The 56498-nt window shown below is 67.4% G+C and carries 52 protein-coding genes and 1 pseudogene; 18 read left to right on the forward strand and 35 right to left on the reverse strand.

Features of this window, described 5'->3' with window-relative positions; translation table 11 throughout:
- Positions 1 to 38: 38 nt before the first annotated feature.
- On the reverse strand, positions 39 to 737 hold the full coding sequence (locus tag DIE16_RS07015) for an MgtC/SapB family protein (RefSeq protein WP_124486076.1): 699 nt from the start codon (positions 735 to 737) through the stop codon (positions 39 to 41).
- 114 nt (positions 738 to 851) lie between these two features.
- On the opposite strand from DIE16_RS07015, the gene DIE16_RS07020 reads away from it, so the two are divergent.
- Complete coding sequence (locus DIE16_RS07020) at positions 852 to 1961, forward strand: AGE family epimerase/isomerase (RefSeq protein ID WP_124520073.1); 1110 nt, start codon at positions 852 to 854, stop codon at positions 1959 to 1961.
- On the opposite strand, the gene DIE16_RS07025 is transcribed toward DIE16_RS07020, so the two are convergent.
- A complete protein-coding gene (locus DIE16_RS07025) occupies positions 1934 to 3562 on the reverse strand; it encodes a methyl-accepting chemotaxis protein (protein WP_124520075.1) in 1629 nt (542 codons plus the stop codon). The two genes, DIE16_RS07020 and DIE16_RS07025, sit on opposite strands and share 28 nt — an antisense overlap.
- Before the next feature lie 269 nt (positions 3563 to 3831).
- Between DIE16_RS07025 and DIE16_RS07030 the strand changes: the two genes are divergently transcribed.
- Positions 3832 to 4275: a PaaI family thioesterase gene (locus tag DIE16_RS07030; RefSeq protein ID WP_044845017.1), complete on the forward strand. Its 444-nt coding sequence runs from the start codon at positions 3832 to 3834 to the stop codon at positions 4273 to 4275.
- 31 nt (positions 4276 to 4306) lie between these two features.
- Here DIE16_RS07030 and DIE16_RS07035 read toward each other — a convergent pair whose 3' ends face one another.
- From DIE16_RS07035 to prpB, 8 genes are all read right to left on the reverse strand, one after another.
- Positions 4307 to 5014 (reverse strand): hypothetical protein, encoded by a 708-nt coding sequence (locus DIE16_RS07035; RefSeq protein ID WP_124520077.1) that lies wholly within the window; start codon positions 5012 to 5014, stop codon positions 4307 to 4309.
- The gene (locus tag DIE16_RS07040) at positions 5011 to 5382 is read right to left on the reverse strand and encodes a hypothetical protein (RefSeq protein WP_260426215.1); all 372 of its coding nucleotides are present in this window, start codon (positions 5380 to 5382) and stop codon (positions 5011 to 5013) included. Before DIE16_RS07040 ends, DIE16_RS07035 begins: the two co-directional genes overlap by 4 nt.
- Positions 5379 to 6056 carry a PAAR domain-containing protein gene (locus DIE16_RS07045; RefSeq protein ID WP_124520079.1) on the reverse strand — a complete coding sequence of 226 codons (678 nt, stop codon included), beginning with the start codon at positions 6054 to 6056 and terminating at the stop codon, positions 5379 to 5381. Before DIE16_RS07045 ends, DIE16_RS07040 begins: the two co-directional genes overlap by 4 nt.
- A 179-nt stretch (positions 6057 to 6235) precedes the next feature.
- A complete protein-coding gene (locus DIE16_RS07050; RefSeq protein ID WP_124520081.1) occupies positions 6236 to 7285 on the reverse strand; it encodes a CaiB/BaiF CoA-transferase family protein in 1050 nt (349 codons plus the stop codon).
- A gap of 370 nt (positions 7286 to 7655) precedes the next feature.
- Complete coding sequence (gene prpF / locus DIE16_RS07055; RefSeq protein WP_124520083.1) at positions 7656 to 8846, reverse strand: 2-methylaconitate cis-trans isomerase PrpF; 1191 nt, start codon at positions 8844 to 8846, stop codon at positions 7656 to 7658.
- 26 nt (positions 8847 to 8872) lie between these two features.
- Positions 8873 to 11467 carry a Fe/S-dependent 2-methylisocitrate dehydratase AcnD gene (gene acnD / locus DIE16_RS07060; RefSeq protein ID WP_124520085.1) on the reverse strand — a complete coding sequence of 865 codons (2595 nt, stop codon included), beginning with the start codon at positions 11465 to 11467 and terminating at the stop codon, positions 8873 to 8875.
- A gap of 81 nt (positions 11468 to 11548) precedes the next feature.
- Complete coding sequence (gene prpC / locus DIE16_RS07065; protein ID WP_044845011.1) at positions 11549 to 12721, reverse strand: 2-methylcitrate synthase; 1173 nt, start codon at positions 12719 to 12721, stop codon at positions 11549 to 11551.
- 117 nt (positions 12722 to 12838) lie between these two features.
- Complete coding sequence (prpB, locus tag DIE16_RS07070; protein ID WP_044845010.1) at positions 12839 to 13732, reverse strand: methylisocitrate lyase; 894 nt, start codon at positions 13730 to 13732, stop codon at positions 12839 to 12841.
- 170 nt (positions 13733 to 13902) lie between these two features.
- Here prpB and prpR point away from each other — a divergent pair, with 170 nt between their 5' ends.
- Positions 13903 to 15891, forward strand: a complete 1989-nt coding sequence (prpR, locus tag DIE16_RS07075) for a propionate catabolism operon regulatory protein PrpR (protein WP_124520087.1) — start codon at positions 13903 to 13905, stop codon at positions 15889 to 15891.
- Positions 15892 to 15945: 54 nt separating this feature from the next.
- Here prpR and DIE16_RS07080 read toward each other — a convergent pair whose 3' ends face one another.
- The gene (locus DIE16_RS07080; protein ID WP_124520089.1) at positions 15946 to 16599 is read right to left on the reverse strand and encodes an ABATE domain-containing protein; all 654 of its coding nucleotides are present in this window, start codon (positions 16597 to 16599) and stop codon (positions 15946 to 15948) included.
- Positions 16600 to 16854: 255 nt separating this feature from the next.
- Between DIE16_RS07080 and DIE16_RS07085 the strand changes: the two genes are divergently transcribed.
- Positions 16855 to 17238, forward strand: a complete 384-nt coding sequence (locus DIE16_RS07085) for a VOC family protein (RefSeq protein ID WP_044845007.1) — start codon at positions 16855 to 16857, stop codon at positions 17236 to 17238.
- 195 nt (positions 17239 to 17433) lie between these two features.
- Here DIE16_RS07085 and DIE16_RS07090 read toward each other — a convergent pair whose 3' ends face one another.
- Positions 17434 to 18282 carry an ureidoglycolate lyase gene (locus DIE16_RS07090; protein WP_044845006.1) on the reverse strand — a complete coding sequence of 283 codons (849 nt, stop codon included), beginning with the start codon at positions 18280 to 18282 and terminating at the stop codon, positions 17434 to 17436.
- Between the two features lie 655 nt (positions 18283 to 18937).
- Between DIE16_RS07090 and DIE16_RS07100 the strand changes: the two genes are divergently transcribed.
- Together DIE16_RS07100 and DIE16_RS07105 are read left to right on the forward strand one after the other, a co-directional pair.
- Positions 18938 to 19762: an IclR family transcriptional regulator gene (locus DIE16_RS07100; RefSeq protein ID WP_185500306.1), complete on the forward strand. Its 825-nt coding sequence runs from the start codon at positions 18938 to 18940 to the stop codon at positions 19760 to 19762.
- A 248-nt stretch (positions 19763 to 20010) separates the two neighbouring features.
- Positions 20011 to 20562, forward strand: a complete 552-nt coding sequence (locus DIE16_RS07105) for a hypothetical protein (protein ID WP_044845005.1) — start codon at positions 20011 to 20013, stop codon at positions 20560 to 20562.
- A gap of 688 nt (positions 20563 to 21250) precedes the next feature.
- On the opposite strand, the gene DIE16_RS07110 is transcribed toward DIE16_RS07105, so the two are convergent.
- From DIE16_RS07110 to DIE16_RS07130, 5 genes are all read right to left on the reverse strand, one after another.
- Positions 21251 to 23632, reverse strand: coding sequence for a GNAT family N-acetyltransferase (locus tag DIE16_RS07110; protein WP_124486054.1), 2382 nt, complete (start codon positions 23630 to 23632; stop codon positions 21251 to 21253).
- A 572-nt stretch (positions 23633 to 24204) separates the two neighbouring features.
- Positions 24205 to 24501, reverse strand: a complete 297-nt coding sequence (locus DIE16_RS07115) for an H-NS family nucleoid-associated regulatory protein (protein ID WP_044845003.1) — start codon at positions 24499 to 24501, stop codon at positions 24205 to 24207.
- 104 nt (positions 24502 to 24605) lie between these two features.
- Positions 24606 to 24890 (reverse strand): hypothetical protein, encoded by a 285-nt coding sequence (locus DIE16_RS37025; protein WP_235879175.1) that lies wholly within the window; start codon positions 24888 to 24890, stop codon positions 24606 to 24608.
- Positions 24891 to 24951: 61 nt separating this feature from the next.
- Positions 24952 to 25491 (reverse strand): BON domain-containing protein, encoded by a 540-nt coding sequence (locus DIE16_RS07125; RefSeq protein ID WP_124520091.1) that lies wholly within the window; start codon positions 25489 to 25491, stop codon positions 24952 to 24954.
- 66 nt (positions 25492 to 25557) lie between these two features.
- Entirely contained in the window at positions 25558 to 27045 is a 1488-nt protein-coding gene (locus tag DIE16_RS07130) for a sigma-54-dependent Fis family transcriptional regulator (RefSeq protein ID WP_124520093.1), read from the reverse strand.
- 326 nt (positions 27046 to 27371) lie between these two features.
- Here DIE16_RS07130 and DIE16_RS07135 point away from each other — a divergent pair, with 326 nt between their 5' ends.
- Together DIE16_RS07135 and DIE16_RS07140 are read left to right on the forward strand one after the other, a co-directional pair.
- Positions 27372 to 28775, forward strand: a complete 1404-nt coding sequence (locus DIE16_RS07135; RefSeq protein WP_044845000.1) for a GntP family permease — start codon at positions 27372 to 27374, stop codon at positions 28773 to 28775.
- Between the two features lie 456 nt (positions 28776 to 29231).
- Positions 29232 to 29483: a DUF4148 domain-containing protein gene (locus DIE16_RS07140; RefSeq protein ID WP_124520095.1), complete on the forward strand. Its 252-nt coding sequence runs from the start codon at positions 29232 to 29234 to the stop codon at positions 29481 to 29483.
- Between the two features lie 48 nt (positions 29484 to 29531).
- Here the strand turns inward: DIE16_RS07140 and DIE16_RS07145 are convergent, their stop codons facing one another.
- Both DIE16_RS07145 and DIE16_RS07150 read right to left on the reverse strand, forming a co-directional pair.
- Positions 29532 to 31127, reverse strand: a complete 1596-nt coding sequence (locus DIE16_RS07145; protein ID WP_124520097.1) for a thioredoxin family protein — start codon at positions 31125 to 31127, stop codon at positions 29532 to 29534.
- Positions 31128 to 31678: 551 nt separating this feature from the next.
- Positions 31679 to 31816, reverse strand: a pseudogene (locus DIE16_RS07150) (GNAT family N-acetyltransferase); the annotation flags it as partial.
- Between the two features lie 336 nt (positions 31817 to 32152).
- On the opposite strand from DIE16_RS07150, the gene DIE16_RS07155 reads away from it, so the two are divergent.
- Together DIE16_RS07155 and DIE16_RS07165 are read left to right on the forward strand one after the other, a co-directional pair.
- Complete coding sequence (locus DIE16_RS07155; RefSeq protein ID WP_044844996.1) at positions 32153 to 32428, forward strand: hypothetical protein; 276 nt, start codon at positions 32153 to 32155, stop codon at positions 32426 to 32428.
- Between the two features lie 163 nt (positions 32429 to 32591).
- Positions 32592 to 33584, forward strand: a complete 993-nt coding sequence (locus DIE16_RS07165) for a DedA family protein/thiosulfate sulfurtransferase GlpE (protein ID WP_044844995.1) — start codon at positions 32592 to 32594, stop codon at positions 33582 to 33584.
- 68 nt (positions 33585 to 33652) lie between these two features.
- Here DIE16_RS07165 and DIE16_RS07170 read toward each other — a convergent pair whose 3' ends face one another.
- The 7 genes from DIE16_RS07170 to DIE16_RS07200 all read right to left on the reverse strand — a co-directional run bounded on the left by DIE16_RS07170 (position 33653) and on the right by DIE16_RS07200 (position 41544).
- A complete protein-coding gene (locus tag DIE16_RS07170) occupies positions 33653 to 35125 on the reverse strand; it encodes an OprD family porin (RefSeq protein ID WP_044845036.1) in 1473 nt (490 codons plus the stop codon).
- 160 nt (positions 35126 to 35285) lie between these two features.
- Positions 35286 to 36317, reverse strand: coding sequence for an ABC transporter ATP-binding protein (locus DIE16_RS07175; RefSeq protein ID WP_044844994.1), 1032 nt, complete (start codon positions 36315 to 36317; stop codon positions 35286 to 35288).
- Positions 36314 to 37306 carry an ABC transporter ATP-binding protein gene (locus DIE16_RS07180; protein WP_124520099.1) on the reverse strand — a complete coding sequence of 331 codons (993 nt, stop codon included), beginning with the start codon at positions 37304 to 37306 and terminating at the stop codon, positions 36314 to 36316. Before DIE16_RS07180 ends, DIE16_RS07175 begins: the two co-directional genes overlap by 4 nt.
- Positions 37307 to 37308: 2 nt before the next feature.
- A complete protein-coding gene (locus DIE16_RS07185) occupies positions 37309 to 38211 on the reverse strand; it encodes an ABC transporter permease (protein WP_044844992.1) in 903 nt (300 codons plus the stop codon).
- A gap of 13 nt (positions 38212 to 38224) precedes the next feature.
- A complete protein-coding gene (locus tag DIE16_RS07190; protein WP_124486048.1) occupies positions 38225 to 39163 on the reverse strand; it encodes an ABC transporter permease subunit in 939 nt (312 codons plus the stop codon).
- An 11-nt stretch (positions 39164 to 39174) separates the two neighbouring features.
- Positions 39175 to 40788, reverse strand: a complete 1614-nt coding sequence (locus DIE16_RS07195) for a peptide ABC transporter substrate-binding protein (RefSeq protein WP_124486047.1) — start codon at positions 40786 to 40788, stop codon at positions 39175 to 39177.
- Between the two features lie 177 nt (positions 40789 to 40965).
- Complete coding sequence (locus tag DIE16_RS07200) at positions 40966 to 41544, reverse strand: cupin domain-containing protein (RefSeq protein WP_044844989.1); 579 nt, start codon at positions 41542 to 41544, stop codon at positions 40966 to 40968.
- A gap of 498 nt (positions 41545 to 42042) precedes the next feature.
- Here DIE16_RS07200 and DIE16_RS07210 point away from each other — a divergent pair, with 498 nt between their 5' ends.
- Together DIE16_RS07210 and DIE16_RS07215 are read left to right on the forward strand one after the other, a co-directional pair.
- Positions 42043 to 43566 (forward strand): peptide MFS transporter, encoded by a 1524-nt coding sequence (locus tag DIE16_RS07210; RefSeq protein ID WP_044844988.1) that lies wholly within the window; start codon positions 42043 to 42045, stop codon positions 43564 to 43566.
- Between the two features lie 120 nt (positions 43567 to 43686).
- Positions 43687 to 43893 (forward strand): hypothetical protein, encoded by a 207-nt coding sequence (locus tag DIE16_RS07215; protein ID WP_044844987.1) that lies wholly within the window; start codon positions 43687 to 43689, stop codon positions 43891 to 43893.
- Positions 43894 to 43942: 49 nt separating this feature from the next.
- Here DIE16_RS07215 and DIE16_RS07220 read toward each other — a convergent pair whose 3' ends face one another.
- The 3 genes from DIE16_RS07220 to DIE16_RS07230 form a co-directional block, all read right to left on the reverse strand.
- Positions 43943 to 45067 (reverse strand): OpgC domain-containing protein, encoded by a 1125-nt coding sequence (locus tag DIE16_RS07220; RefSeq protein ID WP_124486046.1) that lies wholly within the window; start codon positions 45065 to 45067, stop codon positions 43943 to 43945.
- 398 nt (positions 45068 to 45465) lie between these two features.
- Positions 45466 to 46365 (reverse strand): EamA family transporter RarD, encoded by a 900-nt coding sequence (gene rarD, locus DIE16_RS07225; protein ID WP_124520101.1) that lies wholly within the window; start codon positions 46363 to 46365, stop codon positions 45466 to 45468.
- A gap of 19 nt (positions 46366 to 46384) precedes the next feature.
- Positions 46385 to 46681, reverse strand: coding sequence for an acylphosphatase (locus DIE16_RS07230; protein WP_124486044.1), 297 nt, complete (start codon positions 46679 to 46681; stop codon positions 46385 to 46387).
- A gap of 256 nt (positions 46682 to 46937) precedes the next feature.
- On the opposite strand from DIE16_RS07230, the gene hpnA reads away from it, so the two are divergent.
- Positions 46938 to 47945, forward strand: a complete 1008-nt coding sequence (gene hpnA, locus DIE16_RS07235) for a hopanoid-associated sugar epimerase (RefSeq protein ID WP_044844982.1) — start codon at positions 46938 to 46940, stop codon at positions 47943 to 47945.
- Positions 47946 to 48053: 108 nt separating this feature from the next.
- Positions 48054 to 49469 carry a phage tail protein gene (locus tag DIE16_RS07240; protein ID WP_124520103.1) on the forward strand — a complete coding sequence of 472 codons (1416 nt, stop codon included), beginning with the start codon at positions 48054 to 48056 and terminating at the stop codon, positions 49467 to 49469.
- A gap of 124 nt (positions 49470 to 49593) precedes the next feature.
- Here the strand turns inward: DIE16_RS07240 and DIE16_RS07245 are convergent, their stop codons facing one another.
- The gene (locus DIE16_RS07245) at positions 49594 to 50781 is read right to left on the reverse strand and encodes a glycosyltransferase (RefSeq protein WP_124520105.1); all 1188 of its coding nucleotides are present in this window, start codon (positions 50779 to 50781) and stop codon (positions 49594 to 49596) included.
- A gap of 416 nt (positions 50782 to 51197) precedes the next feature.
- On the opposite strand from DIE16_RS07245, the gene ispH reads away from it, so the two are divergent.
- Together ispH and hpnH are read left to right on the forward strand one after the other, a co-directional pair.
- A complete protein-coding gene (gene ispH, locus DIE16_RS07255) occupies positions 51198 to 52139 on the forward strand; it encodes a 4-hydroxy-3-methylbut-2-enyl diphosphate reductase (RefSeq protein WP_044844980.1) in 942 nt (313 codons plus the stop codon).
- Between the two features lie 12 nt (positions 52140 to 52151).
- Positions 52152 to 53312, forward strand: coding sequence for an adenosyl-hopene transferase HpnH (hpnH, locus tag DIE16_RS07260; protein ID WP_124520106.1), 1161 nt, complete (start codon positions 52152 to 52154; stop codon positions 53310 to 53312).
- A gap of 167 nt (positions 53313 to 53479) precedes the next feature.
- Here the strand turns inward: hpnH and DIE16_RS07265 are convergent, their stop codons facing one another.
- The 5 genes from DIE16_RS07265 to DIE16_RS07285 form a co-directional block, all read right to left on the reverse strand.
- On the reverse strand, positions 53480 to 53740 hold the full coding sequence (locus tag DIE16_RS07265) for a hypothetical protein (protein WP_124486042.1): 261 nt from the start codon (positions 53738 to 53740) through the stop codon (positions 53480 to 53482).
- Positions 53741 to 53920: 180 nt separating this feature from the next.
- Positions 53921 to 54400 carry a hypothetical protein gene (locus tag DIE16_RS07270; protein ID WP_124520107.1) on the reverse strand — a complete coding sequence of 160 codons (480 nt, stop codon included), beginning with the start codon at positions 54398 to 54400 and terminating at the stop codon, positions 53921 to 53923.
- Entirely contained in the window at positions 54397 to 54609 is a 213-nt protein-coding gene (locus DIE16_RS07275; RefSeq protein ID WP_124486040.1) for a hypothetical protein, read from the reverse strand. Before DIE16_RS07275 ends, DIE16_RS07270 begins: the two co-directional genes overlap by 4 nt.
- A 14-nt stretch (positions 54610 to 54623) precedes the next feature.
- Positions 54624 to 55001: a hypothetical protein gene (locus tag DIE16_RS07280; protein ID WP_124486039.1), complete on the reverse strand. Its 378-nt coding sequence runs from the start codon at positions 54999 to 55001 to the stop codon at positions 54624 to 54626.
- 176 nt (positions 55002 to 55177) lie between these two features.
- Positions 55178 to 55465, reverse strand: coding sequence for a hypothetical protein (locus tag DIE16_RS07285; RefSeq protein WP_124486038.1), 288 nt, complete (start codon positions 55463 to 55465; stop codon positions 55178 to 55180).
- A 30-nt stretch (positions 55466 to 55495) separates the two neighbouring features.
- Here DIE16_RS07285 and DIE16_RS07290 point away from each other — a divergent pair, with 30 nt between their 5' ends.
- Together DIE16_RS07290 and DIE16_RS07295 are read left to right on the forward strand one after the other, a co-directional pair.
- Positions 55496 to 55849: a DOPA 4,5-dioxygenase family protein gene (locus tag DIE16_RS07290; protein WP_044844975.1), complete on the forward strand. Its 354-nt coding sequence runs from the start codon at positions 55496 to 55498 to the stop codon at positions 55847 to 55849.
- Between the two features lie 147 nt (positions 55850 to 55996).
- On the forward strand, positions 55997 to 56428 hold the full coding sequence (locus DIE16_RS07295) for a nuclear transport factor 2 family protein (RefSeq protein ID WP_124486037.1): 432 nt from the start codon (positions 55997 to 55999) through the stop codon (positions 56426 to 56428).
- Positions 56429 to 56498 lie beyond the last annotated feature (70 nt).

The following is a 56498-nucleotide window of genomic DNA, read 5'->3' on the forward strand; positions in this document are numbered from 1 at the left end:
CGCATGACCGATCGCCGATCCGGCCGATCGGATGCCGTCTATTCGTCGCCCGGCACGCCGCCGCCTTGCTCGAATCGCGTCACGCACGACAGCCCGCGCAGCTTGTCGCAGATCGCGCGGTATTCGAGATCCGACACGCGCCCGAGCGCGATGCGCACCTCATCGTGCTCGCCCGTGTCGTCGGCGCGCTGCACGATGAATTGCTTCACGCGCGCGCTGTCGGGGCCGAGCGCCGCGTGCAGCGAATCGAACGTCAGCGCGCCGCTCACCACCGTCAGCGCGAGCTGGCGCCGCTGCCGCACCGTGAAGTAGCGCCGCTCGAGCGGCTTGATGCCGGCCAGGATGATCAGGATGATGAGCGTCGCGGCAATCGCCGCGACGTACAGGCCACCGCCCACCGCGAGGCCGATCGCGGCGACCGACCACAGGCTCGCGGCCGTCGTCAGCCCGCGCACGATCTCGCCGCGCAGCAGGATCGAGCCCGCGCCGAGAAAACCGATCCCCGATACCACCTGCGCGGCGATCCGCGACGGATCGAGCACGACGTGGTCGCTGCTGCCCAGCACATCGGCGAAACCGAATGCCGATACGATCATGATGAGCGTCGAGCCGACACAGACCAGCATGTGCGTGCGCAGGCCGGCCGCCCAGGAAAGGCGCTCGCGCTCGATGCCGATGACGCTGCCGAGCGCAGCCGCGAGAACCAGCCGCATCACGAGTTCCAGGTTGCCGAGCATCCGATTTCTCTCCTTTTTTGGCGTCGGCCGCGCGGAATGTTTTATCCTTGGCCCCGGCCGCGCCGATCCTCCGGGCCGCGCCGACACGTTTCGATCCAAGCGCATAACCCCGTCATGTCCGTTTCCGACTCCGCTTCCGCCCAGGCCGCCCAGCTGCGCCGTCATTTCGCGCACGTCGTCTTGCCGATCTGGCAGGGTTCAGGGTTCGACCACACGCTGCGGCTACCGTTCGAGGCCGTCGACCCGGCCAGCCATGCACCGCTGCCCGTCACCCGTTATCGCGCCATGGCCTGCGCGCGGCAGCTGTTCGTGTTCGCGCAGGCCGGCAACATCGCGCACGCGGCCACGCTGTTCGATTCGCTGTGCGGCCGCTTCCGCGACCCGCGCCACGGCGGCTGGTTCTACAGCGTCGACGCGCAAGGCGCGCCGCTCGACACGACCAAGGACCTCTATACGCACGCGTTCGTCGTGTTCGCGTGTGCCGCGTGGCATGCGGCGTCGGGCGACGCCGCGGCACGCGCGGCCGCCGAGGACACCGCCGCGCTGATCCAGGACCGCTTCGCGCCGCAGCCGGGCGACGCGCTGCTCGACGCCGCGCGTCACGCCGATTTCTCGTCGTCGGGCAGCGGCGCGCTGCAAAACCCGCTGATGCACCTGACCGAAGCGTGGCTCGCGGCCGCCGATGCGTTCGGCGACGCGGCGTTCGACGATGCGCTCGCGCGCACCGCGCAGGCCGTCGAACGCACGTTCGTCGATACCGCGACCGGCTGCGTCGCCGAGCTGCCGCTCGGGGCGGCCGACAACCGCTTCGAGCCCGGCCATCAGTTCGAGTGGTTCTATCTGGTCGACGCGGCCGGCGCGCGCCTCGCGCAAACCGGGCTGCCCGGCGCACTCGCGCGCGCGTTCGCGTTCGCCGAGCAGCACGGGGTCGATCCGCAGACGGGCGCCGTGTGCGCGGCGGTCGACGCACGAGGCGCATGCCTCGACGGCACGCAGCGGATCTGGGCGCAGACCGAATACCTGCGCGCACTCGCGACGCACGGCGGCACGCCGGCGTCCGCGCCGCTCGCGCGGCAGATCGAGTGCTTCGCCGCGCGCTTCCTGCATCCGCGCGGCTGGTTCGAGTGCAAGACGGCCGACGGGCAGGTGTCGCGCGCCGACATGCCGTCGACGACGCCCTACCACCTCGCGACCGCTTACGCGGCGCTGCCCGCCGTTTCGTAACCGGCGTCGGCCGGCGACGGCGACCCGCGCTCGTGGCGAACCCCGCGAGCCGCGCGCGCGTCGCCCAGTTCGAACACCGACACCGCCTGCATCAGGTGCGCGGTCTGGTCGTTCAGCGACGCGGCCGCCGCCGCGACTTCCTCCACCAGTGCCGCGTTCTGCTGTGTCAGCTGGTCCATTTGCGTGACGGCCTGGTTGACCTGCTCGATGCCGACGGTCTGCTCGACCGACGCGGCCGTGATCTCCGACATCGTCTGCACGACCCGCGTGATCGACGCCGAAACCGTCCGCATCGCGTCGCCGGCCCGTTCGACGAGTTCCGAGCCGCCGTCGATCTGCGCGACCGACTCCTCGATCAGCGCCTTGATCTCCTTCGCCGATTGCGCGCTGCGCTGCGCGAGCGAGCGCACTTCGCCCGCGACCACCGCGAAGCCGCGGCCCTGCTCGCCGGCCCGCGCGGCTTCGACCGCCGCGTTCAGCGCGAGGATGTTGGTCTGGAAGGCGATGCCGTCGATCACCGAAATGATCTCCGCGATCCGCCCGGAGCTCTGGGCGATGCCGCGCATCCGGTCGATCACGCTGTCGACCACGCCGCCGCCGTGGCGCGTCGCGTCGAGCGCCGCGTCGGCCAGCGCGCTGGCCGCACGTGCGCTGTCGGTGTTCTGGCGCACCGTCGCGGTCAGTTCCTCCATGCTCGCGGCGGTTTCCTCGAGCGACGCAGCCTGCGTGCCCGTGCGCGCGGACAGGTCCGCGTTGCCGCCGGCGATCTCGCCCGCGCCGAGGTGGATCGCGTCGGACGCGTGACGCACGGTGCGCACGGTGTCCGCGATGCTCGCCTGCATCGCGGCGAGGCCGCGCAGCATCCGGTCGATCTCGAACACGCCACCCGCCCGCACGGCTTCGTCGAGCCGGCCCTGCGCGATCCGCTCGAAATGGCGGCCGGCTTCGTCCAGCGGCGCGACCACCGCGCGCCGCGCGGCCGCGTAAATGGCCGCGCTCGCCGCGAGCATCGCCACGAGCAGCACGATGCCGACCCACTTGAACCACTGCATCCCGCTGTCGATCGTGGCGAGCGCGTCGCGGCTCGACGCGCCGCCGTAGTCGGCGAAGCGGTGCAGTTCGGCGAGGTACGCGTCCTGGAAGCCTTGGGTCGGCTGGTCGAGGAACGCCTGGATGTTGTCGGCATCGAGGAACTGCACGAGTTCGCCCAGCGCGCCGCGCAGCGCGCGATAGCGCTCGGCGAGCGCGGCGACGCGCGCGCGGTTCGTCGCGTCGACGGCCTGTGCGGCCGTCAGCGCGGCGAACGCCTTGTCCGCTTCGCCGAGCGAAGCGCTGGCATGACGGATGATCTCGTCGGGCTTCGGGCCGCCGCGCACCATCCGCGTGCCGGCGCGCGACAGGTTCACGCGGGCGTCGAGCAGGCGCTCGGTCGCCTGGCTGGCCGCGTCGACCTGCGCGATCGCGACGTTCGACAGATCGTCGACGCCGCTGCGCGTCGACGCGAGCGCCCAGAAGCCGAGCGCCTCGATCGCGAACAGAAAGAGGCAAAACACGGTCAACACGCCGAGCAGACCCGACGCGAGCTTGATTTTTCCGAACATGGGGGAGATTCCTGGAGAGCCGACGATGGAGCAATGCCCCGGCATTAGCGGCATTTCTTCGTCGGACTTTAGGAACATCCGGCGAGAGGCGCCCGGCCAGTGCCCGCCATTCCCGTCGAATCGCCGGCAAACGAGGACAACGCGCGCGTTCGACGCAATCATCACGTCGCATCGCGCCGGCATCTGCGCGAAATGCGGACGAATTTCCTTGCTTATCCGCGGCCCCCTTCCTAGAGTTCAGCGCAAGCGGACACGCATTGGGGAAGTCGATGACGGACATCACGGACCACGCGCGCGGCGCATTGCGCGCGCAACCGTTCAGCATGCTGCTGGGCACGGAGCTGATGCATATCGGCGACAACGAAGTGTCGCTGTGCCTGCCCGTGCGGGAAGAACTGCGGCAGCAGCACGGCTTCGTGCACGGCGGCGTGATCGGCTATCTCGCCGACAACGCGCTGACGTTCGCCGGCGCGCTGGTGCTCGGCCCGCGCGTCATCACCGCCGAATACAAGATCAACTACCTGCGGCCGGCCGTGAACGGCACGCTCGTTGCGCGCGCGAAGGTCGTCTACGCGGGCCGGCACCAGGCGACCTGCCAGTGTCATGTGTTCGTCATCGACGGCGATCACGAACGGCTCGTCGCAATCGCGCAAGGCACGATCAACCGCGTCGGCGACGGCAAGATGCCGGATGCGCGGGAGGAAACGGCGTAAGGCAGATTCGTCGGCGAATCGTTCGGCTGTCTTATTGCTCGCCCTGAACCGAAAATTGAAATGGAATCTCGGGACGCGTAAATCGAAGCCGCACCTCGTTCAGGGCCGGAACAAAGCGCCGCTTTTCAAACGTGTAGTACGAAATTAATAGGCCGAGACGGGTCTCTTGTGCATCATCGAACAGATAGCTGTTCTTCGGAAATGCAAGCAATCCGGCCTTTGTTGCCAATACGGCCCGACAGGACGAAAGCAGACTCGGCAAATGAAGAAATGCCGCGCTTTTTCTAAACTCGAACGGGTTGGTCAGCAAGTAGATTTGGCGATGGCGGCCAGATTCACCAGACCCGCTGCTGTTTCCCTCCACACAGAGAGCCGACGGACGATGGTCCGCGGCTCCAGTAAAAAATATGCTCGCGCTTCCGGGGTAGATATCCACCGGATGTTCACCAGGGAAAGTCGTTGCGTTCGAAAAGCGATAGATCCTGCCGCCAATCGATATCTGGCGCTCCGCTACTGTGACGTGTACCGTCTTCCCGTCCAAGTCGATTTGAAAATCCTGGTATACGCCTCCATTGCCGCGATCGGAATATAGAAAGCTTGCGCGTTGCTGGACTGGACTGCCAAACAATGCACTCGATTGGGCCGCATAGAACTCGTCATAGCTGTCGTAGATCGTAGCGCCATGAGCGCTCCTTGCGAAGGCAACCAGGATTGCCACCAAGGTCATTGCGGGTTTCATCGGTATGCTTTTCCTCCGCTCGCCTTCAGATAGTCGGGATTGTGCTTCCAAAATACCGTATCCCCGTGCGCGGCTGTCGAAACCCACACCGAATCGTAACGCCCGCGCTCACCCCCATCGACGATCTTCCCGGTCCTTTTATTGCGGATTTTCCATCGAACGATGACCTCGCGCCGCTTCTCCGGCACGCCAAAAATGTTGTCCGATTGCGAACCCCATTTGAAGCCATCACGAACCTTGGGATGGTTTCCGTAATTGGTTTTGAAGTCCAGGCCGTCCCACCAAAATGCCCCATTCGAGGGGTCCAATCCTTCCGTAATGCTCGCACTGCCACCCTGATCGCCCTTCGCAAGGAAATAGCGGATCACGCGACGTCTCCTGGGCGTGCCGTAGTCGAACGCTTCACCAGCGTGAAGGTAAAGGCGGATACGAGACCCTCGCGCTCCGGGCTGTCCGTAATGATGTCGCCGTTATCGAGTTCGCTTCCGACAAAAGCCAGCGGCTCGAAGTCACGGTTATCCGCCAGGGCAAGACCGCTTACGATTCGCGCGGTCGAACCGTCCGCATAGTGGACCTGATTACCCACGATACCAGCCTTGCCAAGCCGGACACCGGTGTTCCAGGCACAGGTAGCGTTGCGCAGCACGCCACCTCGCGCAGTCGTTGCGCCTCGCACCGCGAGCCGGTGGCGCGGCGGCTCAGGCGAAGGCACATAAGCCGCATCGAACAAGCCTTCGACCGTCTCACCCGCCGGAACATGAATGCCCCATAACCGCTGAAGTGTTTCGACGATACGATCGCCATTGCTCAATCGGCTACCTACCAGTGCAAATGGCCTTTCTCGGCAAACCGCATAATTGCCCGCACCGTCGGTAATGACTGCCTCACTGCCATCCTCGTACGTGACGACATCGCCAACCCGGGCAACAGCAAGCCCAGCGACAGCAAGGCCGCTGCTAGCTTGGGTCACACGACCACCGCGCTCAGTGAGCGCTCCGATGGTGGCGAAAAGATAAGTCGGCGCGCTCTGCTCGTTCTTCATCTGGATCTCCTTTCTCGACGAATGGATAAGGATTGTTCGACGCAAAAATTTGCGTGATCGAGAAAGGAAAAACAATCAGACGAATTCGAAACTCCTACCGACAACGAGGATTATTTTTTTCTGTCTCAATACCTCGATGCGGTCGGCATTATCCGAGATATATCCGACTTGGGATGCGCTTAAGCTTCATCGCCCGTCAACGGCAGAAAACGTGGCGCCACGCGCGCCCGAACGTTGCCGCTCGCATCGGTACGATAGATCCCGCGCGCCGCATTGTGCGGATGCTCCAGCGCGTCGGCCACGCTCAGCACCGGCGCAAAGCATGCGTCCGTCCCTTCGAGCAGCGCGCGCCAGTGCGCGGACGGCTGCTGTGCGAACACCTCCGCGAAACGCACCTTCAGCGCCGGCCAGCGCGCGCGATCGTACTGCGACGCCGGATCGACATCGCTCAAACCGAGCCGCTCGACCAGCAACGCATAGAACGGCGGCTCGAGCGCGCCGATCGTCACGCATTCGCCGTCCTCGCAGCGATACACGTCGTAGAACGGCGCATCGTGGAAGAGGCTCGGCTGCGCGCCATCGAGCTGCCCGTTCGCGCGTGCCCACAACGCGAGCGAGCCGAGCATCGACACGATGTCGACGATCGCGCCGTCGACCACGCGCCCCGGGCCGCCGCCGCGCACGTCGAACAGCGCGCAGACGATCCCGAACGCGAGCCCGAGCGCGCCGCCCGCATCGCCGACGACGGTCGGCGGCACGCCGGGCCGGCCGTCGCGCGGTGCCGACAGCGACAGCAGCCCCGTCAGCGCGACGTAGTTCAGGTCGTGCCCGGCGGCCGTCGCGAGCGGTCCGTCCTGGCCCCAGCCCGTCATGCGTCCATACACGAGCTTCGGGTTGTGGCGCGCGCAATCGTCGGGCCCGAGGCCGAGGCGTTCCATCACGCCGGGACGCAGGCCCTCGATCAGCGCGTCGGCCTGCGCGATCAGCGCGAGCGCCGCGTCGCGGCCCGCCGGCGTCTTCAGATCGAGTTCGACGATCGTCTTGCCTTCGCGCAGCAGGTCGCCGTCGCGGCCCTGCAGCGCGTCCGGTGCGCTGGTGCGGCCGGCCGGACGCGCGATCAGCGTGATGCGCGCGCCCATCCCGGCGAGCATCCAGCCCGCGAGCGGGCCGGGGCCGAGGCCTTCGAATTCGACGATGTGGACGCCGGAAAGCGGCGCATCAAGCGACATGCGATTCTCCTGTCGATCCACGTTAGCGCTTTAGCGCTTACGTGGATCCCATGCTTCGCGGTCGATCCACGTTAGCGCTTTAGCGCTTACGTGGTCCCATGCTTCGCGGTCGATCCGCGTTAGCGCTTTAGTGCTCACGTGGGTCCCACGCTTTGGGATCGATCTGCGATGACTCACGCCAGCTCGGATCCGTGCATCACGACCGGAGTGCGCTTCCGCGCACCGGTACGGTCACCGATCCCACGCGTTGAATAGCGAATTGCCTTCGTCACGCATGCGCCAAACGAAAAAATCCCTGCGCAGCGGGCCCGCTTCGCAGGGATCGGTCCGGTTCAGCGCTGCAGGGTTGCACGCACGAACCGCGGCATGCTCAGAACGCATCCCCCGGCACCCGCACCCAGCCTTCCATCAGCACGCGCGCGCTGCGGCTCATGATCGCCTTCGTGACGGTCCATTCGCCGTTCTCGAGCTGCGCTTCCGCGCCGACGCGCAGCGTGCCCGACGGATGCCCGAAGCGCACCGCATTACGCTCACCGCCGCCCGCCGCAAGGTTGACGAGCGTGCCGGGGATCGCCGCGGCCGTGCCGATCGCGACCGCCGCCGTGCCCATCATCGCGTGGTGCAGCTTGCCCATCGACATCGCCCGCACCAGCAGGTCGACGTCGCCCGCATTCACGCGCTTGCCGCTCGACGCGACATAGTCGGCCGGCTTCGCGACGAACGCGACCTTCGGCGTGTGCTGCCGCGTCGCGATCTCGTCGAGCGTATCGATCAGGCCCATGCGCAGCGCGCCGTGCGCGCGGATCGTCTCGAACTTCTCGAGCGCCTTCGGGTTGCCGTTGATCGCGTCCTGCAGCTCGGTGCCCGTATAGCCGATCGCCTCTGCGTCGACGAAGATGGTCGGAATCCCCGCGTTGATCATCGTCGCCTTCAGCGTGCCGATGCCCGGCACGGCGAGGTCGTCGACGAGGTTGCCGGTCGGGAACATCGAGCCGCCCGCGCCCTCTTCGTCGGCGGCCGGGTCCATGAACTCGAGCTGCACTTCGGCGGCCGGGAACGTGACGCCGTCCAGCTCGAAGTCGCCCGTCTCCTGCACCGCGCCGTTCGTGACCGGCACGTGCGCGACGATCGTCTTGCCGATGTTCGCCTGCCAGATCCGCACTGTCGCGACGCCGTCGCGCGGCACGCGCGACGCATCGACGAGGCCGCCGCTGATCGCGAACGGGCCGACCGCCGCCGACAGGTTGCCGCAGTTGCCGGTCCAGTCGACGAACGCGCGGTCGATCGCGACCTGCCCGAACAGGTAGTCGACATCATGCCCCGGCCGCGTGCTCTTCGACACGATCACCGTCTTGCTGGTGGACGACGTCGCGCCGCCCATCCCGTCGATCTGCTTGCCGTACGGATCGGGGCTGCCGATCACGCGCAAGAGCAGCGCGTCGCGCGCGGCGCCCGGCGCCTGCGCGGCGTCCGGCAGGTCCTGCAGCCGGAAGAACACGCCCTTGCTGGTGCCGCCGCGCATGTAGGTCGCGGGAATCCTGATTTGAGGAATGTGAGCCATGTTTGCGTTGTCCCTGTATGACCCGGTCAAGCCGCCTGCGACGATTCGAGGAAGTCCTGCGCGAAACGCTGCAGCACGCCGCCCGCGTCGTAGATCGACACTTCCTCGGCCGTATCGAGCCGGCACGTCACCGGCACCTCGACGCGCTCGCCGTTCTTGCGGTGAATCACCAGCGTGAGATCGGCACGCGGCGTACGCTCGCCGATCACGTCGAAGGTCTCGGTGCCGTCGATGCCGAGCGTCGTGCGGTTCGTGCCCGGCTTGAACTCGAGCGGCAGCACGCCCATCCCGATCAGGTTCGTGCGGTGGATCCGCTCGAAGCCTTCGGCGACGATCGCCTCGACGCCCGCGAGCCGCACGCCCTTCGCGGCCCAGTCGCGCGACGAGCCCTGGCCGTAGTCGGCGCCCGCGATCACGATCAGCGGCTGCTTGCGATTCATGTACGTCTCGATCGCTTCCCACATCCGCATGACCTTGCCTTCCGGCTCGACGCGCGCGAGCGAGCCCTTCTTCACCGCGCCGTCGACGACCGCCATCTCGTTGATCAGCGTCGGGTTCGCGAAGGTCGCGCGCTGCGCGGTCAGGTGGTCTCCCCGGTGCGTCGCGTACGAGTTGAAGTCTTCTTCGGGCAGGCCCATCTTCGCGAGGTATTCGCCGGCCGCGCTGTTCGCGAGGATCGCGTTCGACGGCGACAGGTGATCGGTCGTGATATTGTCGCCGAGCACCGCGAGCGGGCGCATGCCCTTGAGCGTGCGCTCGCCGGCCAGCGCGCCTTCCCAGTACGGCGGGCGGCGGATGTACGTGCTCTGCGCGCGCCAGTCGTACAGCGGCGCCGCGCGCTCGCCCGCATCGGCCGCGCGCGCGAACATCGGTTCGTAGACCTTGCGGAACTGCTCGGGTTTCACGCTCGACGCGACGATCGCGTCGATTTCCTCGTCGGTCGGCCAGATGTCCTTCAGCGTGACGGGCTTGCCGTCCTGGTCGTGGCCCAGCACGTCCTTCTCGATGTCGAACCGGATCGTGCCGGCGATCGCATACGCGACGACGAGCGGCGGCGACGCGAGGAACGCCTGCTTCGCATACGGATGGATGCGGCCGTCGAAGTTGCGGTTGCCGGACAGCACGGCCGTCGCGTACAGGTCGCGATCGACGATCTCCTGCTGGATCTTCGGGTCGAGCGCGCCCGACATCCCGTTGCAGGTCGTGCACGCGAACGCGACGATGCCGAAGCCGAGCTTCTCGAGTTCGGGCAGCAGGTTCGCTTCTTCGAGGTACAGCTCGACCGCCTTCGAGCCCGGCGCGAGCGAGCTCTTCACCCACGGCTTGCGCGTGAGGCCCTTCGCGTTCGCGTTGCGGGCGAGCAAGGCCGCGGCGATCACGTTGCGCGGGTTGCTGGTGTTCGTGCAGCTCGTGATCGCGGCGATGATCACCGCGCCGTCGGGCATCTCGCCCGCCTTTTCTTCCCATTGGCCGGCGATCCCGCGCGCGGCGAGATCGGACGTCGGCAGCCGCTTGTGCGGGTTCGACGGGCCGGCCATGTTGCGCACGACGCTCGACAAGTCGAACGTCAGCGTGCGCTCGTATTGCGCGTTGGCGAGCGTATCGGCCCACAGGCCGGCTGCCTTCGCGTAGGTCTCGACCAGCTTCACCTGCTCGTCGCTGCGTCCGGTGAGGCGCAGGTAGTCGGTCGTCTGGCCGTCGATGAAGAACATCGCGGCCGTCGCGCCATATTCGGGCGCCATGTTCGAGATCGTCGCGCGGTCGCCGAGCGTGAGGCTCGCGGCGCCTTCGCCACGAAATTCCAGATACGCACCGACCACCTTTTCCTTGCGCAGAAACTCGGTCAGCGCGAGCACCACGTCGGTCGCGGTGATGCCGGGCTGGCGCTTGCCGGTCAGCTCGACGCCGACGATGTCGGGCAGGCGCATCCACGATGCGCGGCCGAGCATCACGTTCTCGGCCTCCAGCCCGCCCACGCCGATCGCGATCACGCCGAGCGCGTCGACGTGCGGCGTGTGGCTGTCGGTGCCGACGCAGGTGTCCGGGAACGCGACGCCGTCCTGCGCCTGGATCACCGGCGACATCTTCTCGAGGTTGATCTGGTGCATGATGCCGTTGCCCGGCGGGATCACGTCGACGTTCTCGAACGACCGCTTGGTCCATTCGATGAAGTGGAAGCGATCCTCGTTGCGGCGATCCTCGATCGCGCGGTTCTTCGCGAACGCGTCCGGATCGAAGCCGCCGCACTCGACGGCGAGCGAGTGGTCGACGATCAGCTGCACGGGCACGACCGGGTTCACCTTGGCCGGGTCGCCGCCGCGCTCGGCGATCGCGTCGCGCAGGCCCGCGAGGTCGACGAGCGCCGTCTGGCCGAGGATGTCGTGGCACACCACGCGCGCCGGGAACCACGGGAAGTCGCGTTCGCGCTTGCGCTCGATGATCTGCTTCAGCGAATCGGCGAGGATCGCCGGATCGCAGCGGCGCACGAGGTTTTCGGCGAGCACGCGCGACGTGTACGGCAGCGTGTCGTATGCGCCGGGAGCGATCGCTTCGACCGCGGCACGCGCGTCGAAGTAGTCCAGCGACGTGCCGGGCAGGGGTTTGCGGTTGGCGGTATTCATGATGTGGGGCGGAATTCGGGGTAAGACGTTGCGCGCGCGCCGGCGGCCCGCATCACGGGCGCCGGCGCGCGCGGCCGAAGATCAGCGCTTCTCGATCGGCACGAACTGCAGGTCTTCCGGACCCGTGTAGTTCGCGCTCGGGCGGATGATCTTGTTGTCGACGCGCTGCTCGATGATGTGCGCGCTCCAGCCGGACGTGCGCGAGATCACGAACAGCGGCGTGAACATCGCGGTCGGCACGCCCATCATGTGATACGACACCGCGCTGAACCAGTCGAGGTTCGGGAACATCTTCTTCGCGTCCCACATCACCGATTCCAGGCGCTCGGCGATGCTGTACAGCTTCAGGTCGCCCGCTTCCTTCGACAGCTTGTGCGCGACGCCCTTGATCACCTTGTTGCGCGGATCGGAGATCGTGTAGACCGGGTGGCCGAAACCGATCACGACTTCCTTGTTCTCGACGCGGCGGCGGATGTCGGCTTCGGCGTCGTCCGGCGAGCTGTAGCGGCTCTGGATTTCGTACGCGACTTCGTTCGCGCCACCGTGCTTCGGACCGCGCAGCGCGCCGATCGCGCCGGTGATCGCCGAGTAGATGTCCGAACCCGTGCCCGCGATCACGCGGCCGGTGAACGTCGACGCGTTGAACTCGTGCTCCGCGTACAGGATCAGCGACGTGTGCATCGCGTCGACCCACGACTTCGACGGCGTCTTGCCGTGCAGCAGGTGCAGGAAGTGGCCGCCGATCGAGTCGTCGTCGGTTTCCGTCTCGATGCGCTTGCCGTTGTGCGAGAAGTGATACCAGTAAAGCAGCATCGAGCCGAGCGACGCCATCAGGCGGTCGGCGATGTCGCGCGCGCCCGGCAGGTTGTGATCGTCCTTCTCCGGCAGCACGGTGCCGAGCACCGACACGCCGGTGCGCATCACGTCCATCGGATGAGCCGACGCCGGGATCTGCTCGAGCGCGGCCTTCAGCGCGCTCGGCAGGCCGCGCAGCGCGCGCAGCTTGGTCTTGTATGCGGCGAGTTCGGTCAGGTTCGGCAGCGTGCCGTGCACGAGCAGGTGCGCGATTTCCTCGAATTCGCACGATTCGGCGACGTCGAGAATGTCGTAGCCGCGATAGTGCAGGTCGTTGCCGGTCTTGCCGACCGTGCACAGCGCCGTGTTGCCGGCCGTCACGCCCGACAGCGCCACCGACTTCTTCGGCTTGAATGCGCCTGCGGCGGCCGGTGCTGCTGCGTCTTTCGTCTCGCTCATGTTTCCGTTCTCCAATGGGTATCTGGGGTGTCACGTCGGCCGGGCGCGGCGCTCGTGCGCGCGGCCCGGCTTCATGCAAAAGCGTTCCGGGAACCGTGTCCCGGCGCGCGGGCCGCGTTACTTCTTGCCCTGCGCGAACAGTTCGTCGAGCTTCTGCTCGTACGCGTGATAGCCGAGGAAGTCGTACAGCTCGGCGCGGGTCTGCATGGTCGGCACCGCCGCCTTCTGCGTGCCGTCGCGGCGCAGCGTCTCGTAGAAATTCAGCGCGGCCTTGTTCATCGCGCGATACGCGCCGCAGCAGTACAGCGCGATGTCGACGTTCGCCTCGCGCAGCTCGTCGAGTGTGAACAGCGGCGTCGAGCCGAACTCGGTCAGGTTCGCGAGGATCGGCACCTTCACCGCGGCCTTGAAGCGGCGATAGTCGTCGAGCGTCTTCATCGCTTCCGGGAAGATCATGTCCGCGCCGGCTTCCACGTAGGCGATCGCGCGCTCGATCGCGGCGTCGATCCCTTCTGCAGCGGCCGCGTCGGTGCGGGCCATGATCACGAACTGGTCGTCGGTGCGCGCGTCGACCGCGGCCTTCACGCGATCGACCATTTCGTCGGTCGGCACGACTTCCTTGCCCGGACGGTGGCCGCAACGCTTCTGGCCGACCTGGTCCTCGAGGTGCACGGCTGCGACACCGGCCTTGATGAACGAACGGACCGTGCGCGCGATGTTGAACGCGCCGCCCCAGCCCGTATCGATGTCGACGAGCAGCGGCAGGTCGGTCGCGTTGGTGATCCGGTTCGCGTCGATGAGCACGTCTTCCATCGTGCTGATGCCGAGATCGGGAATGCCGAGCGAATTCGCGGCGACGCCGCCGCCCGACAGGTACACGGCCTTGAAGCCGACGGCCTGCGCCATCTTGGCTGCGTACGCGGTGATCGCGCCGACCACCTGCAGCGGCTGCTCGGCCGCGACTGCCGCGCGGAATTTCGCGCCGGCGCTCTGAAGATGCGTGTTGCTCATGAACGGCCTCCTGAAGGAATGACCATGAACAGCAAGGACCGGGCCAGCTCGTGAATCGGGGCTAACCCACTGATTCTTAAGCAACCGGCACGGGCGAGGCAGCGCCCGATGATTTCATTTCAGCAATTTCATGTTTCAAAAATGAAATCGCGCGCGCATAATCGGTCGCCATGGACCTCTCCTCGACCAAGCCCGTCGGCCCGGCCGACCGCACGGTGCGTCCGCGCATCTGGGCGATGGGCATCAGCCGCCTGCGCGACCTGTTTCGCGAGATCGCCGGCGAATTCGACGAACGCGCCGACGTGCGCATCGTCACGCGGGCGTACGAAGACGCATTGAGCGCGATCGCGGAGGCCGGCACCGCGCGCCCCGACGTGATCGTCGCGGCCGGCTCGAACGGCGGCTTCCTGAAAACGCGGGCGCAGGTGCCGGTCGTGGTCGTGTCGCCGACCGGCTTCGACGTGATGCAGGCGCTCGCGCGCGCGCGGCGCGACGCGTCGCGGATCGCGCTCGTCAGCGCCGGCGAGACGCCGCCCGAAGTGCGCCGCTTCGTCGCCGCCTACGGCCTCGACGTGCAGTTTGCGTCATATCAGTCCGCGCAGGAAGCGGAAGCCTGCGTGCACGACCTGCACGACCGCGGCATCGAGACGATCGTCGGCCCCGGCCTCGTCACCGATCTCGCGGCGAGCGCCGGCATGGGCGCGGTGTTCCTGTATTCGCACGCGTCGGTGCGCAAGGCGGTCGAGACGGCGCTCGAGGTCGCGTACGCGACGCACGCCGAGGCGTTTCGCCGCCAGCGGCTCGACAACCTGCTGCAGCACCTGCGCGACGGCGTGGTCGCGCTCGACGCGCGCGGCCGCGTCGAAGCCATCAACGAGCGGCTCGCGTCGGCGCTCGGGGTCGAACCCGCGGCGGCCGTCGGCCGCGCGCTCGTCGACCTGCGTCCGGAACTGCGCACGCTGCGCGGCGAGGACGGCGACGCGCTCGCGACCGTGCGCGGCGTGCGCTACGTCGTGCATCGCGGGCCGCTCGTCGATCGCGGCGTCACGTCGGGCAGCGTGCTGACGTTCCAGGAATCGCGCGCGGTCGAACGGCTCGACCGCGCGCTGCGTTCGCAGCCGAACACGCAGCAGTTCGCGGCGCGCTACACGCTCGACGACGTGGTCGGCGCGTCCGCGCCGATGGCGCGCGTGCGCGATCTCGTGCGCCGCTACGCGAAATCCGATGCGACCGTGCTCGTGCTCGGCGAAAGCGGCACCGGCAAGGAAATGATCGCGCAGAGCCTGCACGCGCTGTCGGTGCGGCGCAGCTATCCGTTCGTCGCGATCAACTGCGGCGCGTTTCCGGAGGCGCTGCTCGAGAGCGAGCTGTTCGGTTACGAGGAAGGCGCGTTCACCGGCGCGCGGCGCGGTGGCAAGACCGGGCTGTTCGAGGCCGCGCACCGCGGCACGCTGTTTCTCGACGAGATCGGCGAGATGCCGCCGTCGCTGCAAAGCCGGCTGCTGCGCGTGCTGCAGGAGCGCGAGGTGATCCGTCTCGGCTCGACCGAGCCGATCCGCATCGACGTGCGCGTGATCGCCGCGACGCACCGGCCGCTGCTCGCGGCCGTCGAGGCCGGCACGTTCCGCGCGGACCTGTATTACCGGCTCAACATCCTGAACGTCGGCCTGCCGCCGCTGCGCGAGCGCGCCGCCGACATTCCGGCGCTCGCGGCCACGCTGCTCGTGCAGGCCGCGCGGCGCGAGCCGCGGCTGGCCGAACGCGTGCGCGAGGCCGACGATGCGATGCGCGTGCTCGGCGCGACGCAGGCGACGCTCGCGCGCTACCGCTGGCCCGGCAACGTGCGGGAACTGCAGAACGTGATCGAGCGGATCGCGGTGGAACTGGCCGAGGAGGTCGACGAGCACGATCCGGGCGCCGCGTGCGCGGCACTCGCGCCCGATGCGCTGCAGGCGATCGCACCCGAGCTGTTCGCGGCGCCGCCCGATGCGGCCGATGCCGACGCCACCGACGCGCAGACGCTCCACGCGCGCCGCCGTCGCGCAGAAGCCGACGAGATCCGCGCGGCGCTCGATGCGTGCGGCGGCGATCGCGATCGCGCGTGCGCGATGCTCGGCATCAGCAAGACGACGCTGTGGCGGAAGCTGTCGGCGAAATAGGTTCGGGCGGGATGGGCGCGATCGACGGGTGACGCACCGGGACGCGCGCCGCCGTCAATCGGCCTTGTGATAGTGGCGGTACGCCTTCGCGCGATTGCCGCAGGACGACATCGAGCACCAGCGGCGGCTGCCGTTCTTGCTGTCGTCGATGAACAGCCACTGGCATACGTCGTTCGCGCAGCGCTTGACCTTCGCGAGGCGCGCGCCGCCCAGCAGGTCGGTCGCCGACCACAGCACCGGGCTCAGCAGCCCCGCGAGCGTCGCGCCCGCTGCCCCGATCCGCCACGCGTAACCACCATCGATCCGCGCGAGCGCGACGCGCGGCGCCGCTTCCGCCAGAAAACCGCCCAGCAGCGCGAGATCGTCGGCTTGCGGCTCGCGCCGCTCGGCCTGCGCGTGAAAGAGCCGGTACAACGCCTCGCGCAGCGCGAGCGCGCGCGTCAGCATCGCCGGCGCGTCCTCCTTCTCGTTCTCTTGTGCTTGTGCGCGACACGCGTCGGCCAGGCCGGCCGGCACGCCAGCCTGCTCGCGGCACCACGTGAACAGGTCGTCCAGCGTGCCGAAGGTTTCGGTCGGCACGTCGGCGCCACGCCAGTACAGCGTGTTCGCGAAATCGATGCTCAGCGTTTCCGACGGCGCCGGAACCAGGCAGTCCGTCGTGACGGAAGGTTGCGTTTTGCTCATGACGCGATCGTATCTAACCACCATGCCGGTTGACAAGCATCCGGACGCTTCCTAATATAACCAGCATGGTGGTTAAAAACCGGTTTGCTGCTGTGATGTCCCCTCTTTAGTTCAAGGAGCCACAGATGATCGATCGTTTTTCGCACGACGTTGTCCACACCGGCCGCAGCCGCGCGTTCCACGACAGCATGCTCGGCGCGCTTCGTCACAAGCGGATGGCCTGGTGGTTGTAAACAGGTTTGCTGCACTGATGCCCCCCTTCAGTTCAAGGAGCCACAGATGATCGATCACCTTTCGTTCGGCGTTGCCCACATCGACCGCAGCCGCGCGTTCTACGACAGCACGCTCGGCGCGCTCGGCTACAAGCGGCTGTACAGCGACGACGGATCCCTCGGCTACGGCACCAGCGAACCGGTGCTGTGGTTGCAGCACGCGGCACGTCCGGTCGTCGCCGATCCCGATTCAGGGTTGCACCTGTCGTTTCGCGCGGCGTCGCCGGTGGAAGTCGATGCGTTCTACCGCGCCGCGCTGCAGCACGGCGGACAGGACAACGGCGGGCCGGGCAAACGCGAGCACTACGGCCCCGGCTATTACGCGGCGTTCGTCGTCGATCCCGACGGGTATCGCCTCGAAGCCCATTGCGAGCTGGGCAACGTCGTCTGATCCGCCGAGTCCCAACGCGGATGAACGACAAGGGCCCGGTTCCGCGTCATGCGGAGCCGGGCCCTTGTCTTTGTTGCACCGGGGTCGGCGTTCGACTCGCGTCGGTCGCCGCCGGCGATCCGGCGACGGGTCCGGCGGCGCTGGCGGATAGCCAGCCGGTTACGTCCGCCAGCCTCGCCCGCGCCGCGCGAGCGCTTACTGCGCGTTGCGCGTGCTCTGTAACTGCTCGCCGAGCCCCGCGATCCCGAGGCGCACCGTCTGACCGGCCTTCAGGAACACCGGCGACGGCTTGATGCCCATCCCGACGCCCGGCGGCGTACCGGTCGTGATCACGTCGCCCGGTTGCAGCGTCATGCAGGTCGACAGGTAGGCGATCAGTTGCGCGACGGTGAACACCATCGTGCGCGTGTTGCCGTTCTGATAGCGGTGGCCGTCGATCTCGAGCCACAGGTCGAGGCGCTGCGGATCGGGCACCTCGTCGCGCGTGACGAGCCACGGGCCGATCGGGCCGAACGTGTCGAAGCCCTTGCCCTTGTCCCACTGGCCGCCGCGCTCGATCTGCCACTCGCGCTCGGACACGTCGTTGACGACGCAGTAGCCGGCGACGTAATCCAGCGCGCGCGCTTCGTCGACGTCCTTGCACGTCGCGCCGATCACGACGCCCAGTTCGACTTCCCAGTCCGTCTTCACGGAGCCCTTCGGGATGTCGATGCCGTCGTTCGGGCCGCAGATCGAACTGGTCCACTTGCCGAACACCACGGGTTCCTTCGGCACCGGCATGCCGGCTTCGGCTGCGTGATCGGCATAGTTGAGACCAATGCCGATGAACTTGCCGACGCGCCCGACGCAGGCGCCGATGCGCGGCTCGCCGGAGACGAGCGGCAGCGTGGCCGGGTCGATCGCGCGCAGGCGCGCGAGACCGGCGTCGGACAGCGCGTCGCCGGCAAGATCCGGCACGTGCGCGGACAGGTCGCGAATCCGGCCGTCCGCGTCGAGAATACCGGGCTTTTCCTGGCCCGACGGGCCATAGCGAAGCAGTTTCATCGTGCTCAACCTCTGTTGTCGAATGTGACAGGATACCGGCCGACGCGGCCGCTGACGGCCACGCGCCGGACTGAATGCCGATCGTCGATGACGCGCGTCGGGCCCCGAATCCGGCAGGCCAATCGACACGCGAGGCTCGCGCAGGCGCAGCGATCGCGGCGCCGCACCGGGTGCGGCGCGCATCGAACGGGCGGCCGCCGGTCTGCGCATCGGCGACGACGGCCCGGCCTCCGCGCCATGTGCCGGCCGGTGCCGGTCGGCTTCACGCGCGGCCGCACCGTCGCTGGCCCGCCGCTCTTTGTACCATCGGCGGCCCGCCGTGAAATGGCGCGCGACGGATACCGACTATTGGTGCGCCTGCGGAGATTGCACAGCAGCATCGGGGCCGCCGAACCATCCGGCTTTACGCCCAATGCCGCGGTCCTTCGATACCGAAAGATGAATGTCGAATATTTCTTACGACCCTGTCATCGGGAACGGCACGTGATCCGTTCTTGCTGGACAACGATCGGCAAAAAGACGCCGCATTGCACACTGAACGTTTATTGTCAGGCTCGTCCGGACGGCAGTCACATCCGCATGCGGCTTCGCGAATCTGCGTGCAAACCGGCCAGCGTGCGTCGCCAACCGATTGGCCATTCCCGGACTTCCTACCATGACGCAAACGACCAATAACCCGCTCCCCGGCAGCGACGCACGGGCGTCGATGGGCGCAGCCGACCGCTATCGCGCACCCGCCCTCGACAAGGGGCTCGACATTCTCGAACTCCTGTCGGAACAAAAGGAAGGGCTCACCCGCACCGAAATCACGAAGGAGCTCGGCCGCAACGCGAGCGAGATCTACCGGATGCTCGAACGTCTCGTCGCGCGCCGCTACGTGATGCGCTCGAGCGGCGGCGACCGTTACACGCTCAGCCTGAAACTGTTCGCGCTCGCGCACCGCCATCCGCCGATGAACCGGCTGATCGCCGAGGCCTTGCCGCTGATGCAGCGCTTCGCCGATGCGGCCGAACAGTCGTGCCATCTGACCGTCTACGATCGCGGCAACCTGCTCGTGATCGCACAGGTGGACGGCCCCGGCCCGTGGGGCGTGTCGGTGCGGCTCGGCTCGCGCGTCGGGCTTGCCGATACGGCGTCGGGACGCGTGATGCTGTCGTTCCAGGGTACCGAGCAGCGCGCGCACATGCTGGTCGAGCATCGCAAGGTCAAGGGTGAAACGCCGATGAACGAGCAGGAACTCGCGCACGCGTGCCAGTCCATTCGCCAGTCCGGCTACGTGCGCCAGGACAGCCGCCAGGCATACGGCGTCACCGACCTGAGCGCGCCGATCCTCGGCCCGGCCGGCCATGCGATCGCGGTGCTGACCTGCCCATACATGCGCCGGATCGACGCGCACATGGCGCCGTCCGTGGAGGTGGTCGTCGCAAGGCTGCGCGATACGGCAGGCCAGTTGTCGATGTGCCGCGCGGAGACTTGCTGATTGTTGTCGAGCGGGCGACCGGGTTGAAATTGGTCGGGCGAGCGGGCGGGCGCGGCGGGCGGTCGTTCGGTCAGCGGGTCGGGCAGGCCGGTGCGACGCCGCCCACGCGGTATGCGATGTGCGCCGGTCGCGCAGGCGTTCGTACCGGCATTCCGCAGACCGTTTCCGGATGCGCGGACGCCGCGCTACGCTAGAATAGCGGCCCTCTCAAAAACTACGGCGGCCGGCTGTCGCGGCCGTCGTATCCGATGGATGTCATGGCCAAACTTCTGAACGATCAAGAATTCCAGCGTTTCTCCGAACTTCAGCAGAAGCAGGCGAGCTTCACGATCACGTCCGAGGAAGCGGACGAGCTGCGCGACATCGTCGCGCGCGCGCAGAAGAAGCGCGACGATCGCGCCGCAGCGATGCGGGCGATCGAGAACTACATCGAGCAGTTCGACATCACGCCCGACGAACTCTTTTCGCCCGAGCAGATCGGCGACGCCGCACGTACCTACGGCCTCATCACGGCCACCAAGAAGGAACGCACGCTGCCGCCGTCGATCACGTTCAACGGCAAGCCGTACCAATGGACCAAGACGCTTCCGGACGACGTGCGCGGCGCGCTGTTCGATGCATTCACGGCCGGCGAATCGGTCAAGCGCTTCATCGCGATGCCGAAGGACATCGCGCGTTGCGCGCTGACGATCGCCCGCCTCGAGCGCGAAACCGGCGGCATCTATGCCGACGCGCACCTCGAAGAACTCGCGATTTCGCGTGAGCAGGTGAACGACGCGGCATCGAAACTCGCTGCATAAACGCTGCCGCGGGCACGGTTCATGCGTGCCCGCACCGGTGCGGACGCCGGCAACAGCCGGCGCCGCGCCAGCCGGAGCACTGCGTTCGCAAGCTCCCGAAAAGTCTCACCGAAGCGTCCCGTAAACGCTCACCCAGACATCCCGGAAAAGCTCACCTGAAGCCCCCGGAGATGCTCACCAACCCCTTCCCGAACGTTCTCACCGACGCCTCCCGGAGATGCTCACCGGGCCCTCCCGGAAAGGCTCACCAGGGCTTCCCGCAAGGGCTCACCGGCAGATCCCCGGAAAGGCTCACCGAGCGCTCCCGTATCGGCTCACTCGACAGCTCCCGGAAAAGCTCACTCGTGGCTCCCGAAAAGTCTCACCTTTGCTCTGTTTCCGATCCTGCGCATGCGAAATGCCGGCGTTCATGCGCTCGACCATGACACCCCGGAACCGGTGATACGCGGAGGTCATCGGCACACGCAACGCGCCCGCCGCGGATGCCGTGACTCGACGCGTTCGCCGTTTCCCGCCGGTCACCGAGCGACTGTCGTACCGATCCGCGCAATCGAGCGAACCAGTCGAACGATCGGCATGCCGAACGTCGACGAATTCGCTCGGCAGTGCCTGTACACCATCGACATCATGCATGCCGTACCGACTCTGCACGATGCCGCCGGACGTGCGAGCATGCTCACCCACGCGATTACGGTTGCAGCTTCATCCTGAACCCCACCACGCCGGGTTCCTCCGTCGTCGACACGGCGAAGCCGCACGCCTTCGCCAGCGAGATCATCGCGGTGTTCTCGCGCAGCGCCTCGCCGATCATCCATCCGGTGCCGCGCGAGCGTGCATAGTCGATGATGCGGGTCATCATCAGCCGCCCGAGCCCCTTGCCCTTCTGATCGGGCCGCACGGCGATCGCGAACTCCGCCGTCTCGTTGTCGGGATCGGTAACCGCACGCGCCACCGCGAGCGTGTGCGACCGGCCCGACACGTCGGTGAACGACACGATGAAAGCCATCTCGCGGTCGTAGTCGATCTGCGTCATGCGCGCGACTTGCGAATGATCGAAGCTGCGCACCGCGCCGAAGAACCGCATCCGCAGATCGTCCGGCGTCATCGCGCCGAGCAGTTCGTTGTGTGCTTCCTCGTCTTCCGGACGGATCGGACGGATCGTCACGGTCTCGCCGCGCCATTCGAGCGTCTGCTCGAGATGGCGCGGATACGGCATGATCGCGAGCCGGCTGCGCCCGGCCGCCACCGTGATGCGCGGCGCGACCACGTATGCCCGATCGGACAGCACGCGCAGCGTGACCGACATCGCGACGACTTCGCGCACGTCGCAAACGACTTGCGACAGTGCCGTCAGCGCATCGAGCGTGGGTTCGACGGGCGTGCGGCGCGCATATGGCGAACGCTCCATCACCGCGCGGGCGAGCACCGTATTCAACGGCGGCAGCCCGTACACGACGAACGGCGCCGATACGCCATCCGCCGGCGGCACGGCATAACGGAACACCGGGCCGAAGTTCGAATCGTCGTACATGTCGACCGTGACGTCGACGATTCTGGCGCCGGCCGATTCGTCGGCCGATTCGTCGGCCGGTGAATCGGCCGGCTCGCCGTGCAGGCCGAAGTGGGAGAGCCAATGCAACGCCGCTTCGCCGGCCAGTTCATGCTCGCCGGCCTCGACCATCCGTCGCGCCTCGGCCTGCGCGGACGCAACGCATTCAGCCGGCTGCGGCGGCGTGCCCTCGGGCGTCTGCATCAGCAACTGCCGCCCGAGGTTGTAGTCGACGAGCCGTGCGTATGCGCGCGCAAGCCGCTGCGGCGTGGTGTGCACGGGAATGCCGTTCGCGTGCAGCGCGTCGCGCGTCGCCGCGTCGACCGCGCCGAAGAAACACGCGAGGATGCCGCGGTACGCGTACTGCCGCGACTCGATCAGCGTACGCGCGACCGCGTCGGCCGGCGCGCTGTGAGACGTCGAATGCACGACGAACAGCGTGCCCGTTTGCGGAAACGGCGCGAGCGCCTTGATGGCGGCGCCGAAATGTTCGGGACGCGCATCGTCGCCGAGCGTCAGCGGATTGCCGGGCGCGGCCAGATGCGGCAGCGCGGCCGCGACCGCCGACGTGGCCGCCGCGGGCCAGTCGGCCAGCACGTCGCGCACCTCCGCGACCGCATCGACCGCGAGTTTCGCGACGCCTGCGTCGCTCGTCACGAGCGTCGCCGCGCCACGCGCGGTGACGCGCCCGACGCCGAGCGTCTCGATCTCGTCGAGCAGATCGTCGAGCGCATCGACACGCACCAACCCCGCGCGCTGGAACGCCGCCGTGTAAAGCGCGTCGCCGGGATCGGCGCGCCCGGTGCGCAGCGCGAGCACCGGCTTGTTGCGCGCCGCTGCCCGCGCAGCCGACATGAACTTGCGCGCGGCGCACACGGTGTCGAGTTCCAGCAGGATCGCGCGCGTGCCGGGATCGCTGGCGAGGTAGTCGAGCACGTCGCCCGCGTCGACGTCGGCTTCACGGCCCAGCGCGACGACATGCGAAAAACCGAGGCCTCGCGCATCGGCCCAGCCGAGTACCGCGTTCGTCAGCGCGTTCGATTGCGACACCCACGCGACGCCGCCCGATCGTGCCGTATAGGCCGGCGCGCCGAAATGCGCATGCCGCGCGGGCGACAGCACGCCGAGACTGCCGGGCCCGACGATTCGGAGCACGAATGGCTTCGCGGCCTTGAGCGTGCGATCGAGCGCGGCGCGATCGGCGTCGGTGCGCGCCTCGCCGACGATCACCGCGACGCGCGTGCCGATCTCGCCGAGCTTGCGCACGATGCCGGCCCACGTGACAGGCGGCGTGCAGATCACGGCGACCGACGGCGGCGCTGGCAGCCGGTCGACGTCGGCCACGACCGAGTGCCCGTTCAGCTCGCGATGCTTCGGATTGACGGGCCACACGGGCCCCTCGAACGCACCGTCGAGCACGCGCGCCCACACCATCGCGCCGATACTGCCCGCGCGCGACGATGCACCGACGACCGCGACGGACCTGGGCTGGAACAAGGCATCGAGATGGCGGACGGTCACATCGGCTCCATACGGTAACGAAAGACGACCCGACCGGCACACGGGCACGGATGGCCGTGCACCGGTCGACGCGAACTCCAAGCATAGGCGAACCCGATGCGGCTGCCTATATGCCGAACGGCCGACTGTGCGACGCGCATCAATGCCCGCAACATGGGCCGGTCGCCGACGCCTTCGCACGACGGAATGGGCGAAGGCGACACGATGCGGTCATTCGGCCGTCACTTCAAAGGTGAGGATTTACAGGAACCATGGTGAGCAAGTTCGGGAATTGCACGGCGCAATGCGCCAATGCGCGAGAGGTGAAGGCAATCGGCGATACATCAGCACCGCGGCGATCGACAACACCAATGCACGCATGCCGCGTAATTGCAGGGTTGTTTACCGGAATTCGCGGCGATATCCGGTCGAATCGCGGTGAATTCGCAAAACGGGATCCGTCAATCGCGCGGCATTGGCGTTCAATTCGCGGTTTCAAGTCGTGCTGTCGCCACCCAAAAACAAAACGGTGCGACGGCCGCATGGCCGTTCGCACCGTCAGTCAGCGCACGAAAGGTGAGGATTTTCGGGAGTCAGTCCTTGATCAGGAAACGCGCGCGGTTCTTGCCGAGCCATGCCGGCGCACGCCCGCGGCCACTCCACGTTTCGCCCGTCTTCGGATTCAGGTACTTCGGCGGCAACGGACGCTTCGGTTTCGCGGCGGCAGCAGTGCCGATCGGCCGGAAACCGAGCTCTTCCGCGGTAATGTCGAACTCCTCGATTTTCGCCCGAATGGCGGCAATCGCATCGGCAATCGCCTTTTCGCGTTCCTTGTCGATCTTTTGCTGAAGTCTTTCGAGCTGCGCTGTCAGTTGCCTGTAGGTCGCCATATTGGATGGGACTCCGTGAGTGTTATTCATGAAAAATAGCCGACTCCAAGCGAATGGAAAAGCGCTTCACCCGATTATGGTCTCCTTATCCAGGCATATCAGGATCAATAGCCGCTTTTCCTCTTGCATGCGAAGAGAAGATTTCGCACGGCGTCATCGGTCGATTGCTGGAGGACGTCGTATTCCCCATTGCAGATGGCGCGGGCATTGTCCGTGCAATTGCTCCAGTCGCTGCCGGTGCACTGCACCTGCGTAGTCGGGCGCCCGTCAGAAGTGAACAGCGGCGCCCCACCGCCGCAGCCGCCGAGCCCCGCAACCAGGGCCAACAATCCGGCCCGACGCCAATGCGTTCGAGGCCACCGACAGACCGACGCAAGCATGTGATTCATTGTTCTTTCCGTCAACCGATTTTTGAATGCCGCGAGTATGCCACGCACCGTCGTCACACGTTCAGTCCCGCGCTCGGTCCGGCGTCCGGTCCGGGCGTCCTCGCGTCTTGTACGGCACGGCCCGGTGCGGATCGTCGGTGATGCGAACGAACACCTGCTCGACGTCGGGGAGCGCGCCGAGTTCGCGCGCCAGCGCCTCCCGATCGAATGCCGGATCGGCGCACCCTTCGACATAGATGAAGCGCCGCTGCACGGTGATCCACAGGCTCGTGCCCTGCAGACGATCGGTGCCCGCGAAATGCGCTTTCGCCGCCTCGGCGATCGGCGCGTCATACATATAGGAATTCGGTTTCGTGCAGCGGTGAGCGAGCCAGCAGGTGGTCCCGCGCTCGGCGCGGTAATGCGCGTCGTCCGTCATCTCGGCACGCGTCATCCACGGGCCGAGCGGCAGCGGGCATTCCGCGAAGCCCCGCGACAACGCGACGAACGGATCGTTGTACCAGTTGCGCCGCACCGCAGGCGAATCCTCGTCGGCCGCCTGAGCGAACGAGGACGTCGCCGCCAGTATGGCCAGCCATCCGGCCATGCCGATTCGCTTCATCGTTGTCTCCTGTCAGGCACATCACCGGTGCCGTTCGTCATGTCCGGGCGCATCGGCCACCGCTTGCTACCGCTCGATCCCGAGCGCCGCGAGTTTCTTGTAGAGCGTCGCCCGGCCAATGCCGATGCGGGCGGCCGCTTCCACGACCTTCCCGTCACAGGCCGCGAGCGCGTCGATCAGGAACTGGCGCTCCCACGCGGCCAATGCATCGGCATACGAAACGACCGGCACACCGGCGGCACCCGATGCGTCGCCCGCGTCTCGGCCGAGCGGCAACGGAACAGCCCGCATGCCCGCCGGCACGCTGTCCGGCGCCACGCGCACCGGCCCGAGGAACGGCGCGAGCGCACCCGCATCGATCACCGAGCGATCCGACAGCATCAGCGCGCGCTCGAGCGTGTTGCGCAACTCGCGCACATTGCCGGGCCACGGGTACGCGCACAGCATCCGCAGCGCATCGTCGGTCAGTTCGCAGTGCGCGGCACGGCCGTGCTGCGCGGCGAGTTCCTCGAGCGTCGCATAGACGAGCGCCGCGATGTCGGACGCGCGCTCGCGCAAGGGCGGCGCGTGAATCGTCAGCACGTTGAGCCGGTAATAGAGATCCGCGCGAAAGCGGCCGGCCTCGACCAGCGCGGGCAGGTCGGCCGACGTCGCGGCGATGATCCGCACGTCGGCGCGCACGATCCGGTTCGAGCCGACCGGTTCGAACTCCTTGTCCTGCAGCACGCGCAGCAGCTTGCCCTGCAGCGGCAACGGCATGTCGCCGATCTCGTCGAGAAACAGCGTGCCGCGATCGGCCAGTTCGAACTTGCCGACGCGTCCCTTGCGGTCGGCGCCGGTATACGCGCCCGGCGCCGCGCCGAAGAATTCGGTTTCGAGCAGCGTGTCGGGAATCGCCGCGACGTTGACAGTCACGAGCGGCTGGAGCGCGCGCGCCGACGCCGCGTGGATCGCATGCGCGAGCAGTTCCTTGCCGGTCCCCGTCTCGCCGAGCAGCAGCACCGGCGAATCGACCTGTGCCGCGCGCCGCGCCTGCCGCTTGGTTTCGAGGCTTGCGGCGCTCGTGCCGACGAAGCTCGCGAACGTGTATTTCGCGCGGCGCGCCTGCGCGAGCGAACGCTGTGTCGCGATCAGTTGCTGCTGAAGCTGCGCGTAACGGGAAAAGATCGGCGTGAGCGTCTTCAACTGGTCGAACAGCGCGAAGCCGATCGCGCCGACCGTCTCGCCCGCCTCGTTCTTCAACGGCAGGCGCGTGACGACGAGCGGCTCGCGGCCCGTCTCCATGATGTCGAGCAGGATCGGCTGTCCGGTCGACACGACCTCGCGCATCAGGCTGTTCGGAATCACCGCCTCGCAGTCGAGGCCGACTGCCTGCTGCGGATCGGCGAACCCGAAGCGCGCCGCATAACGCTCGTTCATCCACACGACGCGCGCGTCGCGATCGACGACCACCGTGCCCGCACTCGAATCCTCGAAGGTCCGAAACAGCGACTCGGCGGCGCGCAGCAGCACGTCGCCGTAATTGACGGGCAGGCGCGCCCAGTCGTTCATCATCGTGTCGTCGTCTCCGCATATGCTTGGCCGGATGTCTCCGGAACGGGACGCAGTATCTCATTTTGGAGACACGCCGGAATGCCTTGTCCGGGAAAGCCCTGCCCGATTCGATGGGCTGTCCCGACGGCCAAAGCGTCTCCGGATGGAGACGATTTATGTAGAATCTTCAGACATTGGCCGGCGCGGGCCCGCCGGCCTGCCCCGGACCCATGTCCGGCGGCGCAATGCGGCCGATGGCACGAAATCTGCAGGAACCTGGGCCGGTCCGCGGCGCGCTCCGCGATCGAACAACAACCAAAGCCATTCCAAGCTATTAGGAGACTCCCTTGTCTTTCGTGATCGTCCTCGCCGCGCTGGCGTTCCTGATGTTCGCCGCGTATCGCGGCTACAGCGTGATCCTGTTCGCGCCGATCGCCGCGCTCGGCGCAGTCCTGCTGATCGAACCCGCCGCCGTCGCACCGGTCTTCTCCGGCATCTTCATGGAGAAGATGGTCGGCTTCGTCAAACTGTATTTCCCGGTATTCATGCTCGGCGCCGTGTTCGGCAAGGTGATCGAACTGTCCGGGTTCTCCGAGTCGATCGTGCACGCCGCGATCCGCTACATCGGCCGCTCGCGCGCGAATGCGGTGATCGTCGCGGTGTGCGCGCTGCTCACCTATGGCGGCGTGTCGCTGTTCGTCGTGGTGTTCGCGGTGTACCCGTTCGCGGCCGAGCTCTATCGCCAGAGCAACATTCCGAAGCGGCTGATGCCCGGCGCGATCGCGCTCGGCGCGTTCTCGTTCACGATGGATTCGCTGCCCGGCACGCCGCAGATCCAGAACATCATCCCGACCACGTTCTTCAAGACGACCGCCTGGGCCGCACCCGCACTCGGCACGATCGGCTCGCTGTTCATCATCGTCGTCGGCCTCGCGTACCTGGAATGGCGCCGCCGTTCGGCGATGGCGAAGGGCGAAGGCTACGGCACGTCGCTCGTCAACGAGCCGGAGCGCGTCGAAGCGACGGCACTGCCGAATCCGGCGCTGGCGATCCTGCCGCTGCTCCTCGTCGGCGCGTCGAACTTCACGTTCACGAAGCTGATTCCGCAGTGGTACGGCGCTGCGTCGTACACGGTCGCGCCGGACGTGCTGCCCGGCGTGCACACGCCGGTCACGACGTCGATCAAGACCGTCGTCGCGATCTGGTCGGTCGAGGCCGCGCTGCTGCTCGGCATCGTGCTGGTCGTCCTGACCGCGTTCAAGCGCGTCAGCGACCGCTTCGCGGCCGGTTCGAAGGCCGCCGTCGGCGGTGCGCTGCTCGCCGCGATGAATACCGCGTCGGAATACGGTTTCGGTGGCGTGATCGCCGCGCTGCCGGGCTTCCTCGTCGTCAGCGACGCGCTGAAGAGCATTCCGAACCCGCTCGTGAACGCGGCCGTGTCGGTCAGCTCGCTCGCAGGCATCACCGGGTCGGCGTCGGGCGGCATGAGCATCGCGCTCGCCGCGATGTCGGACCTGTTCATCAAGGGCGCGCAGGCCGCCAACATTCCGATGGAGGTGCTGCACCGGGTCGTCGCGATGGCCAGCGGCGGCATGGACACGCTGCCGCACAACGGCGCCGTCATCACGCTGCTCGCGGTCACGGGCCTCACGCACCGCGAGTCGTATCGCGACATCTTCGCGGTCACCGTGATCAAGACGCTCGCGGTGTTCTTCGTGATCGCCGTGTACTACACGACGGGCCTCGTGTAAGCCGCCGCATCGGGCGGCGTTCCGAGCGCCGCCCAACCCTGCCGGCCGCATCGACGCGGCCGGCGCGCCTTCCTCCCTCCGCGTGTTCCCGGCTGTTCGACCGGCCGGCATTGCCGCAGCGGCACCACGGCGCGATGCTTGTCGCGACGCGCCGCACCTTCCCGATACCTCCGCTTGCAAACCAGCACGGATCGCCGGGATTCCCATCCGACACTTCGTCCCCGACCGACCGGAATCGCTCGACGCCACATTGCGGTGCAGACCGGACGGCCTGTCGCCCGTCACGTGCCGCCATCCGGGCCGTCCGCTCCACCGTTCATTGTTTCCGGCAGCAGAACACTGCGTTGGGAGCGATCGCATTTTTCCCGCGCGTGGTCGGGCCTACACTGCTTTCAACCGCCGCCGCTTCGTCAAACGAAGTCCGGCCGCCCAGCTGGAAACATGGAGGTCACGATCATGAAGCGCCTGATTCACGCAGTTGCCGTTGCCCTGGCTATATCCGCCCCGCTCGCCGCGCAAGCGCAGTCGAACCCGCCGCTCACGCGCGCGCAGGTCCGCGCCGAAGTGAAGGCGCTCAAGCAGGCCGGCTTCCAGCCGAGCGACTGGTTCTATCCGGCCAGCATCGTTTCCGCCGAAGCGAAGATCGCCCGCCAGCAAGGTGCCGGATATGACAACGACCGCGGTGCATCACCGGAGTCGGCCCGGTAATCGCCGCAACGACGCGGCCGCCCCGCCCGACCGCTCCGTCGCGAGCCGTCACGCCTTCACCGGCTCGATCAGTTTCGCGCATGGCGCTGCCTGCGGGTCGCCCGCCGGCAGCTTCGCGCACACTCCGTCGAACTGCTTCACGACCGACCTGACCGACGCATCGTGCGCGCCGCCGCCGCGCCAGCGATTCAGCTGCGTGACGACCTTGGTCAGCGCACGCAGGTTCGCCCCATAAAACGCATCCTTGGTCTTGCCGGCCTGCGCGAGCACGCTCGCGGCGATCGCTTCGATCCGTGCAGAATCGTCCGGCGCCAGCGCGACCGCATTCGCGAAATAGGTCGCGCCCCAGCGCAGCTTGGTCGCCGGTCCGCTCGCCGAGTCGTATGCCTTGCGGTACCAGTCGAGCGCCGCGGCCTTGTCGCCGCGCGCCTTCGCATTCGCGGCCAACCCCGACATGAAGTAGTACGGCGTCGCCGAACGCGGCAACTCGGCCTTCAGCAAGACGTCGGATTCGTCGTACAGCCCAGCGTCGGTCAGCGTGTCCGCCGCTTCGCTGACGAGCGCCTGCCGCTCGTACGCGTTCGCGGCGCCCTGCACCGATGCGGCAATCTGCTTGCGCGCGGTATCGACCAGCGCCGGCGCGGCGAGCGGCGCGCCGGCGTGCGCGTCGTTGCGCGCGAGCAGCACGCGGCCGTGCAGCGCCATCAGCCGGTCGATCGACGACAGCGTCGAATCGGTCGACAGGCGGGCGAGCGCCGTGTCGTACGCGTCGCGCAGCGTCGTGCGCTGCGCGGCGTCGCCGCCGAGGTATGCGACCACGCGCGCGGGCGCCGCGACCAGCACGTCCGAATCCGCCCGCGCCAGCGCCGGTTCGCGCAGCACCGCGCGCAGCGCGTCGGCGAGCGCCGCCTTGTCGAGCGCGCCGGCCTGTGCGGGATCGTCAGATGCCGCCACCACCGCCGACTTCAGCGCGAAGCGCGCGGCGTCCGCCTTCGCGCCGGCGGCACGCGCACGTTGCGACAGCGTCTGCAGCGTCAGCGCGACACGATCGGCCGGCACCGGCAGCGCGCCGTCGGTGTCCCAGGAATAGTCGGCCAGCAGATGCCATTCGGCCCGCGTCAGCGCCGCGCCGTTGTTCAGCGCGGTCGAGAGCGTCTGCCGCACCGGATGCGCGGCCGTCATCCCGAGCGACAGCGCCTGCATGTAGCGCTCGAGATCGGCCTCGCCCGGCAGCCGCGTCACTTCGGTGCCGTCCGGACGGAACAGGATCATCGTCGGATAGCCGTGCACCTTGAAGCGCTCGCCGAGCTTCTGCGCGCTTTCGGTATCGCCGTCGAGATACACGGGCACGAAGAACGACGAGCGAGCCTTGAATGCCTGCTGGCTGAAGATCGTCGACTTCACCTGGTTGCACGACGGGCACCATACGGCACCCCAGTACAGCAGCAGCGGCTTGCCGGTGCGCTTCGCGAGCGCGAACGCGGCATCGACGTCGCCCTGCTGCCAAGCGATGCCGGGCGGCAGATGCGCGCCGCCGCTCGACGGGCCCGATACGGGAGCGCCCTGCGGCGCGTTGGTGGCAAACGCCGCACCCGCGGCGGCGAACAGGCAGGCTGCAGTCAGGTTACGGAGGACGGTTTTCATCAAGGCGGGTTCCGTTGAAAGAGACGGTTGCGGATAGCGGCGTCGCGCGACGGCGGAACCGGTACGCTGCGATGGCCGGCCCTTGCGCACGAAACGGCGAAGCGAAAACACGACGAAGCGATGCAACAACGAAGGGCATCGACGGATGGCACGACGCATGCCGGCATCGGCCGTGGGCATCGCGTAGGGATCACGCAGGCATCGATGCGAAAGGCCCAGACCGGCCGCTGCATGCGCACACCGCGCAGCCGTACCAACCGCGACAACCACGGCGACCGGCAAATCATTTGACGATACGATTCTCGCCGCCGGTTGAAAACGAACGAATTCTCGAATGGATATGAAGCGTGACGTCGCCGACGTGCGCGCCTGGGCGGTCGACGCGACCACTCACTGCGCTGCATGCGGCGCTGCATTGACTGCCGTCGGTCGCTGCACGCGATCGGGTACACGGAGGCAGGCACGACAAGGCGCACGGCATGGCCAATACATGCACATGCCGCGGCCGATGCAACGACGCGCCGGCCCGCACGCGCTTCAGCACGCGTCCATCACTGCCGCCCCTTGATCCGCGCCATCTGAAACACCGATGCATACGCACCGTCGCGCAGCGCATAGTCCGGCGCCTCGCCTTCTATCCGGAAGCCGTGCTTTTCGTACAGTGCGATCGCCGCCGGATTGTCGATGAAACCGACAGCGACGCCAGCTTCTCCCGCCGCATGGCCGGCCGCGTCGAAACGGGCCGCCACTCGGTCAGCGACCCGGCGATGGGCCTCGCCGACCGCTTCTGACGGCACCCGCGCCTCCCGGCCGCGCACCGGCCGGGCGCCGGGCGCGGATCGGTCCGATCCGGCCAAAACGCCCGCCCGGCGCGGCTCAAACATCAGAAGGATGGCCGGTGCAGCCCTCATTCAGGGACCACGAAAATGCTCCGTGTTGTGGCCCATTCGCGTTAAACTTCGTCAAGCTGCATTCAACAACGACATCTTCGCCAACCTGGCACACACGATACGAGGATAGGTTCGATGCGCACTACCGGCTCATCCGGGGCAATGACCCTGCTCACCGAACATGACCCGGCCGACGGCCGCGAACTGCGCTCGCTCCGGCTCGAATCGACCGACGACGGCAAGAGCGTGCTGCTGATCGACATCGACGAGCGCAAGCCCGGCATTCACCGCGAGGTTCGCTACGAGATCACGCCGGCCGAGCTGATCGCGGCGATCCGCTCGCACGGCGCCGAACTGCCTGGCGAAAACCACGGCGCCGCCTCGCTCGTCCGCACCCCTACCCCTTCGTGATGTCGACCGGTGAGCCGCGCACAACGCACCGGCTCACCGATCCGCCCGCATCACCCTGCCGCCGTCAGGCGCTTTGCGTCATTCCCCGCCGTCCGCTTGAAAATGGCCGATAATCGGCCCATCTTCGTACCTTCCACACGCGCTTCCTTTTCGGCCAGCCGTCATGCTCCGTGACCTCGTCGCCCAATACGGGCCGCTTCTCGTCTTCGCCAACGTGCTCGCGGCGGCCATCGGCCTGCCCGTACCGGCGATGCCGACGCTCGTGCTGTTCGGCGCGATGGCCGCGATGAATCCGGCGATGATCGGCTCGCAGCTCCTGACGGTGCTGGCGCTGTCGGTGCTCGGCGCGCTGATCGGCGACACCGTGTGGTACGTCGCCGGGCGGCGCTACGGCGGCACGACGCTGAAGACGATCTGCCGGCTGTCGCTGTCGCGCGACACCTGCGTGAAGAAGACCGAACGATTCTTCGGCCGCTACGGCGTGCGCGTGCTCGCGGTCGCCCGCTTCATTCCCGGGCTGTCGCTCGTGTCGGTGCCGATGGCCGGCGCACTCGGCACGCGCTATCGCACGTTCGCCGGCTACGACGCGCTCGGCGCCGCGCTGTGGACGATCGTCGGCCTCCTCGCGGGGCTCGTGTTCTATCGGCAGATCGACTGGCTGTTCGCCGGCGCGAGCCGGCTCGGCCGCGCGGTACTGCTGGTGATCGTCGCACTGCTGGCCGTCTACGCGGCCGTGCGCTGGATGCGCCGCCGCGCGCTGATCCGCCAGCTCGCGACTGCGCGGATCGGCGTCGACGAGCTCGAAGAACTGCTGCGCGATGCGGCCGCGCCGGTGGTGCTCGACGTGCGTTCGCCCGAACACCGCAAGCTCGACCCGTTCACGATTCCCGGCGCGCAGTTCGCGGACGAACGGCACATCGAGGACATCGTCGCGCGCTATCCGTTCTCACAGAAGTTCGTCGTGTATTGCTCGTGCCCGAACGAAGTGACGGCCGCGCTGATGGCCAAGCGCCTGCTCGACGCAGGCTTCACCGATGCGCTGCCGCTGCGCGGCGGCCTCGACGCCTGGCGCGACACGGGCCGCCAGCTCACGTCGCTGGTGGAGGACATGCCCGCCGCGAACGATCCGGTGGCGGGGTTGCACAAGCCGGCCTGATCGAACGGGTCGCAGGCCGGCCGCGCGAGACGAAAACGACTGAAGGGGACGTTGCGTCCCCCCTTCGATCAGAACGCGTGCAGCGGCACGTTCACGACCAGGCGGTACTCCTTGTTGGTCGCGTCCGCGGTGTGCGTGGAACCGGTGTGCCACATCGCGATGAACGTGACCTTCGTGTCCTTCAGCTTGCCGCTCTGGAACGTGTACGACGGGATGAAGCCGAACTCGTGGTGACGGCCCTGCACCGGCGCGCCGTTGCTCCAGTAGATGCTCGACTTGCTCGGATCGTTCGCAGCCCCTGCGCTGCCGTCCGCGCCCCAGCCCGTCACGCCCCAGACCATCGCCTTGAAGCCCGGCAGGCCCGCTTCCTTGCCGTAGAACGTGTAACGCAGCTGCAGCGACTTTTCGTGCGGCGCGTTGTAGTCGACGTCCATCGAGTTGGTCAGGAAGATGCCGTTCGTTTCGTTCAGGTAGTCGAAGAACTGGTCGCCGAGCACCTGCTGATAACCGAGCAGCAGTTCGTGCGGGCCGTGCTGCGCAGCCACCGACAGGCTGTACGCGTTGTTGTTGATCTTGCCCTGCAGCGCGTCGCCCGTGTCGTGCGTCGAGTAAACGTTACCAAAGCCGGTCCACTTGATCGACTTCGTATCGCCGATGCTGTGCTTCACCGACGCGTAGTACTGGTGCCACACGTCGTCGGCCTGGTTGGCGTACAGCGCGACTTCGCCGTCCGGCGAATAGTCCCACGTGCCGCCGACGTAGGTCAGGCGATTGATGCGCGTGCCACCGTATTGCGTCGTGAGGTTGGTGAGCGTCGTGTGGCCGCGCGCATCGGTCTTCGTGAAGCTGCCGGCCTCGAGCATCACGTTCTTGAATTCGTTGCTGACGATCGTCGCGCCGAGGAACGTCGGCGGCAGCGCGCGGTTGTCGTGCTGTTCCATGAACGGGTTGTCGACGGCCTGCAGCCCGTACTTGACCACCGTGTTCGAGATGCGCGCCTTCACGTCGTAGATGCCCGGATAGGCCCATGCGAGCTGGTTCGAACCGCCGCCGCCCTTCGCGATGTGCACCATGCTGCCCGCGCCGGCACCGCCGTCGAGCTTCAGCGCCGCATACAACGACGCGTCGAAGCCGATGCCGATCAGGCCGGTCGTGTAGCCCGACTCGAAGTTCGCCATCGCGCCCTGGACCCACGCGTGACGGTGCGGGCCGCCCTTGTTGTCGAGCGTGTCCGCATAGTTGCGGAACAGGAAATTCAGGTGGCTGTCGGCAATGAAGCCGTTCGACTTCGACTGTGCCGAAGGCTCGTCGGGCGGCGTGACGGCCTGGGTCGCCTCGGCGTTGATAATGGCGTTCGGGGTCGTTGCCTGCGCAACCGACGTGCCTGCGCCGGCGGACGGCGCCGCCTGCGCGACCGTCAGCGGTGCGGGGGCCGCGTCGTCGGCGTACGCCACGCCGCTCAGCGATACGCCGGCAAGCGCCGGCAAGCCCCATGCAAGCAGCATCTTCGATGCCGTCCCGATCGTCTTTTGCTTGTTCATCGTCATTCTCGTCTTGTGTTGATGTCGTCCACGCCGGTTGCGATCCGCTTCCAGCCCCCCGGCGAGCCCGGTTAAGGACGCGCCTTTACCCGCGGCGCGAAGATCATTCGCGCCGCACCCTACCCCTGTTGACCTGCCTGGTTATGTTTGCTGCGTCACTTCACGCCGCCACGCCCGCCCGGATGCACGCGACACGCGCCGGCGAGCCCTGCCGCACTTCCGGCAACGGAACGTCCTGCGCGCACGCGTCGATCGCGACCGGGCAGCGCGTGCGGAACGCGCAGCCGGACGGCGGGTTGAGCGGCGACGGCATCTCGCCCGCCAGCAGCATCGGACGGCGAGCACGCTCGCGCGCCGGCTCCGGCGTCGGCGCCGCATCGAGCAGCGCCTTCGTGTACGGGTGCTGCGGCACGCCGTACACGTCATGCCGCGTGCCGAACTCCATCACGCGGCCGAGATACATCACGAGCACTCGCTGGCTGATGGCCTTCACCACCGCCAGGTCGTGCGCGACGAAAAGATAGGACAACGACAGTTCGCGTTGCAGGTCGCGCAGCAGGTTCACGATCTGCGCCTGGATCGATACGTCGAGTGCCGATACGGGCTCGTCGCAGATCACGAGCTTCGGCTCGCCGATCAGCGCGCGCGCGATGCCGACGCGCTGGCACTGTCCGCCGGAAAACTCGTGCGGATAGCGCAGCAGGTGATGCGCGTTCAGGCCGACACGTTCGAGCATCGTGACCACGCGGCGCCGCACTTCGGCGCGGCCGAGGCCCGCGTGGTGCGTGACGAGCGGCTCCGCGACGATTTGTTCGATCGTCATGCGCGGATCGAGCGACGCGAGCGGATCCTGGAAGATCATCTGCACTTCGCGGCGCATCGCGGTGCCGCGCAGGTGATCGGGCGCGACGGCTTCGCCGCGCCAGCGCACCGTGCCGGCCGTCATCGGCACGAGGCCGATCAGCGCGCGCGCAAGCGTCGACTTCCCGCAGCCCGACTCGCCGACGAGTCCGACCGTCTCGCCGCGCTTCACGTCGAACGACACGCCGTCGACCGCGCGCAGCGTGCCCTTCGGCGACCACGGATAGCCGCCGAGCGGCACGCGGAAATGCACCTTCAGATCGTCGACGGACAGCAGCGTATCGCTCGTCGTGCCCGTCGCGCCGGCATTGCGGCGTTCATCGACGCTCATCGCAGACCTCCCGTCAGATCGGCCAGCGGCCGGTGGCACGCGCGCACCGCGCCCGCCGCGCCATAGGTTTCGAGCGCGGGGCGTGCGGTACCGCAGCGCGCCTCCGCATACGTGCAGCGTTTCGCGAACGCGCAGCCGGCCGGCGCGGTGCCGGGCATCGGCGGATTGCCGGGAATCGCGACGAGCGGCGCGTCGTCGGCGTCGGTCAGGCGCGGCAGCGCGTTGAGCAGGCCGATCGTGTACGGATGCGACGGCGCCGCGAAGATCGAGTCGGCCGGCGCGTATTCGACGGTGCGGCCCGCATACATGACCATCACGTCGTCCGCGAGGCCCGCGACCACGCCCATGTCGTGCGTGATCAGCACGATCGCGGTGCCGCGCTCGCGGTTCAGCTCGCGCAGCAGGTCGATGATCTGCGCCTGCACGGTCACGTCGAGCGCGGTGGTCGGCTCGTCGGCGATCAGGATTTCCGGCTCGGACAGGAGCGCCATCGCGATCATCACGCGCTGGCGCATGCCGCCGGAAAACTCGTGCGGATACATGCGGATGCGGCGCGCGGCGTCGGGAATGCGCACCGACTCGAGCGCCTCGATCGCGCGCTTCGTCGCTTCCTTGCGCGACAGCTTGCGATGCAGCTGCAGCGTCTCGGTCATCTGCCGCTCGATCGTCAGGAACGGATTGAGCGACGTCATCGGATCCTGGAAGATCATCGCGATCCGGTCGCCGCGCACCGCGTTCAGCGCGCGCGTATCCATCTCGAGCAGGTTGTCGCCGCGATAGCGCGCGGCGCCCGTCGTCGCGCCGTTGCCGGCCAGCAGGCCGAGCAGCGCCATCACGGTCTGGCTCTTGCCCGAGCCCGATTCGCCGACGATGCCGAGCGTCTTGCCGGCTTCGAGCGAGAACGACACGCCGCTCACGGCGTCGATCGGCGGCGCGTCCTTGCGCGAGAAGCGCACGCCGAGGTTTTCTACTTCCAACAGAACAGCCATCTTCAGCGATCCTTCGGGTCGAGCGCGTCACGCAGGCCGTCGCCAACGAAGTTCACGCAGTAGAGCGTCACGCACAGCATGACGGCCGGTGCCAGCAGCAGCCACGGCATCGATTCCAGTTTCTGCGCGCCGTCCTGGATCAGCACGCCCCAGCTCGTCATCGGTTCCTGCACGCCGAGGCCGAGGAACGACAGCACCGATTCGGTCAGCACGATGTTCGGCACCGACACGGTCGCGTACACGACGACCACGCCGAGCAGGTTCGGCACGACGTGGCGCAGCACGATCGACGCCGGCGACACGCCGATCGCGCGCGCCGCGTCGACGAACTCGCGATTGCGCAGCGACAGCGTCTGGCCGCGCACGACGCGCGCCATGTCGATCCACGAGAACGCGCTGATGGTCAGCACGACCAGCATGAACGAGCGGCCGAACAGGGTCATCATCAGGATCGCGATCAGCAGGTACGGGATCGCGTACATCATGTCGACGACGCGCATCATCGCGGAGTCGACCCGCCCGCCCGCGAAGCCGGCGGTCGCGCCCCACGCCACGCCGAACAGGCCGGACACCAGCGTGCCGAGCAGGCCGACCTCGATCGACACGCGGCCGCCGATCAGCGTGCGCACGAGCAGGTCGCGGCCGAGCTCGTCGGTGCCGAACCAGTGCTGGTTCGCGAGCGTCGGTGCGAGGCTGATCGAGCCCCAGTCGCTCGCGGCGGGATCGGCCGCGAGCAGCCACGGACCGACGAAACATGCGAGCGTGATCAGCGCGAGCAGCACGAGGCTGAACACGGCCGCGCGGTTGTGAAGGAAGCGCGCGAACGCTAGCGCGAGCGGCGAGCGCGAACGCGGCGGCGAGTCGGTCTGCACAGGCAGACTGACGACGGGAGTAGTCGGAGTCATCGCAGTGCCTCGCTCAATAACGGATGCGCGGATCGAGCCATGCGTACGCGAGGTCGACCAGCAGGTTGAACAGCACGGCACAGACGGTCGTCAGCACGACGAGGCCGAGCACCAGCGTGTAGTCGCGGTTGATCGCGCCGTTCACGACGAGCTGCCCGAGCCCCGGCAGCGCGAACACCGATTCGGTGACGACGGCCGCCGTGATCGACGTGATGCAGACCGTGCCGAACAGCGACACGACCGGCATCAGCGCGGGCTTGAGCGCGTGGCGCAGCACGATCGTCGAGCCCGGCAGGCCCTTCGCGCGCGCGGTGCGGATGAAGTTGCTCGACAGCGTCTCGATCATCGAGCCGCGCATCACGCGCGCGAGCAGCGATACGTTGATGAAGGTCAGCAGCACGATCGGCAGCAGCCTGTACTGCCAGCCGCCGTCGCCCCAGCCGCCGGCCGGCAGCCAGCCGTTGCCGGCCGAGGTCTTCAGCAGGATCGCGAAGATCCACACCAGCACCGGGCCGAGCACGAACGGCGGCACGACGTTGCCGAAGTTGCCGATCAGCATCACGAAGCGGTCGATCACGCTGTCGCGGCGCACGGCCGCGACGGTGCCGAGCAGCACGCCGAACCCGATCGAGAGCGGGATCGAGATGCCGCCCACGCCGAGACTCACGGGCAGCGCCTTCTTCACGAGATCGTTCACCGACCAGTCGACGTAGCGGAACGACGGGCCGAGATCGCCGTGCAGCAGCGAACCGAGATACAGCAGGTACTGCTTCCACAGCGGCTCGTCGAGGTGGTACTTCGCGTTCAGGTTCGCGAGCGTCGCCGCGGACAGCTGCTTCTCCGTATCGAACGGACCGCCGGGCGTGAAGTGCAGCAGCAGGTAGCAGACGGTGATGACGGCGAGAATCGTCGGCACCGCCCACAACGTGCGTCTCAATGCGTAGGCCAGCATGATCGCTCCGCTCAGTGCTTGATCAGGTACATGTCCTGCGAAGCACGCATGTCGATCACGTTCTTCAGCGAGTAGCCGCCCACGTAGGGCTTCACGAGACGGTCGGCCGAGTACTGGAACAGCGGCACCATCGGCGTGTCGTTCATCGCCGCGTCGTGCGCCTGCGTGAGCAGCGTGGCGCGCGCCTTGTCGTCGAGCTTCTGGTTGCCTTCGTCGACGAGCGTGTCGGCCTGCTTGTTGCAGTAGCCGACGGTATTCTGCGAGCTGCCGCAGCGGATCAGGTCGAAGAAGGTCATCGCGTCGTTGTAGTCGGCGAACCAGCCGTCGCGCGCGATCTGCACCTTGCCGTCATGCCGCTCCTTCATCAGCACCTTGAACTCGACGTTCTCGAGCTTCGTGTCGATGCCGAGCTTCGTGCGCCATTCCGATGCGGTGAACAGCGCGACCTTCTTGTGCAGGTCGTTGGTGTTGTACGTGAGCGTGAACGACAGCGGCTTCGCATCGGAGAAGCCGGCCTGCTTCAGCAGGTCCTTCGCGGTCGCGACGCGCTTGGCCATCGGCCACGACGCCCATTCCGGCGTGAACGGGTGCACGCCCTTCGTGCCGTTCGGCATCAGGCCGTACATCGGCTTCTCGCCGGCCTGCGTGAGCTTCGACGTCAGCACGTCGCGATCGATCACCATCGACAGCGCCTGGCGCACGCGCTTGTCCTTCAGCGCCGCGTCGCTGTTGTTCAGGTAGTAGTAGTAGGTCGCGAGCTGCAGGCCCGGGCGCAGTTCGCCGCCGAACTGCTTGCTGACCTGCTGGAAGATGCCCGACGGGATCGAGTAGCTGTAGTCGATCTGGCCGGCCTGGTACATGCGCATCGCCGTTTCGTCGCTTTCGATCGGCAGGTACGTGACCTTGTTGATCACGACCTTCGGCGCGTTCCAGTACTTCGCGTCCTTCGAGATCACGATGCGGTTGTTCGGCTGCCAGTCGACGAGCTGGTACGCGCCGTTGCTGACGATGTTGCCGGGACGCGTCCATGCGTCGCCGAACTTCGCGACGGTGTCCTTGTTCACCGGCGCGAGCGGCACCATCGCGGTCAGTTCGGGGAAGAACGCGACCGGCACGTCGGTCGTCACTTCCAGCGTGTACGGGTCGACTGCGCGCACGCCGAGCGTCGTCGGCGCGGCCTTGCCGGCGATGATGTCCTTCGAGTTCTTCACGAACTCGACGAGGATCGTGTACTTCGAGCCCGTCTTCGGGTCGACGAGGCGCTGCCACGAGTAGACGAAATCGGCGGCCGTCACGGGCTGGCCGTTGCTCCACTTCGCATCGTGGCGCAGCTTGAAGATCCAGGTCTGCGGCGTCTTGCGCTCCCACGACTGCGCGACACCCGGCACGACCTGGCCGGCCGCGTCGATGCGGGCAAGCCCTTCGAACAGGTCGAGGCCGATCGTGTTGCCGGTCCACGATTCGATGTGCGCCGGGTCGAGCGACTCGACTTCGGCGGGCACCTGGCGCGTCAGGTCCTGTTGAGGAGCGAGCGTGACGTTCGACGGAACGGTAACGGCGTGGGCGACGGGCGTCGTCAGGGCGAGCGCGGCCAGCACGGCCGACATGGCATGCAAGGATTTCATCGTGGCAGTCTTGAGAAAGTTGTTCGGCGAGCGATGCGCGGCGGATGCCGCGGTTACGCGTGAGACGCTGACGGGTACAGCGATTGAGGAGGCCCGTGATTCTCGTATTGCATCTTAGTATTCCTTACGTTTCTTTCGACAGGCATTCCGTCTTGGAAACGAAGGAATACCTGTGCGTTAGAACAGCCGCGGCGTACCGACCCAGACCACCACCGACTCGACCTTCGCGGTGTTGACCCAGCTGTGCGGGACCGTCGACTGATAGTGCGAACTGTCACCGGCCTGCAGGACGAACGTCTTGCCTTCCAGCGTCAGCGACACTTCCCCTTCAATCACATACAGGAATTCCTCTCCTGCATGGGTCGTCACCTCCGACCGCTTCTGCCCCGGCGGCATCCGCACGAGGATCGCCTCGAGCTGACGCCCTTCGGTCACGTTGGTCAGCCTCGCGAACAGGTTCGCCGAATCGGCGAATCCGAAGAAGCGCAACTGATCGCCTCTGCAGACCGAGCGTTCCTCGCTCGGCGTATCCACGAAGTACTGCACCGTCACGCCGAGCGCTTGTGCGATACCGGCCAGCGACGTCAGTGACGGCGACGCGAGCCCGCGTTCGACTTGAGACAGAAACGGCTTCGAAATCCCCGCGGCGGTAGCGGTGTCGTCGAGCGTGCGCTTGAGTCGTTGGCGCAACGCGCGAATCTTGCTGCCGAGTGCGGCAGCGTCTGCCGCTCGCGAGTTTTCAGTGGGGGGAACCATAGCAGGCCGAAAAGTGGTCGTCAAAAAATGTTTGATGGAAAGTAACTAAGTTAATACGAGATAGCTTAATCTTCGGGTTCGCACACGTCTTCGGTGTTGAGCCCGGTGCACTAAACAGGGCACGAAGCGGGCGAAACGACGCGCTATCTTGCCAGACTCGCCGGCTTCACAGGCAAGCTGCAAGCGGCTCTCCGGGAATTTTCGGAGAACGGGCGCGAAGCTTACAAATAGATGATGAGACAAATTTTCCTGAAAGCTGCTGCCATATCGGGAGTTTCCCTGAGTGGCGCGGACCTGACGCACCGGACCGGCAAACGTTACCACTCGCGTGCCGGTCGGGGCCTCGCACCGCCTTATCGGGCGGAGTCCGACCCCGGCCCGGGCTAACCCGCCCGACTGCTCCATCGCCGACGCAAAGCCTACCCGGCCACCGTGCTCCGGCGCCAGTTCGACCCCAAGGCGACGCGCGATCCGCGCCGTCCGTTTCAAACGAGATTGATGATGCACGCACCTGTTTCACAGACCCGTTCGTTTACGACGGTCTTCCTCATCGAAATGTGGGAGCGCTTCGGCTACTACGGTATGGCCGCGCTCCTGGTCCTCTTCATGGTCGACCGGCTCGGTTTCACCGACAGCCATGCGAACCTGACCTGGGGCGCGTTCACCGCGCTCGTCTACGCGTCGCCGTCGATCGGCGGCTGGATCGGCGACAAGGTGCTCGGCGCACGTCGCACGATGATCATCGGCGCGGCCGTGCTGTGCGCCGGCTACCTGATGCTGGCGATCCCGAACGACGCGCTGGCGTACATGTACGCATCGCTCGGCGTGATCGTCGTCGGCAACGGCCTGTTCAAGGCCAACGCGGCGAACCTCGTGCGCCGCATCTACGAAGGCGACGATGCGCGCATCGACAGCGCGTTCACGATCTACTACATGGCGGTCAACATCGGCTCGACCGTGTCGATGCTCGCGACGCCGTGGATCAAGGATCACTGGGGCTGGCACACCGCGTTCGCGGTCTGCTGCGCCGGCATGCTGCTCGCGATCCTGAACTTCATGCTGATGCACCGCACGCTCGCGCACATCGGCTCGCAGCCCGACGACGAACCGATCCGCTGGAAGCGCCTCGGCGGCGTGGCGGCAGGCGGCGTTGCGCTCGCGCTGGTCACGCTGTACGTGCTGCAGCACAAGCAGCTCGCAGTCGCGAGCGTATGGACGGCGGCGTTCGCGATCCTCGCGATCTTCGCGTACATGATCGCGAAGTCGGAGCGTTCGGAACGCGCGGGCCTGATCGCGGCGCTCGTGCTGATCGGCCAGGTGATCCTGTTCTTCATCTTCTACGTGCAGATGTCGACGTCGCTCACGCTGTTCGCGCTGCGCAACGTCGATCCGCGCTTCATCCTGTTCGGCACGACGCTGTTCACGTGGAGCGCCGCGCAGTTCCAGGCGCTGAACCCGATCTGGATCATGATGCTGAGCCCGGTGCTCGTGTGGGTCTACAACGCGTTCTCGAAGAGCGGCCGTGACCTGCCGGTCGCCGCGAAGTATGCGTTCGGCTTCGGCGCGGTAGCCGCCGGCTACCTGGTGTTCACGATCAGCGGCCGCTACGCGGTGGACGGCCGCGTGTCGTCGTGGTTCATGGTGTGGGGCTACGGCCTCTACTCGCTCGGCGAACTGCTGGTGAGCGGCCTCGGCCTCGCGATGATCGCCCGCTACGTGCCGGCGCGCATGAGCGGCTTCATGATGGGCGCGTATTTCGTCGCGACGGGTGTGTCGCAGTATCTGGGCAGCGTCGTCGCGAACTTCGCGCAGATGCCGTCGCACGACCTGCCGGCCACCGAATCGCTGCCGCTGTACCTGTCGCTGTTCGAGAAGCTCGGCTGGCTCGCCGCGATCGGCATGCTGCTCGCCCTGCTGCTGCTGCCGATGATGAACCGCCTGTCGCGCCAGCATCAGCGCTGCGCGGAAGAGCGCCGCGAGGAAGAAGCGGTGCAGGCGCAGGCGATGGCCTCGGCGCAGTAAGTACTATCCCTCGGCGTGCGGCGTGCACGCCACATTCTCCCGCCAGCGCGGCCAGCACGTCCTACACTGGTTGCAACGGCGCATCCGCTCCGTCGTGATGCGCACTGGCGGGAGAAGATCATGAAAAACAAGACGACTCGGCTCTTGAGGATACTGTCGGACATCCGGCACGCGCAGCGCTGCACTACATTGCGCGCCGCCCGGGCCGCGGCCGAAGCCGATGCGGTGCTCGCGCAGCAGGACGATCCGAAGTCCGACGAACGCGACGACGCCGAATCCGACGACGCGACCGTCGTCCCCCGCTCCCGTATCGGCTCACCTCACTGAGCGCACAGCGCGGCACGTTGCGTGCCGCCTGCGCGTTTTCCCGCACCGTTCACGCGGCCGCGCCGCGCCGGCGTGCGAACCACGTTCCCGAACCGGCCACCGCCATCATCAGCCCGACCGCGCATGCGTCGGCCGCGAGGCCCACGCCGATATGCCGCAGCTCGGCGCCGTTCGCGACCGGATGCAGCAGCGAATCGATGACGAGCGAGATCGCCGCGCCCGCGACGAAGCAGATCAGGCCGCGCCGGCCGACCGCGACGACCGGCTGCACGGCCCGCGCAATGCGCGCGATCCAGCCGTAGCGCACGCAGTCGGCCATCAGCCAGGCAATCGCCGCGAAGCTCACGATGCGCGGCAGCGCGAGATCGCGCTTGAGAATACCTTCCGGCAACGGCAGCCCCGAGAACAGCTTGTAGCTCGCACAACCGAGCACGATCGCGCACGCGACGCCGGTCGCCGCGGCGCTCCAGCGCCCGAGCGCGACGTACCGGTAGAAAGGCTGGCAGCGGGCGAGCACGCCGGCGACGAACATCAGCTGCCACGCGAACGGGTTGAAGTTCCAGCGGAACGCATCGGTGTCCAGCAGCTCGGGGCCGAGCCAGCCCGCCGCGAGCCACGACGTCGCGCCGAACGCGACGAGGAGCCACGGATGGCGGCGCGCGAACGGCACGATCACCGGCGACGCGAGCGCGAACAGCACGTACATCGGCAGCACCGACGCGAGATACGGCTGGCGCTGGAACGTGAGCAGTTCGGCGAGCCCCGTGAGCGGCGACGCGAGCATCACACTGACGTCGTCGAGCGCGAGGTTCGGCGTGTCGATCCCGTAATGGTCGAGCACGGCGGACACGACGAGCATCAGCGTCGACGTCGCGAGAAACGCGCGGTAGATCTGCATCGCGCGGCGCACGAACCGCCGCTGCGCCGCGCGCGCGCCGTGCCGGTCGGCGATCGCGCCGTACGCGCTCGCGGTCGCGAAGCCGCCGAGGAACACGAACACCTCGGCTGCATCGCACAGCGCGAATGCATGGAGCGTCACGCGCGACAGCACGCTCGCGCCGATGTGATCGACGACGATCATCAGCAGCACGATGCCGCGGAAGAAATCGACTTCGATCAGGCGCGCGCTACGGGTCGGCGGCATCGGGACGGCAGGCGGTGTGTTCAACGACATGGCCGCACCTGCACGACGACGGTGCGGCATGCACCGAAGGAGGATTCGGAAGGGAGAAGGCGAACGCGATCGGCGGCGCTACGCGTATGCTCGTATCGCGCCAACCCGGCCGGCCCGGCACGAAAATGACCGTTCATGGAAAAGCCGCATACGAAGAGGAGGCGGTCAGATCAGTCTAGCGGCCGGTCGGGAGATACCCTAAGTAACAAAGTGCAACGGAATCTTCTGTTCGATTACAGGCGTGACATCGGCGATGCAACGCTGGCGAGGCCGCCAGCCAGACGTCAGCTGCACATCAGCGCGATGCCGGTTCGACGCCGGCATCGCGTGACGCGACGCAAGCAATGCGCACTGCGCGGCACGTTCGTTGCCGCCGTCGCACGGCCGGGCGGCGATGCTCAGCCGCGCGCGGGCAAGCGCCGCATCAGCATCGCGCTGTGCCACGCGGTCAATGCAACGGCCGCCCAGATCGGCCCGTACGTCGCGAGCTGCGCGACGCTCAGCGTCTCGCCGAGCAGCAGCAGCGACACCGCGACGAGCAGCACCGGTTCGACGTAGCCGAGGATCCCGAACAGCGCCATCGGCAGCATCCGGCTCGCCTTCAGGTAGCTCGCGAGCGCGAGCGTGCTGAGCACGCCGAGCCCCGGCAGCAGCACGGCCCACAGCCGCGGATGGCTGGCGACCGGCGTCGCGCTCGCCGACACCATCGCGAACGCGACCGGACACAGCAGCACGATCTCGAGCGCGAACGCGGCCAGCGAATCGGCGTTGATCCGGCGGCGCAGCACGAAATACGGCGGATAGCCGAGCGCGACGACGAGCGTCGGCCACGCGAACGCGCGCGTCGCCCATACCTCGTGCGCGACGCCGAGCGCCGCGCATGCGACCGCCGCCCATTGCAGCGGATCGAGCCGTTCGTGATAGTAGAAGCGGCCGACGAGCACCATCGTCAGCGGCAGCAGGAAATAGCCGAGCGACACTTCGAGCATGCGTCCGTGCAGCGGCGCCCACAGGAACAGCCACAGCTGCAGGCCGAGCAGCGCCGCGCTCGCGGGCAGCGCGACCAGCAGGCGCCAGTCGCGCACGCCGCGCCGCACGAGTTCGACGAGCGCCGGCCAGCGGCCGCGCAGCGCGATCAGGGCGAGCGCGCCCGGCGCGGTCCACAGGATGCGCCACGCGAAGATGTCGAGCCCCGTGAGCGGCGCGAGCAGTTTCGCGTAGGCGGACATCAGCGCGAACAGCGTCGACGCCATCACCGACAGCGCGATGCCGCGCCCGGCCTCCGGATACCCCGTCATGTTCTTTTAGCCTTGCGCGTTACTGCTGCTGGAAGCGCTCGAAGCGCTTTTCGACGTGGCGCTCCTCGAACGTCACCTCGGTCACGCGCGCGGACGGCGGCCCGTGGCGCAGCCACGCGAGCATCCGGTCGATCTGCGCGCCCGGGCCCTGGATCATCGCCTCGACGCTGCCGTCCTCGAGATTCGCGACCCAGCCGCGCAGCTTCAGCGCATGCGCCTCGCGCACCGTCGCGTGACGGAAACCGACGCCCTGCACGACGCCGCGCACCCGCACGTAGTAGGTCTCGATCCGTTCGTCCAGTTCATTGCGGCTCATCGCGTCGCCCTCCCGTCGTGCAATCCATTCAAGCCCGGCATTGTAGTCGCGTCGGCCGCTTCGCACACGGGCCCGGCGGGCCGGCTCGGCGCCGTCGCCAGTGCAGCCGCCCGCGCGAGCACGCAACTGCGGGTTTGCTGCCCGGCGATGCGTGCGTGCCGGAGGACGGCGCTCGCGTCGCCGGGCGCGCCGACCACGTACAATCTCGCCGACGCACAACCGCCGCGCCGCCCGCGCGCGGCCCTGAAGGAAACGCATGACTGATACTTCCCGCGATCTCGTTCTCGTCACCGGCGCGTCCGGTTTCGTCGGCTCGGCCGTCGCACGCATCGCGCAGCAGAAAGGCTATGCGGTGCGCGTGCTGGTGCGCCCGACCAGCCCGCGCACGAACGTCGCGGATCTCGACGCCGAGATCGTCACCGGCGACATGCGCGACGAGACGTCGATGCGCGCCGCGCTGCGCGGTGTGCGCTACCTGCTGCACGTGGCGGCCGACTACCGGCTGTGGGCGCCGGACCCGCACGAGATCGAGCGCGCGAACCTCGAAGGCGCAGTCGCGACGATGCGCGCGGCGCGCGCCGAAGGCGTCGAACGGATCGTCTACACGAGCAGCGTCGCGACGCTGAAGGTCACGAGCGCCGGCGATCCGTCCGACGAGAACCGGCCGCTGACCGCCGAGCAGGCGATCGGCGTGTACAAGCGCAGCAAGGTGCTGGCCGAGCGCGCGGTCGAGCGGATGATCGCCGACGAAGGGCTGCCGGCCGTGATCGTCAACCCGTCGACGCCGATCGGCCCGCGCGACGTAAAGCCGACGCCGACCGGCCGCATCATCGTCGAGGCCGCGCTCGGCAAGATTCCCGCGTTCGTCGATACCGGGCTGAACCTGGTGCACGTCGACGACGTCGCGCACGGCCACTTCCTCGCGCTCGAGCGCGGCCGGATCGGCGAGCGCTACATCCTCGGCGGCGAGAACCTGCCGCTGCAGCAGATGCTGGCCGACATCGCACAGATGACGGGCCGCAAGGCGCCGACGATCGCGCTGCCGCGCTGGCCGCTCTACCCGCTCGCCGTCGGTGCGGAGGCCGTCGCGAAGTTCACGAAGAAGGAGCCGTTCGTGACCGTCGACGGGCTGCGGATGTCGAAGAACAAGATGTATTTCACGTCCGCGAAGGCCGAGCGCGAGCTCGGCTACCGTGCGCGTCCGTACCGCGAAGGACTGCGCGATGCGCTCGACTGGTTCGGCTCGGCGGGCTACCTGAAGTAACACAAAGCGGCGTATTTCACGCCGCTTTGCGCACTTTGTTACACGTCGCTGACGGACCGGCACCGGCGCAGCGGTTAAAATCGCGGGTCTTACGCAGAGAAGACACGCATGAACCTGAACGAACAGATCGATTCGCTCAACGCGGGCGTCGATCAGCTCCTCCACGATCACCACGCCGCGCAGCAGGCGGCACGCAGCGCGGAAGCGTTCGCGCGCGCCGCCGCGGCGGAAGCCCAGGCCGCCGCCGCACGTCACGCCGCCGCGGAAGCCGAAGCACAGGCCGCCGCGCAGCGCCACACGGCCGCAGCCGCCGACGCCGATGCCGCGCAGCAGCGCCACGCCGACGCCACCGCCGCGGCCGAAGCCGCCGCCCAACGCCACACCGAAGCCGCCGCGCAGGCCGAGGCCGCCGTCCAGCGGCACGCCGAAGCGACCGCGCTGACCGAGGCGCTCGCGCAGCGCCACGCGGATGCCGAAGCCGCGTCGCAGCGTCATGCGGCCGCGATCGCCGAAGCCGAGGCCGCCGCGCAGCGTCATCACGCCGCCGCGACCGAAGCGGACGCGGCCGCGCAGCGTCATGCGGCGGCCGCCGCGGAAGCCGAAGCCGCCGCGAAGCGCCATGCGGAGGCGACCGCCGCAGCCGAGGCCGCGACGCAGCGCCACGCGGCCGCGATCGCCGAGGCCGAGGCACTCGCGCAGCGTCACACGCAGGCGATCGCCGAAGCGGAAGCGGCTGCGCAACGCCATGTCGAGGCAACCGCCGAAGCCGAAGCGATCACGCAGCGTCACGCCGAAGCGATCGCGCAAGCCGACGCGGCCGCGCAACGCCATGCGGAGGCGACCGCCGAGGCCGAGGCCGTCGCGCAGCGCCATACCGAAGCGATCGCGCAGGCCGAAGCGGCCGCCGAGCGTCACGCGAAGGCGATCGCCGACGCGGAAGCGCTGGTCGAAGCCGTCGTGAAGGACGCCGCGACGAACGCGGCAGCTTTGGCCATCGAGCCGGCCGTCGCGGCTGAGGCGGTCGAACCGGCCGTCGGGTCCGCCGTTGAGCCGATGACGAACGCCACCGCGCCGGCTGCCGCCGATGAAGTCGCCGCTGCGGCGGCCGACGCGATCACCGACGTCGTCGCGACCACCGTCGCCGACGCCGCGATCGAAGTCGCACCCGCGGCCGAAGCAGGCGCCGACGCCCCCGCGGACAAGGCGACGCTGCACGTCGCGCGCCCGTCGCAGAACGAACTGACGCTGACCGTCAACGGCCAGTCGATCACGTTGCACCCGGAACAACTGGGCCAGCTGATCGAGGAACTCGCGCATGCGCGCGCGTCGATGCAGCCGGAACCGCCGCCGGGCATCCCGGCCGGCTGGCGCTTCGTGACGACGAAGAACCCGATGATGGCCGTGCAGAAGCAGTCGAACGGCGATCGTCTGCTGGTCGCGCGCCACACCGGCTACGGCTGGGTGCCGTTCACGTTCTCGCCGGACGTCGTGATCCAGATGTACATGATGCTGACGCAGCGGTAAGCACGCGCGCAGCGGCGACCGGACGTCGGCCGGAAAGCAAACAGCCCGAATCGGCTCACGTCGATTCGGGCTGTCTGTTTTCAGCAATCCGGTGGTCCTGACGGCCGGCATCCGCCGGCCCGCTTCAGCGCTCCACCGGCGCCTGCACCCGCGCCTTCCACTGACCACCCTTGCCGCGCCAGTAGCGCCACGCGGACGCGAACGTCGCGCCGACGTAGAACAGCGCCACGAGCGGCAGCGCGGGCGCCCACAGCGGCGAGCGCCGGTAATAGCGCAGCATCGGCGCATACGCGGTGCACATCGACGCCCATGCCAGCCACGCCGGCCAGGCCCGCGCGCCGTATGCGAGCGCGGCCACAGGCGGCACGAGATAGATGATCGTCATCCCGAGCAGCGTGCCGGCGAGCAGCAGCGGCGAATAATGGAGCTGCGTGAACGCGGTGCGCGCGATCATGTTCCAGATGTCGCGCCAGCTGTCGTACGGACGCAGCGACACGCTGCGCTCGGCAAGGTCGAGCCGGATCGGATGCCGGCCGCTGCCGCGATGCTTGATCTGCGCGGCGAGGCTGCAGTCGTCGATCAGCGCGCCGCGGATCGATTCGATGCCGCCGGCCTCTTCCAGCGCGCTGCGCTTGACCAGCATGCAGCCGCCCGCGGCGCCGGCCGTCCGTTTGCGCGGATTGTTGATCCACGAGAACGGATAGAGCTTCGCGAAGAAGAACACGAACGCCGGGATCAGCGCCTTTTCCCAGAACGAATCGCAGCGCAGCCGCACCATCAGCGACACGAGATCGCGCTGTTCGGCCTGCGCGCGCGTGACGAGCTGGGCCACCGCGTCGGGCGGATGGCCGATGTCGGCATCCGTCAGCAGCAGATAGTCGGCCGGCAGCCCGAGCGTGCGCACCGCGGCGATGCCCTGCGACTGCGCCCACACCTTGCCCGACCAGCCGGCCGGCAGCGGCTTCGCGGCCAGCACGGTCAGGCGGTCGGCGCGGTTGATCGCGAGCGCCGCCGCGCGGGCCGCGGCGGCGGTGCCGTCGTCGCTGTGGTCGTCGACAATGATCAGATGAAAGTCGCCCGGATAATCCTGCTCGAGCAGCGACGTCGCCGCTTGCGCGATCACGTCGACCTCGTTGCGCGCCGGCACGACCGCGACGACCGCCGGCCAGCCGGCCTCGGCCGCGGCGCCGCGCGCTTCCGGCGGCAGGGCCCGCGCGGGTCGCGCGCGCCAGAAGCCGCCGCGCGCGACCAGCAGCACGATCCAGATCACCAGCGACAGGCCGGACACCAGGAAGGTAATCGCCAGCATCATCGGCACGCCTCCTGCCGGACGCCGGCGCCAGCAGCCCCGGATCGTTCGATCTCAATCGGGGTCGGAGTGAAAACACCCTTGACCGCACCAGCGGCAGGGCAATACGCGTAAGAATCGACGGTCATCGAATGGCCTTGAAATGAGCGCGACGCCGGGCAGCCGGACGGGCTGCCCGCGAAACCGCGCAGTTTACCGGGTTCCGCACGCACGAGCGCCGACGCGGCGCTGCGGCGGATGCAACACGGCCGATACAGCACCAGAGCAAGGACGGCCCGATAGGGTTAAAATGCGCGATTAATTCGGGGTTCCGGGGCCTGGCCTGGCCGGTTCGTTCCTGCCTTCATAACATCAAGCCGGGGCGAGCGAGCGGTGCCAGCTCTTCGAACCCGGCGTCTGTCGTCGGAGTTCGCTCACTTATGCGAGTCATCCTTGCCCAGCCCCGCGGCTTTTGTGCGGGGGTTGTCCGCGCGATCGAGATCGTCGATCGCGCGCTGCAACAGCACGGCGCGCCGGTCTATGTGCGTCATGAGATCGTGCATAACCGGCACGTCGTCGAAAACCTGCGTAATAAAGGGGCTCGATTCGTCGAGGAGCTCGACGAGGTGCCGCACGGCGCCGTGGCGATCTTCAGCGCGCACGGGGTCGCCCAGACGGTCGAACGCGACGCGGAAACGCGCGGGCTCGACGTGCTGGACGCCACCTGCCCGCTCGTCACGAAAGTGCACGTGCAGGGCCGCCAGTACGTCGCGGCGGGCCGCCGGCTGATCCTGATCGGCCATGCGGGCCATCCGGAAGTCGAGGGCACGATCGGCCAGATCCCGGCCGAGGTGATCCTCGTGCAGAGCGAGGCCGAAGTCGATACGCTGACGCTGCCGGTCGACACGCCGGTCGCGTACGTCACGCAGACGACGCTGTCGGTCGACGACACGCGCGGCATCATCGAAGCGCTGCAGCGCCGGTTTACCGACATCGTCGGCCCGGACACGCGCGACATCTGCTACGCGACGCAAAACCGCCAGGCCGCCGTGCGCGAGCTGAGCGGCCAGGTCGACGTGCTGCTGGTCGTCGGTGCGACGAACAGCTCGAACTCGAACCGCCTGCGCGAGATCGGCACCGAAAGCGGTGTACCGAGCTATCTCGTCGCCGACGGCTCGGAAGTGAAGGCCGAATGGTTCGCGGGCGTGCAGACGGTCGGCCTGACCGCCGGCGCGTCGGCACCCGAGGAAATGGTCGAGGATGTAATCGGCGCGCTGCGCGCGCTGGGGCCCGTCGATGTCACGACGATGGCGGGCCGTGAGGAAAAAGTCGAATTCAAGTTGCCGGCGAAGCTTACGCAAGCTGTCGCCCGCGAAGTTTAAGGAGGACATCTCTTGTCTATTCCGCTGCTCCAGCAAGTCCGCGTCGGCGCATACATCATGCGCCAACACCTGTCCGGCAACAAACGCTATCCGCTCGCGCTGATGCTCGAGCCGCTGTTCCGCTGCAACCTCGCCTGCAACGGCTGCGGCAAGATCGATTATCCGGACCCGATCCTGAACCAGCGCCTGTCCGTCGAGGAATGCCTGGAAGCCGTCGACGAGTGCGGCGCGCCCATCGTGTCGATCGCCGGCGGCGAGCCGCTGCTCCACAAGGAGATGCCGGAGATCGTCAAGGGCATCATGAAGCGCAAGAAGTTCGTGTACCTGTGCACGAACGCGCTCCTGATGGAAAAGAAGATGGACGACTACGAGCCGAATCCGTACTTCGTCTGGTCGGTCCACCTCGACGGCGACAAGGAAATGCACGACCATTCCGTGTCGCAGGAAGGCGTATACGACAAGGCGGTCGCGGCCATCAAGGAAGCGAAGCGCCGCGGCTTCCGCGTGAACATCAACTGCACGCTGTTCAACGATGCGATCCCCGAGCGCGTCGCGAAGTTCTTCGATACGCTGGGGCCGATCGGCGTCGACGGCATCACCGTGTCGCCGGGCTATGCGTACGAGCGCGCGCCGGATCAGCAGCACTTCCTGAACCGCGACAAGACGAAGAACCTGTTCCGCGAAATCCTGAAGCGCGGCGAAGGCGGCAAGCGCTGGTCGTTCAGCCAGTCGTCGCTGTTCCTCGACTTCCTGGCCGGCAACCAGACGTACAAGTGCACGCCGTGGGGCAACCCGGCGCGTACCGTGTTCGGCTGGCAGAAGCCGTGCTATCTGGTCGGCGAAGGTTACGTGAAGACCTTCAAGGAACTGATGGAAGACACGAACTGGGACAACTACGGCGTCGGCAACTACGAGAAGTGCGCGGACTGCATGGTCCACTGCGGCTTCGAAGCCACCGCCGTGATGGACACGATCGCGCATCCGCTGAAGGCGTTCGCCGTGAGCCGGAAGGGCATCAAGACCGAAGGCGCGTTCGCGCCGGACATCTCGATCGCGAAGCAGCGTCCGGCCGAGTACGTGTTCTCGCGCCACGTCGAGATCAAGCTCGAGGAAATCCAGCGCGCCGGCAAGGGCAAGCTGCAGAAGCCGGCCAAGCCGGCAACGGCGGCTTAAGCGCGTGTCGCCATGCGGAGGTTCGCGCCTCCGCATCGGCCGGCATCGAAGAAGCGCCACGGAGTTCGCTCCGTGGCGCTTTTGTTTTGTCGGGCTTGGGTTGTGTCGGCGTTCGTGCGGGGAGCGGCGCGCATCCGCGCACACATGAGCAGGCGAACGCCGCTCGCCTAGTGTCTCGACTCCGCGGCCGCGATCAATTGCCATGCCGTCGGGCCGGGGTCGAGCAGCGGGTCGGACGGCGGATCGAGATCGTGCCGATGCTCGTCGTCGGACGGCAGCGTCTGCCGCTTCGCAATGCCGATCTCGTCGCCGCATACGGTGCATCGATAGATGCCCGCGATCGTCACTTCGCTGCCCGGCGGCAGGTTCTCGCTGAATGCGCGGCCGCTTCCGCACGTGAAGTAGCCGCCGATCCTGTATAGCGCCATCGCTCCTCCTGATCGAAACGGATGCGTTCACGCCGACACGTACGATCATCGCCCACGCGACGATGGATCGTCATCGACCGAACCCGTCCGGTTCCCGTCATGACATTAGACGGCGAGCGTCGGCGCCGGGGAATGGGACAGGTATGAAACATCGCGCGGCGCCGGTCGCGTCGACGATGCTCAATGCAGAACGGCCGGTTCCCGCATCTTCGCCGCGGCTTGCGCGACGAGGGCCGGCTGGTCGGCCGACGCGAACGCACTGACGTGACGCCACAGCTCGGCGAGCCGGTGCCGCGTGAGCGTCGCGACGCACGCATCGTTCGCGGCGAGGATGCGCTCGAGCACCGCGCATTCGTCGTCGTGCAGCGTCCATGCGCCGCTTTCCGCCGCGCGCGCGACGCTCGCATCGAGCATGCGCTCCGCATCGACGCACAGGTCGATGCTCGCGTCCGCCGATACCGCGTCGTCGAGCGCGAGGAACACCAGGTAGACGCTCGTGCGCAACCGCATCAGCAACGTTTCGCTGCCGTGCTCGCCACGCAGCGCGACGAGCGCCATGTGGCATTTCAGCGAGATGTCGCGCACATGCGCGGGCGGCAACGGCAGCAGCCATTCGCGCGTCAGCGGCGGATGGCGACGGCTTTTCCGGACGGCCTTCATGATCCGCTCTCGCTGGCGGCAACGTCGTCCGCGTCGAAGCGCGGCAACCCGGTGCGGCACGCGACTGCGCCGGGGCGCGCGGCGCGATGGCCGTTCGCGCGGCGCCGCGCGGCGTACGGATCGTCACGCCGCCGCGTCGCGCACGCGCGCGGCAGCCGGCGGATCGTCGACGCGCGCCACGCGTCGGCGAGTCGGTTCGCGCATGCCATGCTCGTCTCCCGCATCAGAACGTGTTCTCGCCTTTCAGGTAGTACGCGGTCTTCACGAAGAACGCCTTTACCGGATGGCCGCTCTGCGCGGCGCTGGCCGCACGCGCTTCCATCGCGGCCTTCTCGTCGCGCGAGCGGTCGGGCACCGGGTTCCGTACGCGTTCGAGCGCACGCTGCATCGCGAGCGGATAGTTCTGGTTGCCGGCCGTCGTCGCGCGATAGCCGGCGCGCGTCATCTGCATCAGTTGCGCGTCGGTTTCGGCACGCGCCGCGGACCAGGTCAACGGCGCGACGTTCGACTGCCGCTCGGTGTCGACGGACTGCGCGAAGCTCGCGGCGGGCAGCGCGGCAAGCGCGCCGGACAGCACTGCAAGGGAAACAACGGATCGCATCATGGCCTCCAGATGGTTGCGTCCGCATCGATCTTCGACGTCGATGCGGTGAAACCATCGTATGTCGCGCGGCCGCGCGCTTGAATAGCCGATTCCGCAATTGATATTTTCGGCACTGACGGCCGGCGCGTGACGCGCGCGACTCGCCAATGCCGCCCGAGTGGAATTTCTTTATTTCATTCAACGACCTGATCGCGTTTTTGCAGACGATTCGATGCAGTGCGCGAATCGCTTTTGCCATTTTCGAAATGACGTATTGCCGAAGCGATTTCGCTCGGAGCCCGCGCCGGCCGGGCTTGCGGCACGATGCCGCGCATGCCGGCCCGCGCGGGAAATACCTCAACGAACCCGCCGGTTTCTTTGACGCGCAACCATTCTTCACGCCGATTTATCGCTTCGCGACAAGACGTGTCCGACAAGGACGCGCGATAATTGCCCATCGCGCCGCAAGTGACGGCGCTCATGCCTTCCCTATTCCTCTCACGAGTCCCGTCATGGCTGATATCGATTCCACCGCGATCAACAGTTGGCACGCACACGTCTACTTCGACGCCGCCAGCCGCGACGCGGCCTGGGCGTTTCGCCTCGTCGTCGAAGAGCGGTTCGGCGCGATCATCGAGCTCGGCCGCTTTCACGAACGCCTCGTCGGCCCGCATCCGGCCTGGTCGTACCAGATCGCATTCGACGCCACGCGGTTCGACACCATCGTGCCGTGGCTCGTGCTGAATCACGGCGCGCTCGACATCTTCCTGCATCCGAATACCAACGACGAACTGCGCGACCATCGCGACAGCGCGGTGTGGATCGGCAAGTCGCATGAACTGAATCTCGGCGCGCTGGGGGGCTGACGCGAACGGCGGAACGCGGTTGCGGTTGCGGTTGCGGTTGCGGTTGCGCTCGGCGCACGCACCATCCACGTTTCGGCCTGCGGTGAAACGTCCGACAGCGTTGCATCAATACAGTGGTGCCGTTATCCACGCTTGCCGGAACGCACCATGACCCACGCCGACACCGATGCGCACCGCATCCATCGAGACTGGCACGCCGCCGTCGTCGCACGCGACCTCGATGCGCTGATGTCGCTGTACGCGGACGACGCGATCCTCGAAACGCCGCTGATCGTCGCCACGCTGCCCGATCACGGCTCGGGCGTGCTGCACGGCAAGCCCGCGATCGGCGCGTTCTTCGCGGCAGGGCTGCGCAATCCGGGCAACCGGCTCGGACGCTGGTACCGCACGGGCCTGTTCTTTTCGAACGGCAAGCAACTCACCTGGGAATATCCGCGCGAAACGCCGGACGGCGATCAGGTCGATCTCGTCGAGGTGATGGATCTGCGCGACGGGCTGATCGCGCATCATCGCGTCTACTGGGGGTGGGTCGGGTTCAACACGCTGCGCAACGTCGCGCCAGCGGCCGGTCGCACCTGACGCCGACGACCACGAAGAACGCACGGCGCGCCTGCTCCGGCTGACACGGCCGCAGCCGCATGCGGCTGCG

This window comes from Burkholderia sp. Bp9090 (assembly GCF_003857985.1).
Lineage (GTDB): Bacteria > Pseudomonadota > Gammaproteobacteria > Burkholderiales > Burkholderiaceae > Burkholderia.

Bases quoted from the DNA above. Each gene is read 5' to 3' on its own strand.
- DIE16_RS07015 (WP_124486076.1), bottom strand. From the start codon at position 737: ATGCTCGGCAACCTGGAACTCGTGATGCGGCTGGTTCTCGCGGCTGCG.
- DIE16_RS07020 (WP_124520073.1), top strand. From the start codon at position 852: ATGTCCGTTTCCGACTCCGCTTCCGCCCAGGCCGCCCAGCTGCGCCGT.
- DIE16_RS07025 (WP_124520075.1), bottom strand. From the start codon at position 3,562: ATGTTCGGAAAAATCAAGCTCGCGTCGGGTCTGCTCGGCGTGTTGACC.
- DIE16_RS07030 (WP_044845017.1), top strand. From the start codon at position 3,832: ATGACGGACATCACGGACCACGCGCGCGGCGCATTGCGCGCGCAACCG.
- DIE16_RS07035 (WP_124520077.1), bottom strand. From the start codon at position 5,014: ATGAAACCCGCAATGACCTTGGTGGCAATCCTGGTTGCCTTCGCAAGG.
- DIE16_RS07045 (WP_124520079.1), bottom strand. From the start codon at position 6,056: ATGAAGAACGAGCAGAGCGCGCCGACTTATCTTTTCGCCACCATCGGA.
- DIE16_RS07050 (WP_124520081.1), bottom strand. From the start codon at position 7,285: ATGTCGCTTGATGCGCCGCTTTCCGGCGTCCACATCGTCGAATTCGAA.
- prpF (WP_124520083.1), bottom strand. From the start codon at position 8,846: ATGGCTCACATTCCTCAAATCAGGATTCCCGCGACCTACATGCGCGGC.
- acnD (WP_124520085.1), bottom strand. From the start codon at position 11,467: ATGAATACCGCCAACCGCAAACCCCTGCCCGGCACGTCGCTGGACTAC.
- prpC (WP_044845011.1), bottom strand. From the start codon at position 12,721: ATGAGCGAGACGAAAGACGCAGCAGCACCGGCCGCCGCAGGCGCATTC.
- prpB (WP_044845010.1), bottom strand. From the start codon at position 13,732: ATGAGCAACACGCATCTTCAGAGCGCCGGCGCGAAATTCCGCGCGGCA.
- prpR (WP_124520087.1), top strand. From the start codon at position 13,903: ATGGACCTCTCCTCGACCAAGCCCGTCGGCCCGGCCGACCGCACGGTG.
- DIE16_RS07080 (WP_124520089.1), bottom strand. From the start codon at position 16,599: ATGGTGGTTAGATACGATCGCGTCATGAGCAAAACGCAACCTTCCGTC.
- DIE16_RS07085 (WP_044845007.1), top strand. From the start codon at position 16,855: ATGATCGATCACCTTTCGTTCGGCGTTGCCCACATCGACCGCAGCCGC.
- DIE16_RS07090 (WP_044845006.1), bottom strand. From the start codon at position 18,282: ATGAAACTGCTTCGCTATGGCCCGTCGGGCCAGGAAAAGCCCGGTATT.
- DIE16_RS07100 (WP_185500306.1), top strand. From the start codon at position 18,938: ATGACGCAAACGACCAATAACCCGCTCCCCGGCAGCGACGCACGGGCG.
- DIE16_RS07105 (WP_044845005.1), top strand. From the start codon at position 20,011: ATGGATGTCATGGCCAAACTTCTGAACGATCAAGAATTCCAGCGTTTC.
- DIE16_RS07115 (WP_044845003.1), bottom strand. From the start codon at position 24,501: ATGGCGACCTACAGGCAACTGACAGCGCAGCTCGAAAGACTTCAGCAA.
- DIE16_RS37025 (WP_235879175.1), bottom strand. From the start codon at position 24,890: ATGAATCACATGCTTGCGTCGGTCTGTCGGTGGCCTCGAACGCATTGG.
- DIE16_RS07125 (WP_124520091.1), bottom strand. From the start codon at position 25,491: ATGAAGCGAATCGGCATGGCCGGATGGCTGGCCATACTGGCGGCGACG.
- DIE16_RS07130 (WP_124520093.1), bottom strand. From the start codon at position 27,045: ATGATGAACGACTGGGCGCGCCTGCCCGTCAATTACGGCGACGTGCTG.
- DIE16_RS07140 (WP_124520095.1), top strand. From the start codon at position 29,232: ATGAAGCGCCTGATTCACGCAGTTGCCGTTGCCCTGGCTATATCCGCC.
- DIE16_RS07145 (WP_124520097.1), bottom strand. From the start codon at position 31,127: ATGAAAACCGTCCTCCGTAACCTGACTGCAGCCTGCCTGTTCGCCGCC.
- DIE16_RS07155 (WP_044844996.1), top strand. From the start codon at position 32,153: ATGCGCACTACCGGCTCATCCGGGGCAATGACCCTGCTCACCGAACAT.
- DIE16_RS07165 (WP_044844995.1), top strand. From the start codon at position 32,592: ATGCTCCGTGACCTCGTCGCCCAATACGGGCCGCTTCTCGTCTTCGCC.
- DIE16_RS07170 (WP_044845036.1), bottom strand. From the start codon at position 35,125: ATGAACAAGCAAAAGACGATCGGGACGGCATCGAAGATGCTGCTTGCA.
- DIE16_RS07175 (WP_044844994.1), bottom strand. From the start codon at position 36,317: ATGAGCGTCGATGAACGCCGCAATGCCGGCGCGACGGGCACGACGAGC.
- DIE16_RS07180 (WP_124520099.1), bottom strand. From the start codon at position 37,306: ATGGCTGTTCTGTTGGAAGTAGAAAACCTCGGCGTGCGCTTCTCGCGC.
- DIE16_RS07185 (WP_044844992.1), bottom strand. From the start codon at position 38,211: ATGACTCCGACTACTCCCGTCGTCAGTCTGCCTGTGCAGACCGACTCG.
- DIE16_RS07190 (WP_124486048.1), bottom strand. From the start codon at position 39,163: ATGCTGGCCTACGCATTGAGACGCACGTTGTGGGCGGTGCCGACGATT.
- DIE16_RS07195 (WP_124486047.1), bottom strand. From the start codon at position 40,788: ATGAAATCCTTGCATGCCATGTCGGCCGTGCTGGCCGCGCTCGCCCTG.
- DIE16_RS07200 (WP_044844989.1), bottom strand. From the start codon at position 41,544: ATGGTTCCCCCCACTGAAAACTCGCGAGCGGCAGACGCTGCCGCACTC.
- DIE16_RS07210 (WP_044844988.1), top strand. From the start codon at position 42,043: ATGATGCACGCACCTGTTTCACAGACCCGTTCGTTTACGACGGTCTTC.
- DIE16_RS07215 (WP_044844987.1), top strand. From the start codon at position 43,687: ATGAAAAACAAGACGACTCGGCTCTTGAGGATACTGTCGGACATCCGG.
- DIE16_RS07220 (WP_124486046.1), bottom strand. From the start codon at position 45,067: ATGTCGTTGAACACACCGCCTGCCGTCCCGATGCCGCCGACCCGTAGC.
- rarD (WP_124520101.1), bottom strand. From the start codon at position 46,365: ATGACGGGGTATCCGGAGGCCGGGCGCGGCATCGCGCTGTCGGTGATG.
- DIE16_RS07230 (WP_124486044.1), bottom strand. From the start codon at position 46,681: ATGAGCCGCAATGAACTGGACGAACGGATCGAGACCTACTACGTGCGG.
- hpnA (WP_044844982.1), top strand. From the start codon at position 46,938: ATGACTGATACTTCCCGCGATCTCGTTCTCGTCACCGGCGCGTCCGGT.
- DIE16_RS07240 (WP_124520103.1), top strand. From the start codon at position 48,054: ATGAACCTGAACGAACAGATCGATTCGCTCAACGCGGGCGTCGATCAG.
- DIE16_RS07245 (WP_124520105.1), bottom strand. From the start codon at position 50,781: ATGATGCTGGCGATTACCTTCCTGGTGTCCGGCCTGTCGCTGGTGATC.
- ispH (WP_044844980.1), top strand. From the start codon at position 51,198: ATGCGAGTCATCCTTGCCCAGCCCCGCGGCTTTTGTGCGGGGGTTGTC.
- DIE16_RS07265 (WP_124486042.1), bottom strand. From the start codon at position 53,740: ATGGCGCTATACAGGATCGGCGGCTACTTCACGTGCGGAAGCGGCCGC.
- DIE16_RS07270 (WP_124520107.1), bottom strand. From the start codon at position 54,400: ATGAAGGCCGTCCGGAAAAGCCGTCGCCATCCGCCGCTGACGCGCGAA.
- DIE16_RS07275 (WP_124486040.1), bottom strand. From the start codon at position 54,609: ATGGCATGCGCGAACCGACTCGCCGACGCGTGGCGCGCGTCGACGATC.
- DIE16_RS07280 (WP_124486039.1), bottom strand. From the start codon at position 55,001: ATGCGATCCGTTGTTTCCCTTGCAGTGCTGTCCGGCGCGCTTGCCGCG.
- DIE16_RS07285 (WP_124486038.1), bottom strand. From the start codon at position 55,465: ATGAGCGCCGTCACTTGCGGCGCGATGGGCAATTATCGCGCGTCCTTG.
- DIE16_RS07290 (WP_044844975.1), top strand. From the start codon at position 55,496: ATGGCTGATATCGATTCCACCGCGATCAACAGTTGGCACGCACACGTC.
- DIE16_RS07295 (WP_124486037.1), top strand. From the start codon at position 55,997: ATGACCCACGCCGACACCGATGCGCACCGCATCCATCGAGACTGGCAC.